Genomic DNA, 57,671 nt, shown 5'->3' with positions numbered 1-57,671 from the left:
TTTAAAGTGGTATGCGGGAGCTTCAGCATTGCGTTGCTCACACCTTAACAGGGCGTTAGCTAGTGTTTAAAGAAACTAAGGGCTTAAGTGCTCATGAATACGGGGCTCTGGCTTCACACTTGATGGTCCTTAGGTGCAAACTATCTCGCCAGTGGCACTGTTAGTTAAGTGGTTGAATCAACCAAAGTCAGCTTACTGAAGTGGTGTGTTTGTTTAGTTCTTTAGTGCGGCTTCTTGGGTGTTGAAATGTTGCCTCAGCTAAATTTGCTTAGCGCACTTGGTAGTAGGCTTCTTCGAAAGCATTCACTGCCAAGCATGCTTCATCAATTGTGTTTTGGTTTGCGAGCTGTCCTATGAGCATTGTTATTCAAAACCAATAATGTACTTCAAATTAGGCACTTGGGTGAAAAACGCAACCTTCTGCGTAGCAGCTAACAAACTGCTCAAGGCGGACTATCAACGCTCGGCAATTTTGGTTCCTGGTGGTTGGCTTAAGTATCGTGATTAGCGTTGCTAGCCACTTAACAAGGCGTTATGTCTAATCGAGAGTTCATGGAAAGAATGAAAGTACTTATAGCAGGAGCCAATGGGTATATTGGTAGCCACGTGACTAAGATGTTTGTTGAAAGTGGCTTTGAAGTTTCGACTTACAGCAGGACTAGCGGTGTCTTACTTCCTTCTCGGAAGCTAACCAAAGTTCCATCAGACTTCTCTGGTTACTTTGACATTGTTATAAATTGTGCTCGCCCACATTGGTCAGAATATTCGCCTGAGGAAATCGCTGATATAGAGTTCAAGCTACTAACGCAGTTGGACAGACTCGCAGCGAAAGGAGCGACAAAAATCCACACATCGGGCATTTGGCTATTTGGCAATGCTTCTCACAGTGACCTCAAAGAATTTAAGCTTAAGCCAATGGAAGTGGTGAAATTGGATACAGTTACAATAGGCTACGCTATCAAAAAGCAGTGGCATGTAGTTTACTGCCCAAGTTTGGTTTATGGTGGTGAAAACTGTCAGATAAAGCGAATTGTCGACTCCTTGTCTGACCAAACGCTCCAGGTAGCGATACCATCTCAAGGTTATAACCAGTATATTCATGTTAATGACATCTCAAGATTCTATTTGGCATTGGTTCAAGGTAAACATTCGGCAGCACAGTACTTTATTGCCGAGACTGAGGGGTATAGTCCTTTAGCGTTTTCTCAGTTGCTACTAGATTTTCAAATCGTGAAGCAGGTTCACAAGAACAGTTGGAGTTACTTTGAGAAATACCATGGCTTTTCGGCGGCGGAAATTGAAAAGCTAAACCTTAAGCTTCCAATTAGTCCTTTGTTCAAACCGACAGAGTCATTAAGGAAGTACATAGAAAACTACACATAACAAACTTATCAAGAGTGATTCATAACGCGTGGCATTTTCACTATGCGTTGCTCACACCTTAATTGGGCGTTATGACTCAATTTGGAGGTTGCTCGCAATGGGGCGCTTGATTAATTTGTGAGCACGTGTGCTTTTGTTACTCTATGAGGACAAGCTTAACTATTTCAGGCTCTAAACGTGCTAGATACTTACTTATCCAATACCAAAACTTTAATCATCGAGTTTGCTAAATATTATCTAGCAGCGGTTGTCGTGACTGGCCTGAAAGGTGAACTCTTCAATATTGCCTTAAAGGTTTGGTCTGGTAATCAAATGTCTTTCTATGGTGACGGTTTGTGGCAAATTAGTCTAATTTTAGCTTTCTTTGTAACTTGCTGCGTCTTGGTTAATAAATACTGTCTGGAATAGTCATAAAATTGCGTCACCGTGGAAATCAGACGAAGATGAAATGCTTTCTAAAGGGTTTGACTCAGGTTTAGGTATCGATGAACTATCAAAATCTCATAAAAGGACAAAAGGCTCTATTGCTTCTAGGTTAGTTCGTTTAGGTAAGATTAACGATCGCTCAGATCTTTATGTTAGAGAACAAACCATATAAAAACTGCTCAAAAGTGACTAGGCTTATACCTTAACACGGCTATAAGCGCCAAATACCGTTAACCTGCTCGACAATTTACCTCCTCCGGTTTAGTTAACCTTAAACAAACTTATTATTATGAAAGCTTATTTATATGGATGTATAGATTTTCACGGAGAAGGTATGAGGACGTTAATTAAAGAGCTTTGCATTTACTTGTTATCTATATGTTCTGGCTTGTTTCTACTTCGGTGGGGCTCTGACTACTTATCAAGTTTGCTGCTAGCGGATTATCTTGCTTACTCGGCGATTGCAATTTTCGTTATCGCATTTGTATCTCACGACAAGGATGACACTCTAAATAGAGATTTGCTGTCTTTAATAACCCAGAGAGAGCTCGTGAGTCGAAACCACAAAATTGGTAATGAAGTGTTACGGCTTAGTATTACGGTAAATTTATCTATTACCGCGATCCTTCTTTTACTAGTGAGCTTTGTCCTCGTGATGCTAGATTCAGGGTCGGCGACATAACAGGACATTCGACTAGATTTACTTTAATGAGGTCGGCTAAAGTTACAGGGTAGCGTTATTCATCCCCAGCTTGTGACAGTTTGTTTTACATAGCGCCCTCGATCGCACAATGGATATTTCACCTATTCAATCACTTAGATGTTGATTAAAGTTCCTAGTAATGCAACTAAGCTCTTAATTAGAAGGCAAATGTTAAATCAAGTTAGGTATCAATATGGATTTCAAATTTTTCAATAAAGATGGTGGATATACCTATTTAGATGTTAACTCAGACACATATAGAGAGGAAGCTATTCAGCTAAAAGAGCAAGGTTATGTTGAGCAAGCGGCAATCATCACGGCAGATACAGCCAAAGAAGCGGAAGCGATTTATAAAAACGAGTATCGAGGCTTCTTTCAAAAACTAAATATGCTTTTGGGTCCCGTCATCACACTGGGATATCATCGCTCAAAATAGCAAAGTGTTCTAGGAGCTTTGAATGAAGAAAGATATTTCTGCACGTTTGTTTCGGTCTTTGGGGACACACGCTCTTAAAGCTTTTTCATTGTCCGAGAGAGGATTAACGTTAGTTGTTGCGCCTTGGGAAAGCCTCGAAGATGAAGCTGTAGCTGTCTTTAGTGAACTAGAAATGAGTTACATGGAAGCTGATAGCGGCACTCAAGATTTCAGTACCGACTTTAACTTACCTTGGGACATAATCCGGTTTGATTCGTATCAGAAAGAAGACGATCTTTGGGAGTTTGGTTTGTGTTGTAGCGAAGTAAAAATAGGTTTTAAAGCCAAAATGCCTGAGATCTCATTCTCGTCGAAATAGCGCAATAACTGGTTGCGAACATAAAAAATGTTTAAGTCAGATTCCCCAAACTTCGTATTTTCTGTTTAAATTGGCCTGATGCTTAAGATTCTAGTAGAAGATGAACTCAAGGCTTAAGCTAGCGTTAATTTCATGGAGTGAATATTGTGGAAATCTGGAAGCTACTGTTTTTTATACCTGTGTGTTTTGCGCTAAACATGACGCCTGGCCCAAACAACCTATTATCTATGAATAATGCTCGTTGTTATGGCTTCAAGTCTGCTTTCATTGCTGGTCTTGGGCGAATAGCAGCATTTTCTGTAATGATTGCGTTAGCCGCTTCCGGCCTGGCAGTCGTTTTATATGCCTCCGAAACCCTTTTTCTGACCATAAAAATAGCAGGCGCAGCGTATTTGTTGTGGATTGCTTTTAACCTATGGCGTTCAGAGTCAAATCCTATAAAGGAGTTTTCAGATGCTCAAAGCCGATTGGGTTTAGCGAGGCAAGAATTTTTTCTAGCAGCTGGTAACCCCAAAGCTATATTGATTTTCACTGCATTCCTTCCGCAGTTTGTTGACGTTTCGGCTAATGTAAAGGAACAGTTTTTCGCTTTAGGTGTGACTTTCCTGATACTAGAAATGGGCGCAATATCGATCTATGCCATATTCGGAATATATTTGCGACAGTGGTTTGCGAAACCTGCAATGGCCAAGCGTTTCAACAGAGGCTGCGCTAGTTTCTTAGCTATGTCAGGGGCAAGTTTGCTGTTAAGTCGCCAGTAATTAATCTTATAGCAAAGGAGGCTATGAAATGTACGAGTTCTTAGTTGGCCTAGAAGTTTCAAATGATGATGTTTACTCAAACTACCGAGCTGCTATGAAGCCTATCCTCACTTCATATGGTGGCAAATTCGGTTTTGACTTCATTGTTTCAGAAGTTCTCATCTCTGAAGTCGATAAACCCATTAATCGAGTCTTTACAATACGGTTTCCAGATCAATCCGTTGCCGAAACTTTCTTTACAGACAGTGAGTATTTGAAAGTAAAGGAGCAACTCTTTGATACGGCTGTATCTCATACAACGATTATTTCGAGTTACAACAAAGAGGATTAATTATTACATGGAAGTAGTAGAAGCAAGCATAAGCTTAGCGCCTTTGCTCGCGAGTTATGCTAAAGAGTGCTATGAATCCGGAATTCCCAAATATGCCAATGTAGAGCGTGACCCTGAAAGCTACTTATCTGGTTTAATAGCACGAGCTCAAGAAACCTCTGAATTACCAAATGGCTATCTACCCAGTACCACATATTATTGCCTCGCGGATAACAAGATTTTAGGTGCGATTCGGGTAAGGAGAGGAAGTAACGCGAACGTAGAAAATGTGATTGGTCGTATTGGTTACGAGACTAGGCCATCTGCCCGTGGTAAGGGGGTTGCTTCTCATTTGCTCGCCTGGGTGCGCGATCATGTTGTGACCGATGCTGTTATCGTGACGTGCTCAATCGATAACCGAACCTCTCAGAAAGTGATAGAAAAGAGTGGCGGAGAATACCTCGGTAACTACGAGGATAAAAATGAAGGTGTGGTGAGGCGCTATCGATTAGTGCGTTCAGTGTAAACGACGAAATATGTAATCCATAAGGTTCGGTGTATGAAGATAACATTTAAAACGGTTCTATTACTTAGTACGGTTTTCACTTTGACCGCTTGCTTGGGAATGCCAAAGTCAGTGACACCTGTTGGTGATTTTGAACTCACTAACTATCTTGGTAAATGGTATGAGATAGCTCGTTTAGACCATTCTTTTGAACAAGGGCTTACACAAGTTACCGCGGAATACAGCTTACGCGATGATGGCGGGGTAAAGGTCATTAATCGCGGGTATAACAGCGAATCCCAACAGTGGGAAGAGGCTGAAGGAAAAGCGTACTTTGTCGATGCGAAGAACCAAGGGTACTTAAAAGTTTCCTTTTTCGGCCCCTTTTATGGTTCCTACGTGGTGTTTGAATTAGAACGTAGTAACTATGATTATGCGTTTGTGTCTGGCCCCAACAATGAGTACTTATGGTTATTAGCTCGGACACCAACAGTTAGTGATACTGTAATAGAGAAGTTTAAAACCATGTCCAAAGAGCGAGGGTTTAACACTAACGATTTGATCTTTGTCGAACAGCCTCAAAGTTAGGTAAACCAAGAGCCTCCGCAGAGGCTCTTTTTATAAGTCTGCGACTAGTACTTAAATTGCGCGACGATTTTCTCAAGTTTGTGGCTAACTCCTGATACTTGCTCACTGCACCTTACAGAGCCAGACACCACCTCAAAGGTGTTGCCCGCCAGATGCGCAATTTCAGTGATATTGCGATCAATTTCAGCAGAGACCATTGATTGCTCTTCTGAGGCAGTCGCAATTTGCGTGTTCATGTCAAACATTTCGCCAATCTGCTCACTGATACCTTCAATGGCTTCCACCACTTTATGAGTGTGTTCGTTGGTCGTTCTTGCCTGAGCTGCGCTTGTTGCCATTTGATTGGCCGTTTGCGAAATACCCTGAGTCAGTGACTGAATCGTTGATTCGATTTGATGAGTAGAATCATTGGTCATTAATGACAGCTGGCGCACTTCATCCGCCACCACGGCAAAGCCTCGACCACTTTCACCCGCTCTAGCTGCCTCTATAGCGGCGTTAAGTGCAAGCAGGTTGGTTTGTTCCGCAATGCCTTGAATCGTAGAAACCACCTGATTGATTTCGCGACTTTGCTCTTCAAGTGATACAACGTGGGTTTGAGACTCTTCGATACTTGCCGCTAACACATCAATTCGGTCCCCTGTTGCATGTGTCATATCTAGCGCATTCTGTGCTTCTGTCTTCACTCGCTCAGCATTGTGCGCAGCAGACTCAATATTCGCGGTGATCTCATTCGTCGTCATGACCAATTCGTTGACGGCGGTCGCGACAGACTCTGATTCCAGCTTCTGCTGCTCGGCGTTCTTCATACTTTTCGAAGCCGCTTGTTCTGAGCTACATGAGCTTTCACTTAGCACTTCCATCACCGACGCGACATCTTTTATATGCGTGTGTAGCTGGGTGACAAAGGTATCGAAAGAGTTGGCTAACTGTGCTAGTTCATCGTTACCTTTAGCGTTCATCCTGACGGTGAGATCGCCGCTGCCAGATGCAATATCTTTCATTAAGATGTTAATGATTTTGATCCGTTTAAGGATACTTCTACCAATCATAAACAGCAGTAAAGAGAGTAGGGTAACCATGACTAAGCCGATTATTTGCAGCTGCTGCTTAACTTGTACCGTCGCTAATGATATTTCTTGCACAATAGCAGACTGCAAAGAGGCAATTTCTTCTTCCGTATTATGAACATTGCTTCTCAATTGCCCCCGTAAACCTTCATTAGCACTGTAGCCTAGTAACGTTCTAGCATTGATCAGTTGATCCGCTTTTGAGCGATAGTTAAAGAAGTAATTCGCTAACGGTGGGTATTGCCCGACAGTCGATTCAAACTGACTTAGCGCATTGACCAGAAGAGTTTCACTCTCTTTCGATATATCGGATAGATAACGAAAATCCGCTTCCATTAACTCAAATAGGGCGACTTTTAAGTTAATGTCACGTTGCTCAACGGCCAATTGTCTTAGTTCAAGGCGAGCTTGCTCCAACTGATTGATATAACTTGTTTCGCTGCCTTTTCCTTCAAGCAGATTGACTTGATTAACCAGTTGATGGAACTGAGCTTGATATTGTTCAAGTGTCTGCGAAATTGTTTTGGTCGAAGAAGTGAAGTCAAGATCGTTGAGCACCAAGGTATTAGACAAGTCTGCAAGACGTGCCGTCATTTGATCAAATGTTGAATCGAATCGCTTTGGGTACTTAAGGTCTTTACGTGCTAAGAAGTCTTTCTCATGGCGTCTTAGCATCAATAGATCGACTTCACTGGCGAGGTTTTGACTCGCAGCATGCTCTAAGGACTGGAGTCGCTCAAGGCTAGAGTGTTCAACAAAGCCGTAGAGGCCAACAAAAATTAACAGCATGGCGTTAATGAGAAACAGTTTTGCGCGAATAGATAAAGCAAATCCTTTAGAATGCTGAGTGCCTGGAGAATCGTCCATGAACACCTCCCTGATAGCCTAGTGACGTCGGTAGCTTACTTATGTGACAATTTTATAAAATATTTATGACACATATATAAAACTAATAGCAGTGCACCGCGTCATTGCAAGTTTCGAGAGATAAAAAACGCATCCAGAGGATGCGTTTAATATGTGGTAGGAACGATGACTAGATTAGCCTTTTACGTCGAAAACAATCTTGCTGGCACCTGTAAAGACCTGAAAACGTAAACCTTTTGCACGAGCAATTGTGGTAATGCCAAACTTCTCAGCAAGCTCTAACCCCATTTGCGTAACACCAGAGCGAGATAACAAAACTGGTATCCCCATTTGCGCCACTTTAATCACCATTTCAGAAGTAAGGCGACCGGTTGTGTAAAAAATCTTATCTTCACCAGACTCCTGATTAAGCCACATTTCACCTGCCAACGTATCTACGGCATTGTGACGACCTACATCTTCAACGAAAGAGAGGACTTCATTACCTTTACACACCGCACAGCCATGAACCGCACCGGCCTTCTTATACGTGTCGTTGTAATGAGTTAACGCTTCCAACGCCGAGTAGATTTCAGATTGTTTGAGAGCGACTTGAGGAACTTGATAACCCTCAAGCTGCTTCATCACATTGCCATACATGGTACCTTGTCCGCAGCCAGAGGTGACTGTCTTTTTCTTGAGTGCGCTTTCTACTTGTTGAGTGTCTTCTTTAGTGATGACCGCTGCCGTATGCGTTTCCCAGTCTATAATGACAGACTCTAACGATTCAGGATCACTGATAAAACTCTGGTTCTTTAGATATCCGAGAACCAAGGATTCAGGTCGAGACCCTAGCGTCATTAAGGTTACGACTTCTTTCCAGTTCAGCATCACCGTGAGAGGGCGCTCACAGGCGATCTGCTTGGTCAACCTCTCACCATATTCATCGAACACTTCTACTTCGATCGTTTGCAAAGGGTTTTCACTGGTTTTAATAATGTTTGGTTTAACCACAGACGTTTCCTATCTAAATACTCAGTATTATTTTTGCTACTTGTTACTTGCAATTAGCGTTCCTATTTGTCGATCCTCTAATTTTTACAAACCAACGCCATCTCAGTCAGAGATTTCAACTAAATTGGTTGAATATAGAGCAAGTCAGTTATGGGTACAGATATTGCTTGCAGCATGAGCATATAACTCTATTTAAGTGATTTGTGTAAATCCATTAAATATCAAATTCGACGCTGGTGAACCATGTCAAAACATCAAACTGTGACTGAAAAAGTAGAAAAATCGGAAGAGCTTTGGCCAATTGAATGCCAACTCGTCGCACATGAAATCGCCACAGGCCTATGGACGACGACGCAATGGCAGTTAGTTTCATTCGACCTTACCCCAAATGAAACAAAGGCAACGGTTGCCTTGCTTCAATTGCATCGAGATGAGCGCACTGATTATCGATTTAACCTAAGTTCAAATCAGCCAAAATTGTTTTTGGTTCTAGATAATGTCGATTCTGATGAGACGCCAAACATCGTTACCCTCACAGCTTCGCAAAGTGTCGCAGGCCAGTATATGGATGGCGATTACTTGGTGCTTTCTAATGATATGCCACTCCCTGTTCAAGCGTGGATGGAAGCCTTTATTGGTCGTCACGGGGAGCTGCTCGAACAAAGACGCAAAAAACGTAAAGGGGCAGGTAGAGCAAGTGGCAACTAGTTTTTTTAATCGTTGGTCTAAAAAGAAGTTAGAAGGTGAAAATGCTTCTCAGAATGAGCCTTTAGTCGAGCTCGAGCAAGATGTCGTCGAAACCGAGTCAGAGACAGCAGGGGAGCCTGAAACCGCTTTAGAACCAAGTACTCAAGAGTTTGAAGCTGCGGAGCAACCTGAGACGAACATCGCCTCACTTCTCACGTCAGAAGCTGAGTCTTCGGTAAAAAAAGCGGCGCTAAGGAAGCTGTTCCTATCGGGTCAGTTTAGTGAAGTCGATGGCTTGAATGATTATGACCACGACTATAAAGCAGTAAAAAGCCTCTCTTCAGACGTTGCTGAAAAGCTTCGTGATTGGATGCAATCCGATGAAGAAGAGGTAGACAATAATACACAGGTGACAAGCAGTGATGATGACTTAGCTAAGCATGATGAAGTTGAAGAGCAAACGATAAGCGATTCATCGCAATCGATAGAAAGTACGGAAACAGTGGGACAAAATATACCACACAAAGAATAGGTACATTTTGACTAAATCATCAATTTACGGAGTGGGACAAATTGTCTCACTCCGTTTTTTTATTGTGTAATTGGTCATCGAATAACGATAAAGCATTGATTTAATGGGTATATAAAGTTGGTACAGCAATTGCTTTTACTCGCCTAAGTGAATATTCCGTTCTACTGGAACAGAGCAATGCTAAAAGAACTACTACAAGAATCAACATCAGCAAACGGAAAGGCGCGACGCTATACGTTTGAGAATACCGTTGAGCTAACTAATCTTATTCCACCAACCGTCAGCTATGAAAGTGGCGGTAATACACTCATAGTTGGCCCTACATCCATTATTGAGAGTGCCGCTGCTCAGTTAGAGCAGTTAAAGAGTGTCACCTTGCTTTCTACTGACGGCGAAAAAGGTGAGTCTAACAATCTCTATTTTGCTAGTTCAGTTCAAGTATCAGGTTTTCTAGGGACGTTTACTGTCGTTACCGAAAACAATGGTATCGAAAGTAATCTTGCGCAGGTCGCTATCAACCAGGATTGTTTCGATATCGTTCTAGACTTGTGCCTTAACAGCTGCATGAGTGAAGAAGTCCCAGTACCTGGTTATTACCCAGTAGGGCGTGGTTATCCAAAACTTGCAGAAGCGCTGGACGAGATCCCGACTCTGATGGGCACGTTTGATAAGCCCAAGTTCTTCCGTCTAGATACAGACTTATGTGCGCATAGTTCTCGCGGCGTAAAAGGGTGTGAGCGATGTGTTGATGCTTGTCCTGCCGGAGCATTGTCCAGTGAAGGTACAGATAAAACTGGGCATAGAATCGAAATTAACCCTTACCTTTGTCAAGGCGTGGGCACGTGTGCAACCGCATGTCCGACCGAGGCGATTCATTACGCGCTTCCTACTCCACAAGAAACCCAGAAATTCATAGAACGCACACTGGCAAACTATGAGCAAGCGGGCGGGCAAGATCCTATTGTTTTAATTTGTAGCTCACGCCATGAACAATACAACGTGATGGCGCTTAAAGCACTGCCAGATAATGTCGTTCCTGTTGTCGTAGAAGAGTTGCCTTCAGTTGGGATTGATTCGTGGTTTGCAGCATTAGTGAATGGGGCAACTCAAGTACTGTTTGCCGCCAGCCGTTTTATGCCAGAAACCATTCTGCGTGTCCTCAACAACGAAGTGGCCACTGCGCAAGAGTTACTGACTCAGCTAGGCATAGCAAAAGAGACCGTAGATATTCTTTATCTGGAATCGCTGAGAGAAGGGGCACCAACGCTTTGCACCGAATCTTTTGATTTGGCATTGGGCGATCTACAAGGGAATAAACGTCAACGTCTTTTCACCGCACTGGATTCTCTTGCACAAGCTCGTATTCCGGTTGAGAACATCGTAGAGCTGCCAGAAAGCGCGCCTTACGGAAATGTCAGCTGTGAAAGTAAAGATTGTACCTTGTGTATGAGTTGTGTCGCCGTTTGTCCTACCCGAGCACTACACACCGATGGTTCTTCTCCTTCACTTCAATTCGTCGAGCAAGACTGCATTCAATGTGGGCTATGTGCTAAAGCGTGCCCAGAACAAGTTCTGACTCTGACGCCTCGTATGAATTGGGACAAAGAGAGTCGCCAGCAAGCCCAAGTCATCCATCAGGAAAAAGCAGCCGAGTGTATACGCTGCCACAAACCTTTTGCACCGCAGTCTATGATTGAAATGTTACAAGATAAATTACGCGGTCACTCTCATTTTGCCGATGAAGCGGCTCTGAATCGTATTGCTATGTGTGAAGACTGCCGAGTGGTGGACATGTTTGAGTCCATGGCAGAAGACCCAACCAAACAATTGAATTATTAAGGCGTGAGTACGATGGATAATCAACAACAAACAATTCGTGCAGATATCTACCTACTGCTGTCAACGCTATACCGTCAGCAGCCATCAACTGAACTGATCGCTTTCCTGTCCCAACTTGAGACAGAGCAAGCCGAAAGTGCCATGCAGCTTGCTTGGCACAAAGTGAAATCAGCAGCAATCGAAAGCAGCCAAGAACAGCTAGAAGATGAATACCAAGAGCTATTTATCGGCATTGGTCGCGGTGAAGTCGTGCCTTTTGCTTCTTGGCACCTAACAGGGTCGCTAATGGAGAAGCCGCTTGCGTCTATTCGTCATGATCTTGGACTTCTTGGTTTGGAGCGAGAAGAACAAGTAAAAGAACCAGAAGATCACTTTTCGGCGCTCTGTGAAGTGATGTCGGTACTCACCGAAGAAGAGGAAGAGCTACAGCAAGTGTTCTTCAACAAACATTTAGGCACATGGTTCAGCTCTCTGGTTAAACAAGTAAAAGAAGCAAAGAACGCGAACTTTTACTTGGCCATAGCCGAACTGACGAACGCGTTTATGACTCTAGAGCAGGTGCGTTTCAGTGCCAATCTACAAAACAGCAAAACCAAATTAAAAATTGATGTGAAAAACGTGACTGAGTATGAGCAGCCTCAGCAATAACGTCTCACGTCGATAGCAATACCTACTAAAAAGGGTAAGGAAGCAATAATGAAAGATAATAAAGAGTTAAATCAAAGCCGTAGGGATCTTCTCAAAGGCTTAACGACCGCAGCAGTCGCTGGAGCCGTAGTCGCTGGCACTACCAAAGTGGCTAGCGCTGCAGAATCTGTAGAAGTGAAGCAAGACGAAAAGAAAACGGGTTATCACGAAACTCAACACATTCGTGACTACTACGAAACGCTATAGGAGCTAACCAATGAAATTAGTCAAACGCTCCGATAACGTGAGCAAAGAACAGAATCAGTTAGGTGTATCGAGACGTGCCTTCATGAAAAACAGCTCGCTTGCTGCTGGTGGCGCTGTCGTAGGCGCGAGTTTGTTTGCACCCGGCATGATCAAAAAAGCAGAAGCCAAAGCTGTTGATCCTAATGCAAAAACAGAGATCAGACGTACCATCTGTTCTCACTGTTCTGTTGGTTGTGGTATTTACGCTGAAGTTCAAAACGGCGTATGGACGGGCCAAGAGCCTGCATTCGACCACCCATTTAACGCTGGTGGACACTGTGCGAAAGGCGCTGCTCTACGTGAGCACGGACATGGTGAACGTCGCTTAAAGTACCCGATGAAACTTGAAGGCGGTAAGTGGAAGAAGCTTTCTTGGGATCAAGCGATAGAAGAGATCGGTAACAAGGTTCTCGATATTCGCAAAGAATCTGGCCCTGACTCTGTCTACTGGCTAGGTAGTGCGAAGCACAGCAACGAACAAGCGTATATGTTCCGTAAAATGGCGTCACTTTGGGGCACAAATAACGTCGATCACCAAGCGCGTATCTGTCACTCAACAACCGTAGCAGGTGTAGCAAACACTTGGGGTTACGGCGCGATGACTAACTCGTTCAATGACATGCATAACTGTAAGTCGATGCTATTCATTGGTTCAAACCCGGCAGAAGCTCACCCAGTTGCAATGCAGCACATCCTGATCGCGAAAGAGAAGAACAACTGTAAGATCGTTGTTGCTGACCCGCGTCGCACGCGCACTGCTGCAAAATCGGATCACTATGTCTCTCTTCGTCCTGGTTCAGACGTTGCTTTCATTTGGGGTATTTTGTGGCACGTTTTCGCTAACAAATGGGAAGACAAAGAGTTCATCCGTCAACGCGTATTTGGTATGGATGAAATCCGTGAAGAAGTTGCTAAGTGGAGCCCTGCAGAAGTCGAACGCGTCACTGGCGTGTCTGAAGCGGATGTTTACAAGACAGCTAAGCTACTTTCAGAAAACCGACCAGGGTGTGTGGTTTGGTGTATGGGTGGTACTCAGCACACCACAGGTAACAACAACACGCGTGCTTACTGTGTGCTAGAGCTTGCACTTGGCAACATGGGTAAATCGGGTGGTGGTGCTAACATCTTCCGTGGCCACGACAACGTACAGGGTGCAACAGACCTTGGCGTTCTATCTCATACACTTCCTGGTTACTACGGCCTATCTGATGGCGCTTGGAAGCACTGGTCGAAAGTCTGGAATCTAGAGCACAAATGGGTGCAAGATCGATTCGATCAAAATGAGTATCGCGGCAAGAAACCGATGAATAACATGGGTATTCCTGTGTCTCGTTGGATCGATGGTGTATTAGAAAACAAAGACAACATCGAGCAAAATGACAATATTCGCGCCATGTTCTATTGGGGCCACGCAGTAAACTCGCAAACTCGTGGCGTTGAAATGAAGAAGGCAATGCAAAAGCTGGATATGATGGTCATCGTTGACCCATACCCAACAGTTGCAGCGGTAATGAATGATCGTACCGATGGCGTTTATCTTCTACCTGCGACAACCCAGTTCGAAACATACGGCAGTGTGACGGCGTCTAACCGTTCTATTCAGTGGCGCGACAAGGTGGTTGATCCTCTGTTTGAATCAAAACCTGACCATGAAATCATGTACTTGCTGACCAAGAAGCTAGGTTTTGCGGATCAGCTGTTTAAGAATGTGAAGGTGGAAAACAACCAACCTGTAATCGAAGACATTACCCGTGAATTTAACCGCGGTATGTGGACAATCGGTTACACAGGTCAAAGCCCAGAGCGTCTAAAAGCTCACCAACAAAACTGGCACACATTCCACAAAACGTCACTAGAAGCTGAAGGTGGTGTTGCTCATGGTGAAACCTACGGCCTACCTTGGCCATGTTGGGGAACACCAGAAATGAAGCACCCTGGTACGCATATTCTTTATGATACGTCTAAGCCAGTGGCTCAGGGCGGCGGTAACTTCCGCGCACGCTTTGGCGTTGAATTTGAAGGCACTAATATCCTTGCCGAAGATAGCTACTCAAAAGGCTGTGAAATCGAAGATGGCTACCCAGAATTTAGCGACAAACTGCTGAAATCTCTTGGTTGGTGGGATGATCTTACCGCTGAAGAAAAAGCAGCAGCGAAAGGTAAAAACTGGAAGACAGACCTATCTGGCGGTATTCAGCGTGTTGCCATCAAGCATGGCTGTATTCCTTTCGGTAACGCGAAAGCGCGTGCTGTGGTTTGGACCTTCCCTGACCGCGTACCACTTCACCGTGAACCGCTCTACACACCACGTCGCGACCTTGTTGCGGATTACCCAACATGGGACGACAGCGAGTCTATCTACCGCCTACCAACCATGTACAAGTCGATTCAAGATAAAGATGTATCGGGTGAGTACCCAATCATCCTAACCTCGGGTCGTCTGGTTGAGTACGAAGGTGGTGGTGAAGAGACGCGTTCGAACCCGTGGCTAGCTGAGCTTCAACAAGAAATGTTTGTTGAAGTAAACCCGAAAGATGCCAATGACCTTGGCTTCAAAGATGGTGAAATGGTTTGGGTTGAGGGTGCAGAGAAAGGCCGCATCCATGTCAAAGCCATGGTCACGCGACGCGTTAAACCGGGTATGGCATTTATTCCATTCCACTTCGGCGGCAAATTCCAAGGTGAAGATCTGCGCGGCAAGTACCCAGAAGGCACTGACCCATACGTTATTGGTGAATCTGCCAACATCGCCACGACTTACGGCTATGACCCTGTCACGCAAATGCAGGAAACCAAAGTCACCCTATGTAACATTCGCAAAGCTTAAGGAGTCAACAAATGGCTAGAATGAAATTCCTTTGTGACACCAAGCGCTGTATCGAATGTAACGGCTGTGTCACTGCATGTAAGAACGAAAATGATGACGCGTTAGAGTGGGGTATCCAACGTCGCCGCGTCGTTACTTTGAACGATGGTGAACCGGGTGAGAACTCGATTTCTGTTGCTTGTATGCACTGTACCGATGCACCTTGTATGGCGGTTTGTCCGGCAGACTGTTTCGAGCACACAGAAGATGGCATCGTGCTACACAACAAAGATCTTTGTATCGGTTGTGGTTACTGCTTGTTTGCTTGCCCGTTTGGCGCACCACAGTTCCCTAAACAGGAAGCGTTTGGTGAACGCGGCAAGATGGACAAGTGTACCTTCTGTGCAGGTGGTCCTGAAACAGAAGCGGGCTCTGTTGAAGAGCGTCAGAAGTACGGTGCGAACCGTATTGCTGAAGGTAAGCTGCCAATGTGTGCTTCACTCTGTTCAACCAAAGCTCTGTTGGCAGGTGATGCTGAGAAGGTGTCTGACATCTTCCGTCAACGTGTTGTAGAGCGTGGTGCTAAAGGCGCTGGTTGGACAGACGGTAATGATCTGTCTTACGACGCAACGAAAAGCTAAGACTGGAGAGATTCATGTTTTCAATGTTTAAACGTGCATCTCTAGTAATGCTGTCAATGATGGCAGCATTACTCTTTGCTTTATCGCTGCCTGCGCATGCTGAGCAAAAAGAGTCTGAAGTTGCACAACGTGAAATGACCCAATTGGCAGGAGCCGATTTCTGGCGTCAAGTTCGTCAAGGCGAAGAGGGCTACACGACGTCTCAGTTCCCTGAGCATGGAATGCTAATTAGTACCCCAGGTCAAACTTGGTACATTTTGAAAGAGAAATGGATGTCACCAGCGGGAGCTGTGGCGATTTTCGGTAGTATCGCATTCGTTACCTTAATGTACATTGTGATTGGCCCACTCATGTTAAGTGCGCCAAGAACAGGTAAGAAGATCAAACGCTGGTCTCGATTGGATCGCGCCTTGCACTGGAGTATGGCGTTTACCTTCTTAACACTCGCGTTTAGCGGGCTGATGTTGGTTTACGGCAAACATTTCCTTAAGCCGTACATTCCGTCAGAGCTTTGGGGCTTCATCATCATGTTGGCGAAGCAATACCATAACTACATTGGCCCCATCTTTTACGTGTTACTGCTGTGTGTTCTGATTAAGTGGTGGCGTAAATCGATCTTTAAGAAAGTCGATATTGCTTGGTTTATGAAGCTTGGTGGTATGGTTGGCAAACACAAAGGTTCACATCCTTCGGCAGAGTTTTCCAACGCAGGTGAAAAAGCACTATTTTGGCTGCTTATTGTTGTGGGCTCTGTGGTTGCGCTTAGTGGTCTGGTGTTAGATTTCCCAATCTTTGGTCAGACACGCCGTGATATGGAGCTGTCTAACCTCGTTCATATGTTGGCGGCGCTCATTCTGATCTGTGGTTTTGTGTTCCATATCTATATCGGCCTGTTCGGTATGGAAGGTGCACTAGAAGGTATGGTCACGGGTGAAGTTGATGAAACTTGGGCGAAAGAACACCACGATCTTTGGTATCAAGAAATGATGGAAAAAGAGCGTCAAGAGCAGGGAGTAAGTACTGCGGAGAACAACTCTGATAACCAAGTAAAAGGAGCGCAAACAAATGAACAAACCTCATAAAGGTATTTGGGTTGCGTACATCCTAAGCTGCTTTACACCGTTTACCTGCTTGATTTCAGGTGTGATAGCCATCATTTATGCGGGATACCGTTTAGATAAGGGAGAGGATGGGGAGATCATTGACTCTCATTATTATGGGTTGATTCGAACCTTCTTCCTCAACCTAACTTACTTCGTTGTGTTGATCATTACGGTCGCGACGTCGAATGGTGTTCTTATTGGTGTGAATGACTATTGGTATAAGAGCCATCTGATTGATGACATTGCTTACTATATCCCTTACGTAGGCATGTTATTCGGTTTGATTGCCATTGCGTTCTGGTTTGTTCGTATGTTCCAAGGTATGAATAAGCTTAAAGAGAACCAACCATTTAGCTTCTCTAAAGGTCCAAACCTTTAAATTTGAACTTAATCTAGATAAGCCCTGAACATTCAGGGCTTTTTTTGCACCACAATAACCCTCCTCAATCTGGTGCGCTTATCCCCATAACCGTGCAGTGCTTCACCAAAGGTGTGCGTCCGATTCATTTAGCTGATTTCTAGCTACTAGATAAAATATCTATTATTCATAAGCTTAGTTCCAATTTATAGAATCATAACTTACTGGCATGTAACTTGCCGTATCAGTGCTTCAAGCAATATCACCAATGTGGTGAGCAACGTTATATGACGCACAGGAAAAGTGCGCGACAACAAAAATGGAGACTTACACGAATGAGCGTAACAGCAAGTCAGGTTCATGGAGCCGTTCAAACCCTGACTCAAAGTTCGGACACACTTTTTCTTCTTCTTGGCGCCATCATGGTGTTCTTAATGCACGCTGGCTTTGCCTTTTTGGAAGTTGGGACCGTAAGGCATAAAAACCAAGTTAACGCGTTAGTCAAAATCCTTGCTGACTTTGGTATCTCAGCGCTTGCTTACTTCTTTATTGGCTATTGGGTTGCGTACGGTGCTAACTTTTTCGCAGATGCTCAAACTTTGTCACAGGGTAACGGATACGAGTTAGTTAAATTCTTCTTCCTACTAACATTTGCTGCTGCTATTCCTGCCATTGTTTCAGGTGGTATCGCTGAGCGTGCACGTTTTTATCCTATATTAGTCGCCACATTCTTTACGGTCGGATTAGTTTATCCGGTATTTGAAGGCATGATCTGGAATGGTAACTTTGGCTTGCAAGCGTGGTTTGAGGCGCAATTTGGTTATGGCTTCCATGACTTCGCTGGTTCAGTCGTGGTACATGGCGTTGGCGGTTGGATAGCATTAGTTGCCGTTATCTTCCTCGGTATGCGTAAAGGGCGTATTAGAGCAGGGAAACACACCAACTTCGCACCTTCGAACATCCCATTTTTGGCATTGGGTGCATGGATTCTCTGCGTCGGTTGGTTTGGCTTTAATGTGATGTCGGCGCAAACATTGAATGGTATCAGCGGGCTAGTTGCCATGAACTCATTGATGGCGATGGTTGGCGGTATTGTTGCAGCGCTTATCGCGGGTAAAAACGACCCGGGCTTTATTCATAACGGTCCTTTAGCGGGACTTGTGGCGATTTGTGCCGGTTCTGACCTAATGCATCCTATCGGATCGCTCATTACCGGCGGCGTTGCGGGTGCGCTGTTTGTTTATCTGTTTACCTATCTTCAAAACAAAACCAAGATTGATGACGTACTTGGCGTATGGCCTCTGCACGGCATTTGTGGAGCGTGGGGCGGTATCGCAGCAGGAATCTTTGGTCAAAGCGCGTTAGGGGGCTTAGGGGGCGTGAGTTTTACCGTTCAACTACTTGGCACTGTTGCAGGTATTGCCATCGCAGTGATTGGCGCGCTCATAGTCTACGGAGTTATCGATAAAGTGTCTGGTTTGCGTTTATCAGAGGAAGATGAGTTTAACGGTGCAGACTTAGCCATTCATAAAATCTCAGCGACAAATGAAGACTAATCTTTCGCTCACTGAATAGATGAGGCAGCCAAGTTGGCTGCCTTTTTGTTTAACCTCACAAAAACTAGGTAAAACATTGCATATTTCGACCATGGTCTAACTTGCAGCGCTAGGGAAGAAGGAGAGTCGATGCTAAGCTAATCTCAAGAACACTAACAAGGAAGTAGTATGAATTTCCCGTATCGTAATGTCGTTATCTTAACTGGAGCTGGAATCTCTGCTGAGTCAGGTATCCAAACTTTCCGTGCTCAAGACGGTTTGTGGGAAAACCATCGAATAGAGGATGTTGCCACTCCAGAAGGTTTCGAGCGTAATCCTGATTTGGTTCAAGACTTTTATAACCAGCGCCGCCTAGGGCTGCAAGATCCTTCCATTGAGCCAAATGCCGCTCATATTGCGCTTGGTCAACTTGAAGAGCAGCTTGAAGGAACGGTCACCATTATCACGCAAAACATCGACAACCTTCATGAGCGTGGAGGAAGTAGCAATGTCATTCATATGCATGGTGAGTTGCTGAAGTCGCGTTGCAGTGAGTCTAATCAAGTCATCGAGGAAAAGGGCGAAATCAAAACAGGCGATCTTTGTCATTGCTGCCAGATCCCTTCGCAAATGCGACCTCATGTGGTGTGGTTTGGAGAGATGCCGCTAAGAATGGGCGATATTTATGCCTCGCTTGAAGCCGCAGACTTATTCGTATCAATAGGTACATCTGGGGTGGTCTATCCCGCAGCGGGCTTTGTCCATGACGCTAAAATGCATGGTGCGCACACGATAGAAATCAATCTTGAACCAAGTGCCGTTGAAAGTGAGTTCGAAGAGAAACGTTACGGCAGGGCAAGTATAGAGGTACCCAAGCTAGTCGAAGAGATCTTGGCTCTCCAGCAGCCAAACGTAAAACACGCATAATAACGCTCATTAAACTCTCAACGCTTGCGTTGAGAGTTCTTCATTCGGTACATCGCTTGATCGGTTTTTTCAAGCGCAAGACCAAGCTCGTCGATATTGGTTAATTCTATGCCGTAGCTAAATTTAATACTTTCACCTTTCAGCTCTAGTTTCAGTTTTTCAACAAACTTCGACCCTTGCGAGGGTTTCACCACAATAACAAATTCATCGCCACCAATCCTAAAGGCTTGATCATGTCTGCCTAAGACTTGGTTTATGGCTTGAGCCACTCGAATAATCATTAAGTCCCCAACTGCATGGCCTTTGGTGTCATTGACCAATTTGAGTCCATCAAGGTCAATATAGATAAGATCAAACAACTTTAATCTAATCGAGGAGAGTTTTTTGCGGTTATAAAGACCCGTTAACTCATCGATACAGGCTTCATCATTGATTTGCTTAATCAGCTTAGTAAAACCAAGCGCGATCAACAGGTAGGCAATTTGTAAGGTACCGTCTTCAATCATGGTATCAACAAGATCGTACTTGTCGGACAAAACATCGAGATAGGTGATTTCAGTGATGACATCATAAGCTTGATTAAAGATCAGCAGTAAGAAGCCATACTTGATAAAGCCGTTATCGAGAATGGTGTTGCGAGAGATAACAAAGATGAAGATAAGAACAAAAAGGGTATTGCTTTCAAACCACACATCATTGCGTGAATCGATGTAATCGCTGTGGGTTAAAAACGCGATAAGCGTAGAAATGGCAAACAGCAGGCATAATATGACCAGTATGACTCTATACCTTCTTTTCATCGCTTATCCTTAGCTAACGTTAAGAGGGGGCTCTCAAATACAAAAAAGAGCGGCTTCTTGCCGCTCTTTAAGTATATAACTGTTCTCTAAAGTTGTTAGTTATCAACTTTTAGCTTTTGGAAGTACTCGTCATAAAGCACACTTGCTTCACCCACTTCATCTTGCCACGTACCGCTATCCATCACTTCTTGAGGAGGGAAGATGCTTGGATCATTCGCAAACTCTTCAGGTAGTAGCTTGTGAGCTGTGGCGACTGGAGTCGGGTAACCAATCTCTAGTGCAATCTTAGCTGCGTTTTCTGGGCGAAGTAGGAAGTCGATCATCTTATGTGCAGCTTCGACGTTTTTCGCTTCAGCTGGAATCGCTAGACTGTCCATCCAGAAGATAGCGCCTTTTTCTGGCCATACGATGTCGATCGATGCACCTTCTTGGCGAGCCATGTAAGCAGAACCATTCCACAGCATACCTAGTGATACTTCACCCGCTAGATATGGGTTCGCTGGGAAATCAGAGTTAAATACTAATACGTTAGGCATCAGTTTTTTCAGCTCTTCGTAAGCGGCTTTGATTTCGTCTGGGTTAGTAGAATTTGGCGAGTAACCTAGTTTTGTCAGTGCAATATGGAAAACTTCGCGTGAGTCATCCATCAGCATGAGTTGACCTTCCCACTTGCTATCCCAGAAGTCATCCCACTTAGTCACTGATGATTTATCTAGCATGTCAGAGTTGATACCAATGCCTGTCGCACCCCAAATGTAAGGGATAGAGTAGTTGTTGTTTGGATCAAAAGGTTTGTTTAGGAAGTTGGTATCCAAGTCAGCAAAGTGCGTAAGTTTTGTCTTATCGATTTGCTGCAACATACCTTCTTTACGCATCTTAGAGACAAAGTAAGTAGACGGTACTACTAGATCGTAACCAGAACCTTGAGTCTTAAGCTTGGCGTACATGCTTTCGTTAGACTCGTAAGTTGAGTAGATAACTTTGATTCCAGTTTCTTTTGTAAAGTCTTCAAGAACTTCATTTGGAATGTATTCAGACCAGTTGTAGAAATAAAGCTCTTGATCAGCGGCCATTGCCGGCGCAGCGAATAGCGTCGCAGCACATAGTGCGCTTGCGTAGAATTTACTTTTCATCGGTTTTCCGTTTTATCTGTGTTTATCAGCACACAGTCACTCCGAACTGAGTACTCTGAAAAAACATGATTATTAAACTTGCTTGTCGTAGCGACAAACCTAGCAACGGGTAAGTATATCAGCCAAAACAAAAATAGGCAGCTACTGCTACCTATTTTTACATTCCGTCAATAACCTAGTGGAAAGTTACTGTCCTGCTTTGAGTTTCAAGAAATACTCTTCGTACTTAACGGTTAAATCACCGACTGAGTCCTGCCATTCAACGCGATCCAAATCTTCTTGAGAAGGGAATAGTGGAGCAACATCTTTAAACTTCGCGTTTGACTCTGCAACCGCGGTTAGATAGCCGGTGTCACGAGAAATTTGCTCAGCGATTTCAGGGCGGAGTAAGAAGTCGATCATCTTATGCGCCGCTGCTACGTTTTTCGCACCTGAAGAGATGGCAAAGTTATCAACCCAACCGATGCCGCCTTCTTTCGGGAATACTAATTTAAGGTTCATGCCTTCGTTTTGCGCCGCGGCCGCAGAGCCATTCCACAACATACCAACGCCCACTTCACCTGACATGTATGGTGCACCTGGGTTATCTGAGTTAAACACCAGCACGTTTGGCATTAGCTTTTGCAGTTCCGCGTAAGCTTCGTCGATCTGTTTAGGATCGGTTGAGTTACCTGAGTAACCCAGTTTGCGCAGCGCAATGTGGAACACTTCGCGCGTGTCATCCATCAGCATCAACTGACCTTCAAGCTCTGGGTTCCATAAGTCAGCCCAGCTTGTAAAGTCATTAGGGTCGTACATATCGGCATTGACGGCTAGACCAGTAATCGCAACAACATGCGGGATAGAGTAGTCGTTGTTCGGATCGTATGGCTTATCCAGATAGTTAGTGTCTAGGTTTTTGAAGTTATTCAACTTAGATTTGTCGATCTTCTGCAACATGCCTTCATCACGCATCTTAGCGACGAAGTAAGTGGAAGGAACCACTAAGTCATAACCTTGATTATGCGTTTTTAGCTTCGCGTATAAGGTCTCGTTAGACTCATAAGTTGAGTAGATAACCTTAATCCCCGTTTCTTTGGTGAACTGTTCAAGGATATTACTGTTGATGTAAGGTCCCCAGTTCATAAAGACGAGTTCTTTGTTTTCGTCCGCTGCCACTGAACCAGAGAACAGGGAAAGCGCACATGCACTACCAGCTAATAGAGTAGCCCATTTTTTCATTTACGTTAGCTCCAAACCAAACGTTGCCTTTCGCGCTAAGGGTGTCTGCGCTAATCAGCAGTAGATAGAAAAACAGAATGACTGATAGCCATTCTGTTTAGTGAATTACATGCTAAGTCTTATTTTACTTTTTCTCTGGCAAGTAGCTGAGAGGCAACCACCAAGATCAAAGAGACAATCAACATGACTGTTGCTAGGGCATTCACCTCAGGTGAAATTCCCACTTTAACCATCGAGTAGATTTTCAATGGCAAAATCTCATAGGTTGGCCCTGTGACGAATGAGCTGATAATCACGTCGTCCAGAGACAGGGTAAAGCTCAATAGCCAGCCCGCCGCCACTGCAGGTTTAGCCAGCGGTAGAATAATCTGTTTTAGAATGACCCATTCGCTTGCACCTAAGTCTTTAGCTGCTTCTAACATCTTCACGTCAAAGCCATTCAAGCGGCTGTATACCGTCACTACGACAAACGGCAAACAGAACGTAATATGTGCGATTAATAGCGTAAAGAAGCCCAGTTGAGCGCCAAGCACTAAGAACAACGCTAGCAATGAAATCGCCATTACAATGTCTGGTGACATCATCACCACGAACAGCATGCCATTTACCGCACCTTTACCTTTAAAGGTATAACGGAAGAGGGCAACCGCGGTTAAGCTACCAATAATGGTTGCAGCAGTAGCAGAGAACACCGCGACATTCAGTGAATGCCAAGCAGCCTGCATTAAACTGTCGTTGTTAACTAAGGTTTCGTACCACTTAGTGGTAAAGCCACCCCATTTCATTCCAAATTTATTGGCATTAAATGAGTTAACGATCAACACAACGATTGGTAGATACAAAAACGCATATACCAAGGTCATAAAGCTAAATCTAACTGTACGTCCCATCAGTCTAGCTCCACTTTCTTATTCAATAATTTACCTGCGCGATAGTAGGCATAAAGCATAATCGCCATCGCGATGGTTAGAGCAATACTGGTCGCCGCGCCGAACGGCCAATCTCGAGCATTCAGCACTTGGCTTTTAATCACGTTACCAATCAGCAAATTCTTCGCCCCGCCAAGTAGATCAGAAATGTAGAACATGCCAAGGGCTGGGAGTAGCACCAACAAACAGCCACCAATAATACCCGGCATCGTAAGTGGTAGAATAACCTTAGTGAACGTCTGAAACTTGTTCGCTCCTAAGTCCTTTGCTGCTTCTAGATAGGTGTGATCTAACTTCTCTATCGCAGAGTAGAGCGGCAAAATCATAAATGGCAGCAGAATGTAAACTAAACCAATCATTACTGCCGACTCCGTATACATAAGACGAATTGGTTTATCGATAATTTCTATTGCCATCAATGACTTGTTAAGAACGCCTTGTGTTCCTAAGACAATCTTCAAACCGTAAGTGCGGATCAGTGAGTTAGTCCAAAATGGCACAATCACCAAAAACAACATTACCGGACGCCACTTCTCTGGCATTTTCGCCACGATATAGGCAAATGGGTAGCCAATCACCAAACATAGCAAGGTCGCAATAATCGCCATGTAGAATGAATGCCAAAGCACCTTGGCGTAGAGAGGATCCATCAAGCGGATGTAGTTATCCAACGTGAAGGTCATCTCGATTAAGTTTGCTTCATCACGAGTTAGGAAACTGGTACCAATAATCATCACATTGGGTACCAATACAAAAAGCGTTAGCCAACCTACGATTAACGTGATGATCGCGTTCTGAAGACTAAACTTCTTGGCTTTCATTGAGTACTACCTCCCAACTTTCAACCCAAGTGATCGCCACTTTTTGACCTAGAGAGTGGTCGACATCAGGATCGTCTTCGTTGAAGAATTCGCTAACCATCACTCGCATACCCGATTCAAGTTCAATCACCGAATCCAAGGTCATGCCTTTGTATGTGCGCTCAGTAACGTGACCGACAATGCCTTTCTGCTCAGACTCTTTAATCTCTTCGATACGTAAGTCTTCTGGGCGAAGTAGTACTTGCAGTTTGTCACCGCTAGCGGCTGGTTTATCGTAGTAAACCACCGATTCAACACCTTCAATCTCAGCACGAATACGTTTCTCATCGATACGTTCAATCATGGTGGCGTTGAACACGTTGATTTCACCAATAAAGCGCGCAACAAATAGGTTTTTCGGCTCTTCGTAAATCTCACGCGGAGAACCGTCTTGCTCAACCACGCCGTCACGCATAACAATGATGCGGTCTGACATCGAAAGGGCTTCTTCCTGATCGTGGGTAACAAAGATAAAAGTAATACCTAGCTGACGCTGTAATTGCTTTAGCTCGATCTGCATTTGTTTACGCAGTTTATAATCCAGCGCAGACAACGACTCATCAAGCAGCAACACTTTCGGTTTGTTGACAACGGCACGTGCAATTGCGATACGCTGCTGTTGACCACCAGATAACTGATGAGGCTTACGCTGTGCCATTTTCTCAAGACGAACCATACGTAGTGCTTCCATTACACGAGGCTCAATATCGTCAGAAGGCACTTTTTGCATGCGTAGACCAAAAGCCACGTTTTCAAAAACCGTCATATGAGGGAAGAGTGCATAACTCTGGAATACAGTGTTTACATGCCTTTGCTCAGCAGGAACTTGAGTTACGTTTTGGTCAGCAAGGATAATTTCGCCTTTATCTGCGGTTTCAAAACCAGCAATCATCCTCAACACGGTTGTTTTACCACAACCAGAAGGGCCCAAAATCGTTAGAAACTCACCATGATTAACATCAAGGTTAAGATTTGCGATGATCTCCTTACCATCGAAACTTTTGCTAATTCCAGTCAGTTTAACTACTGGTTTTCCTGCATCTTGTTTAGCGTTCAACGTCTGTTTTTCTCCCACCTTGGTCACCGATTTGAGATGACCCGTCGTTACACAAATTCGAGGCGCGCATCATAATCACCAAAATTGTGAATTCAAAGCATTTTCTTATTCTGAAACACAAAAATTTTTGCAGGTAAAAGTAAACATTCCTTACCATACTCTCTGTATGCTAAATAAACCGAGCATTCAGAGGAGAATTTCCTTTATTTCTGAGTCAGATATCTATACTGATACGATGCGTTTAGTGGTTAATTATCAACCAAACAGTCGATAAAGCAAGCAGCAAGGCGAGATCCGATTTTAGACTGAGTTTGGTTGACGTATAATGAAGCCAATTTTTATCAACAAGTTAGCTTGGTTATTGTCAAATCAGGCACTGGATTCAAGAATGAATAATGACATTGAAAAAGACTTCAACTTAGGGGGCAGCGTAGAGCGTGCACTTTCGGGCGACTACGAACTTAAAGCCGGCGAGGTCTTTAAGGAGGCTTGGCAACACACAGTAAAGCACTTCCTCTCTTTTTCTCCAGCGATAGTGGTGCTGATCGTACTGCAGTTGGCTATTTTCTACATCGCGCTTAAATTGCAGTTAGGTAACCCGGGGATCATTATTGATGCCGTTACCAATCCAGACGCCTTTGATCCAAGCATCTTCAACGCGATTATGGTGGCAAACTTTAGCTACGAAGTAATTAGCGCACCAATTTATGCAGGGATTTCTATGATGGCGATGAGCCATGCCGCCGGTCTGATGACTAAACCTCGTCATATTGGTAAAGGCCTGCAGTACACAGTGCCAGTCATTTTAGCCACCTTATTTAGCTTGCTGCTACAAGGTATAGCAGGAATGATTTTCCCTCTACTGTCTCTATATTTGTCACTGGCATTTACCAACTCCATTCTTCTGATTTGTGAAAAGCAAGTGCCACCGATGCAATCTCTGCTTTTATCGCTTCGCGCAGTCAATAAGAAGATCTTCGTTCTAGCTGGAATATATTCTGTTGTCTCAGTCATGTTTGTTGTTGGTATGATGTTCTACGGTTTAGGGCTGATTTTCGTCCTGCCTTTCTTCTTCCACGTGAAGGGAATCGTATACCGCAATATGTTTGGCATTAAGTTAAAAATTATTGCTTCTGATAGACCAAAAGATGAAGACGACAATGACAACGATTCACAAGTGTTCAATGCGTAAAAGTGAATTCATTGCTATTGCTGCAGCTGGCGTTATTGCCGGCTGTAGTTTTTATGGCTATGAACAAAACCAAGCCGAAGAGCGTGAACGCCGTAAACAAGCGCAAGTCGCTGAGCAACAAGCACCAGAGTTTATTGGCAAGTCTATCGGAGCCGCTCCAGACTTTTCTGCGATTAAAGATGTTAAGCAGAAGAAAAAAGCGTTTTTTGATTACTTAAGGCCGGGCATCGCGTTAGAGAATCAGCGAATTGTTTCTGAACGCCAACGCTTAGATTCGATTAGAGATAATTTCCAATCAGGCTCTATCACTGCCTCGGATACCAGCTATGCTAAGCGCTTAGGCAAACTGTATAAGGTTGAGCTGCCTGCTGAAGGGGTTTCTCAAGAGTGGCTAAACAACATGCTCCATCGCGTGGATGTGATACCTGAAGCTTTGGTACTTGTTCAAGGTGCCAATGAATCCGCTTGGGGGACATCTCGCTTTGCAACGCAGGCTAACAACTACTTTGGCCAGTGGTGTTACAGCTCCGGATGTGGCTTAGTGCCCCTGCAACGCGGAGAGGGCATGACTCACGAAGTCGCGAAGTTTAGCTCAGTCCAGCAGTCTATTCATGGCTACTTCATGAATGTAAATCGAAACAATGCCTACAAAGCGCTGCGCGAAATTCGTTACCAACGTCATCTCAATGACCAAAGCTTGACCGATACAGATGCGGCAATGGCATTAACCAGTGGATTGCTTAAATACTCTGAACGAGGTGAGGCATACGTCAACGATTTACAAAGCATGATCAGGCACAATCAGCAGTTCTGGGAATTACCCTTAGCCAATCAATAGAAAGCTAAATCAATAAGAAAGAAAGTAATGAAAAAAGTATCGTTAGCGATTTTAGCCGCAGCCCTATCTAGCACGGCAGTTCTGCCTGTTCAAGCTCAAGAATACATGTTTACTTACTCCAAACTGTTTTCGCATATGAAGCAGAATGCCAAAGAAGGACATGATGACGTAAAAGTGGGATTCTTTTTCCTTAACGCGGACACCAAACAACTGTGTGATATTGAAAAAGCATGGATGGAAAAAGAAGAGCATTACGAAGAGCTGACCATCTCTCCATATAATGAGGTGATTGTCCCGCTCGACAACAACCTAAAATCTGCCAATCCGCTTGTCTTTGTTCATACCCCAATGGATATGCGTTGCGACTTCTCAATGGTTGTGATGACCAAAGAACCGTTTTCAGGAGACGTCAGCTACGATCAAGTGAAAGTGCTTTTGCCTCAAATGCAGGCGATCTTAGAGCAGCTTGGTGGAATGTTTGCGAGTTGGTTTACACCGGATGTCGAAGGCGTCACGCTAGAGTTCCCGAACAAACTGAACTCGCAAATTCAGTTCTCTAACGGTACAACAAAACAAATTATCGATGGTAAGGTTCAAGTCGCGCTCGATGAAATAGGTGAGGGTGGCACAATGACCCTTCCTCAGGAAACTTCACGAGTACTTCCGTATCTGCCAAAAGCATAAAAGCTAAAAGGGTCGCCACTTGCGACCCTTTGTTTATACCATAGCTTGGCTTAACTTCTCATTCACTACGCGTTGCTGATTGCGTCTGATCACGACGAAGAGGCGTATTAGCATTGCAAAAGCAGCAGTTGAAAGCCCAGTGACGATCCCAATCCAAAAGCCTTTCTCACCCATAGCTGGAACTAGGTAATCCGTTAATCCCAAGACCATACCAAGTGGTAGCGCCAATCCCCAGTAGGCTAAAATCGCAAGCATCATCGGCACTTTGGTGTCTTTATACCCGCGAAGCGCACCGTTAGCCGAGGTTTGCAGTGCATCGCTAAATTGATACATCGCCGTAAACACCAGTAGGGTTGCGGCAGTCGCTGAAACGATAGGATCTGTTGTGTATAAACGGATGATCCACTCCGGAAACAGCAGAAAGAACGCAACTGACATTAACGATAGTAGTGCTGCGGTCACAACGCCGACATAACTTCGCATCGCAGCAAGTTGGTCTTTTTGTTCACCAAGGGCATGTCCCACACGTATTGTGATGCCAAACGAAAGGCTCATTGGAATCATGTAGGTCATGCTCGAAATGTTTAGTGCTATCTGAGCCGCTGCCACATTTTCTGCACCAATTCGCCCAATAAGTAGGGCGATTACCGCAAAAATACTGCCGCATACCGCGATATTGAGTCCGATAGGAAAACCTAACTTAAACAGGTGACTGATCTCATCCCAAACTGGCTTTAACTGCCCAAAATGAAGAATACGCTTATAGTGATGATGATGTTTTATATAGCTATAAAGTAACGCGGACATCAGCCAATAAACAAGGCTTGTCGCCCAGCCACAACCAACGGCTCCTAGAGCAGGGAAGCCAAACTTTCCATAGATAAGGATGTAATTCACTGGGATGTTTACAAGCAAACCCAGAACAGAAATAAGCATAGGTGCGCGAGTATTGTTCATCCCTTCACAAAAACCATTTAAGGTATAAAACAGCGCGATGCCTGGAACACCAAACGCCAAAGCAACGACATAATCACTGGCAATAGGAATAATATCTTGTGCCACACCAAGCGCAACCAGTATGTTTTCGCCCAGCACGAGGTACACCATCAAACAAGCACTCACGAACACTGCCAGCCAAAGCATTTGAACGAATGCGATCCGAACTTTATCGAGCTGTTGAGCTCCTCGATGGTAGGCAACGACTGGCGTAAGCGCCATGATGATACCACGCAGTAGCAGTGAGACAGGTAACCACAAGCTTGTACCAAGCGCGATCGCCGCAAGATCAGCTGCGCTGACTTGACCAGCCATTGTGGTGTCAACAAAGCCCATTGCTTGAGTGGCAAGCTGCATAACGATGATAGGGATCGAGAGATGCAACAGCGCACCCGATTCCTTAAAAAGACCAGAAACAGAAAAAGATGTGTTTTGCATGAAAGTAGATAAACACCAATATCAATGTACCAATGGAGGCAGGATGGCGACGTACATTGTAGGGTGTGCCTGTTAGACATCGGAAATATACGGGCTTTTGTGTTGTGATTCAACTCAAAAAACGCAGCAAGATAAACGTTTGCTCTTAAACAACTGGTATCACAATGAATCGCTTACTTTTTCTGATAGCAAATTGCGCTAAGTCAGTCGAACCTAATAATTCATCTTTGAGAATCAATGAAGCATTTAATCCTTGTGAAAAAGCTCGTATAATCCACGCCCCAATAAAACCACTTAGGAAGTGCTACTGTCGACTTGTTCGGCAATGTGAGAGCCCGCAATGAATCAAAAAGATACACGTAAAGAAACCTTAGAATTCAACAAACTTCAAAAGCGTCTGAGAAGAAATGTTGGAAATGCTATTACAGAATACAACATGATCGAAGAAGGCGATGTTGTAATGGCATGTATCAGTGGCGGTAAAGATTCATTTGCGATGCTTGATATTCTGCTTAACCTACAGAAAGCAGCACCGATCAAGTTTGAAGTCGTCGCGGTTAACTTAGACCAAAAGCAACCAGGATTCCCAGAGCACATCTTGCCAGACTACTTCGAGACGCTGAACATTCCTTACTACATAGTAGATAAAGATACTTACTCAGTGGTAAAAGAGAAGGTTCCTGAAGGCAAAACAACTTGTGGTCTTTGCTCTCGCCTGCGTCGCGGTACTTTGTACTCATTTGCAGAAAAAATCGGCGCAACCAAGCTTGCACTTGGTCACCACATGGATGACATCGTAGAAACCATGTTCCTAAACATGTTCCATGGTTCACGATTAAAAGCGATGCCACCTAAGCTGCGTTCAGATGATGGCCGTAACGTGGTAATCCGTCCTTTGACTTACTGCCGTGAAAAAGATCTGATCAAATACGCGGAACACAAAGATTTCCCTATTATTCCATGTAACCTTTGTGGCTCTCAGGAAAACCTGCAGCGTCAATCGATTAAAGCAATGCTAATTGATTGGGATAAGAAGACGCCAGGCCGCGTAGAAGCCATTTTTAAATCAATTCAGAATGTAAGCCCAAGCCAACTTGCAGACAAAGAGCTGTTTGATTTCGTCAACCTTCCGTTAGACCGTGAAGGCAGCCGTGAAGAATACGAGTTTAGCGAAGCGACGGTTTCGTCAACCAACATAGACGAATCTATGTTTATCGACGTTACCAACATATAAAACAGCATTTACTTACATTAAAAAGGGAAGATAGTTAGCTATCTTCCCTTTTCTTTATCTTACTGGTTTAAATCGCGGTCTTGGGATCAAGAGGGCTTATGTAGCCTTGCGGTTTCAACGCCATCACATCGCAATTGATCTTATCAATCACATGCTCTGCGGTATTACCAATAAACACCGCCGACAGCCCTGTACGACCTGTAGTACCAATAATCACCATTGCCGCGTTTAACTTTTCGGCAGCATCTGGAATCACATCTTCTGGTAGGCCTTGTTCAACTACCGTTTGCTCCTCATCATAACCATGTTTCTGACGTAGCGCCTTCATGGCTGTAAGGTGGTGACCACGAACCGCATCAGTATAAGTAGCAGGATCAAACTCAGGAAGCTCAATCGTAATGTTCGCAGGAGTAACAGGGTAGGCGTTAACTAGATAAGGCTTAGCGCCTAAACGTTCGGTTAAACTGTTTAGTTGCTCAACCATGGCATCATTTAAGCCTAAGTGGGTTTCGTTTTCAGATCCGACATGCACAGAGGCAAGAACACTCGCATCCGCTGGCCATTCTGTGTTCTTAACCAATAATACAGGACAAGGGCATTTACGGAGCAAGTGCCAATCGGTTGGAGTAAAGATGACAGACTCAAGTACGTCATGTTTACGCGTTCCTTTAATCACGATGTCATGCTCACCGGAAAATACTTCTGCGATAATCGCTTCATAAGGGCGGTTGTGCCATACAACACGAACATCAAACTCAATCTCATCATTGATGTAATCTTTGGCGATCTTGCGCATCCACTGTTCACGCTGTTGAATCACGCCACGGCGCATCGCATCGCGCTCATCAATCGACAGCATAGACGTCATATCGTAAGAGAAGTCATAGATAGAGAGGAAGAAAGTCACTCGACTAGGCGACCGGCTTTTTGCGGCTAGCTGCATCGCTCGCGCAAGCGCAGGCTGTTCGTCTTTGTTAATGTCGGCAACGACTAAAATCTTATTGTAAATACTCATATTGACTCCTTAGAGACGAGGAGGGGTATATGATTAATGTAGCTTAGATGGGAGGAGAGTTTTAGAAATACTTTGCGGAATTTGAGAGAAGTATGATGTAGCTCTATTTCGAAGTGAATTGCGAGCTACATCATTGAAAATTATTACGATTCTGTTGATACGCCTGCCAGTTCCATCAGCGCATCGTGGTCAAGAATAGTAATGTATTTACCCTTAACACTTAAGATCTCTGATTTCTGGAATCGACCAAGTAGACGAGAGATCGTTTCTACCGTTAAACCAAGGTAGTTACCAATGTCACCACGAGTCATGGTAAGACGGAATTCGCGCGGGCTAAAGCCACGTTGCGAGAAACGAGTAGAAAGGTTATATAGGAAAGCCGCCAAGCGCTCTTCTGCATTCTTCTTAGAAAGCAGCAAGATCATTTCTTGGTCACCTTTGATTTCGTTGCTCATCAAACGCATGATCTGCTGACGAAGCTTAGGCATTTTGCCTGATAGGTCGTCTAGAATTTCGTATGGAATTTCACATACCATCGACGTTTCTAGCGCTTGAGCGAAGCTAGGGTGAAGGTCGCCAGTAATTGCGTCAAAACCTACCAAGTCACCCGCTAAGTGGAAAGCAGTAATCTGCTCATCACCTTGCTCAGTGATTGTGTAGCTCTTGATTGTTCCTGAACGAATCGCGTAAAGAGATTTTAGTTCATCTCCTGCTTTGAACAATTCCTGTCCTTTCTGGATTGGCTTCTTACGCTCGATGATTTGATCAAGCTGATCGAGTTCAGATTCATTTAGCGTAAACGGAATACAAAGCTGGCTGATACTACAATCTTGGCAGTGAATTGCACAGCCACCGGATTGAATACGCTTTGTTGCAGGCTTTTCAGAAATCATAACAACCTTTCACTATTTGATATACATCAATATTTTAGCATCCATTAGCCCTAAAGGGTAGCTTAAAAAAATGTATAAAAACAGTTAACTATAAACTAATTGATAAGAGACTAAGTGCGCCATACGCTGTGTACAATCCATAAATTAAGATAGTAAAAGCAACGATATGACGAAATATGTCGGAATTTTGCAGCTTATGGAGCGATGTAGCCGCATGGCCAACAAGTAGCATCGCTGGTAATGTACCTGCGCCAAATGCCAGCATCACTAAAGCACCATTGATTGCGCTTCCAGACACCGCTGACCAAGTTAAAGTAGAGTAGACGAGACCACATGGAATCCAGCCCCAAATAAAGCCAAATGGGAGCGCATGTAGCGGAGATTTTAGCGGCAGCAGAGATTGTCCCGCAGGCGAGATCTTGCGCCAAATAACTTGCCCAAGCTTCTCTATATAAAGCAGGCCATGCCACCATCGGCCGATATAGCAAGCGAGTAGGATCATGAACAACGCCGCCGCCAAGCGTAACCAAACTAATACGTTGTTGAGCTGGCTAACTTCTGAAATAGAAGAAACCGCACCGCCAATCACTGCGCCAATGAGCGCGTAGCTAATAAGACGGCCACCGTTATAAAACAGAGGGACCAATTTTGATGGCTGAGACTGGCCTATAGTGAGCATGGAAGCAATACCGCCACACATGCCCATACAATGCCCAGCCCCAACAAGGCCAATAAAGAAGGCCCCAATCCAGTCAGGACTCATTTAGGTGGGTTCTCTTTATGATCGTCCTCATCAAACAAGATGTTGTGACCTTGACGCTCTAGATCTTCAAACTGTTCGCTTTTCACAGCCCAAAGGAATACAGCTACCGCGAGACAAACCAATACGATAGCGATAGGGATGAGGATATAAAGGCTTTCCATCTATTTACCTTTTTCTTTGAGCAAACGCAGAGAGTTAGATACTACAATAATTGAGCTCGCAGACATACCGACAACCGCAAAATATGGGGCAACAAATCCTGCTACCGCTAAAGGCAGTATCAATAGATTGTAGCCAAGTGACCAAGCAAGGTTTTCTCGAATGATTTTACGCGTTTGTAGTGCTAATTCACGCGCTTCTAAAATACGGTCAAGCCTGTCGCCTAACAGCACCATATCAGCCGATGCTTTCGCCACATCAGCACCACCACCCATAGCGACAGAAAGGTGCGCGCCGGCCAACGTTGGCGCATCATTGATCCCATCACCAATCATCATAGTAATGTCATCAGAGTCTACCTGCTGCAAGTAAGATAACTTATCTTGAGGTTTAGCTCCGGCTACGACATCTTTAATACCGATTTGGTTTGCAACAAGATCAGCGTTCTCTTTCGTGTCACCTGTTAGCAGAGTCACCTTTACACCCGACTTCTGGAACTTCTCGATAAACTCTTTGGTTTCAACACGAATAGGGTCACGATAGCCAAAGCTCGCGACATGTTGTCCATCAATAGAAAGAAAGACTGTATTCGCTTTGGAACGTTGTCCTTCACCCAAAACAAACTGGGCACTACCAATCTTAACTTGTTTGTTTTGATAGATACCTGTGATGCCTGAACCAATAACATTCTCAACGTCAGATACCGTCACGTTAACATCAGCATAAGGTTTGAATGCACGAGCAATAGGGTGGTTGGCATGAGATTCAAGTGAAGCCGCAACCGCTAACAATTCATCTTTTGTGTAGTCAGCGTTGATCTCTACATCATTGATTTCAATATCACCGTGAGTCAGCGTGCCTGTTTTATCAACAATCAGGTGATTCACCTTACACAGAGTTTCAAACACATGGCTTTTACGCAGTAGAATACCCAAATTGCCCATACGTGATGTCGCACAGGTTAATGCTGTTGGCGTCGCCAGAGACAACGCACAAGGACATGTTGCAACTAACACTGACAACATAATCCAGAATGCATCATCAGGTCTGCTAGAGTGCCAGAAGAACCAAGTGCCCGCTGCGATAATTAGAATGACTGCGACGAAATAGCGCGCAACAATATCGGCGATTTCAGCAATTTTGGGTTTTGATAACTGAGCTTCATCTTGCAGACGTACAATGTTAGAGATCATTGAGTCTGCTTTTGAAGAGGTGACTTCTAACTCAAACGACTCTTCACCATTTAGCGTACCTGCAAAGACATGATCGTCAACTTGCTTAACGACGGGGAGAGATTCACCCGTCAGCATTGATTCATCAATATGAACGCGACCGGCAGTGATCTTGCCGTCCGCTGGAATATGTTCACCCGGTAGAACGCGAATTTGGTCACCGACTTTTAGCGTTTTAACAGGGACTTGGTCACCGTTAAGTTTATTGGCAATAGCAGGAATCAGTTTTAATAGGTTTCCGCTTGCCGCTGCGGCTTTGCGGCGTGCGCGCATCTCGAGGAACCGACCAACCAAAAGGAAGAAAGCAAACATTGAGATAGACTCAAAGAACACTTCTCCTTGCTCAGTAACCGTTGCAACCAAACTTGCACAATAGGCAAAGATCATCGCGATAGAAACTGGGACATCCATGCCTAGAGTATGGCTACGCAGGCTGCGCCACGCATTTATATAGAATGGCAGAGCAGAGTAGAGCATCACTGGCGTGGCAAAGATCAAGCTTACCCAGCGGAAGTAGTTTTTAAACTCGGGCTCTAAGTCACCAAACACTTCTAGATAAAGCGCAACAGCCAGCATCATCACCTGCATTGTCGCAAGGCCTGCAATACCTAAACGATACAGGTATTGCTTCATCTGTTGGTGATAGGCAGCTTCTTGCTTGTCCGCTTCAAAAGGTGCGGCTTTATAACCAAGTTGGTGAATCAGAGAGAGTATTTCACTCAGTCTTGCTTGAGACTTGTCCCATGCTAATAAAGCACGGTTGGTTGTGGTATTAACTCGAATCGACAGAACACCACTTTTAGAAGAGACTTGCTTTTCGATCAGCCATGCACAGGCTGCACAAGAAACGCCTTCAAGTGACAATGTCACCTCTGAGCTATCTTTGCTATTACGGACGAATTCAGATTGTACTTCGTCATTGTCATAATGAATCAGTGCTTGAAGCTGCTCGGGGACAAGGTCTGCTTTTTCTGCAGGAGCAGTACGATATTGGTAGTAAGAGACCAAGCCGCTGTCGACGATAGTCTGAGCTACCGTCTCACAACCTGGGCAACACATCTCGCGTATGTCGCCCAAAATTTCGACTTTGAAATCCGTGTTGGCTGGTACATCTTCACCACAGTGATAACAGGATTTACACATAGACGCTTCTTAGTTAGATAGTTGTACTGCTGCCGACGTTGGGAACTCGATACGGCCTTGGATTAACCATTTCTCATCATGGGGCGTTAACTCAACAAACCATGGTCCTTGAAGCGCATCGTCAAGAGTGAATCGATATACACCACGCGCATCTGAAGTCACCAGTTTCGTGAAATCGTGGTCAGGAAGGGTACGGTGGGCAAACATAGCAGTGATTGCTGGGTAGTGATCTAATTGACCTTTATCAAATTCAATCACCACTGCGTTCCCTTCAGAGTGGAGTGAAGCTTTGAGCCCAAGCTCTTTGGTCACATTGACTCTTGAAATATCGACGTTGATCCCTTTACCTTTTTTATAGTAATCCTCGGTAACCAAATGAACAGAGTGGTTTGTAAGTATCGCCACTCGAACCAAAGTTAGTATAGATACTCCAACCGTAAGGGAGAGTATAAACCAGGGCCAAAACTGCTTATACCAAGGCTTTTCCATAAAAAAGTTCTCAATTGAAAAATTAAAAAAATTAGGGCTTTAACTGTAAAGAAAAGACAGCCCCTTTACCATCGATAGAGAGTAAGGGGCTGTAATAGAAATGTAACTTATTGTTCCGAGTTGCTTAAGCTCCACACATAAGCTGAAACTAGCTGAACTTTATCTTCACCTAGAATGTCTTTCCAAGCTGGCATTACGCCCGAACGACCGTTCATTACTGTTTCAGTTACTTCTGCGCGAGAACCACCAAACAACCAGTCTTGGTCAGTTAGATCAGGTGCGCCAACTGCTGGGTTACCTTTACCATCTGTACCGTGACACGCTGCACACACTACGAAACGAGCTTTACCAGCTTCTGCTTCGCGAGCGTTAACAGAACGTCCAGACAGGCTTAGCGTGTAGCTCACAACTTCTTTCACGCCTTGCTCGCCTAACGCGTCTTTCCAACCTGGCATTTGACCGATACGACCTTGCATTACAGTCGTAACAATCGCTTGTGGTTCGCCGCCGTATAGCCATGCATCATCAGTCAGGTTAGGGAAACCTTTCTGACCACGTGCATCAGAGCCGTGACACTGAGAACAGTTTTGCAGGAACAAACGCTGACCAACTTTCACTGCTTCATTATCCGCTGCAATTTCAGGGATAGGGCGCAGTTCAGTTGAGCCATCTACATAAGCCAGTTTCTTAAATGCTTCACCGAAGTAGGTATCTGCATCATCTAGCTCTTTAGCGTACTGAACCAACTGCTTATTCTCTTGCGCTTTTGCAATCGACGCTTTTGACTCTTCAAGAGAACGTACTGTTTGGTCAGAACTCTGCCAACCAAGAACGCCTTTGAAGTTACCTAGACCTGGGTACAGAGTTAGGTAAATAGCTGCGAATACAAACGTACCAACAAACAGATAAGTCCACCACTTAGGCAGTGGGTTGTTTAGTTCACGAATACCATCGTATTCGTGGCCCATATCTGCACCTTCTTCAACACCCATTTTATCTTTAAGGCACCAAAAAAGGAGCGCAGCACAGCCGACCAGTGTACCGACTGTGATGATGATTATCCAAAGACTCCAAAATGTCGTCATTGCTTAGTCACTCCTTGTTCTTTTTCAGGCGCTTTCTGCTCATCAGCAAAAACAAGGTTTGCAGCTTCATCAAAGCGTGCTTTACGGCTCTTACCGTAAGCCCACCAAACCACACCTAGAAAGCTAACGAACAGAACTATGGTCCAAATACTGTGAATAGTACCGATATCCATAATGTCACCCCTTTATTACTTCATTGCGTGACCAAGAGACTGAAGGTAAGCGATGATTGCATCCATCTCTGTTTTACCTTCTACATCTTTAGACGCGTTTGCGATTTGCTCATCAGTGTATGGAACACCAAACTGATCACGGAAGATTTCAAGTTTCTTCTGAGTGTTCTTACCATCAAGAACATTTTCTTCAAGCCATGGGAAACCAGGCATGTTTGACTCAGGAACCAACTCACGTGGGTCAATTAGGTGTACGCGGTGCCACTCATCAGAGTAACGACCACCAACGCGCGCTAGGTCAGGACCTGTACGCTTAGAGCCCCATAGGAATGGATGCTCGTATACACTTTCACCAGCAACAGAGTAGTGACCGTAACGTTCCGTCTCAGAGCGGAATGGACGAATCATTTGGCTGTGACATACGTTACAACCTTCACGGATGTATACATCACGACCTTCCATTTCAAGCGCTGTATAAGGACGTAGGTTCTCTACAGGCTCAGTCGTTTGCTTTTGGAAAATCAGAGGAGTGATCTCTACAAGAGCACCCAAGCTGATTGCAAAAACGATAAGAATCGCGAGTAAACCGACATTGCGTTCAACAATTTCGTGGCGATTGTTAGAATTAGAACTCATTCTTTAAATCTCCTTATGCCGGCTGTGGGATAGCTTTAAGGCTATCTTTAGGCGCTGTTACCGTCTTATACGTGTTGTATGCCATTAGGAACATACCTGCTAGGAAAATAAATCCACCTAGGAAACGTACAAAGTAGAATGGGTAAGACGCTTCAACTGACTCAACAAAGCTGTATGTCAACGTACCGTCAGAGTTAACTGCACGCCACATCAGACCTTGCATTACACCAGAGATCCACATTGCAACGATGTATAGAACGGTACCGATAGTTGCTAACCAGAAGTGAGTATTGATTAGACCAACAGAGTACATACGCTCTTGACCGAATAGGCGAGGGACTAAGTGGTATACCGAACCGATAGATACCATAGCAACCCAACCTAGCGCACCAGAGTGTACGTGGCCGATAGTCCAGTCAGTGTAGTGAGACAGTGCGTTTACTGTCTTAATAGACATCATTGGACCTTCAAACGTAGACATACCGTAGAACGATAGAGATACAATTAGGAAACGTAGAATAGGGTCATAACGTAGTTTATGCCAAGCACCAGACAGCGTCATGATACCGTTGATCATACCACCCCAAGACGGAGCGAATAGAACCAGTGACATCACCATACCTAGAGACTGCGTCCAATCTGGAAGTGCAGTGTAGTGTAGGTGGTGAGGACCAGCCCAGATGTATAGAGATACTAATGCCCAGAAGTGAACGATAGACAGACGGTAAGAGTAAACAGGACGTTCAGCTTGCTTAGGTACGAAGTAGTACATCATACCTAGGAAACCAGCTGTCAGTAGGAAACCTACTGCGTTGTGTCCGTACCACCACTGAACCATTGCATCCACCGCACCTGAGTAAATCGAATAAGACTTACCAAGAGATACAGGGATTGCCATGCTGTTTACGATATGAAGAACCGCAACAGTGATGATAAAGGCACCGAAGAACCAGTTTGCTACGTAGATGTGAGATGTCCTACGGGTTATCAATGTTCCAAAGAACACGATAGCGTAAGAAACCCAAACAACTGCGATGGCAATATCGATTGGCCATTCTAGCTCTGCGTATTCCTTACCAGAGGTGAAACCCAATGGCAGAGTAATCGCGGCTGCTAAAATGATGGCTTGCCAGCCCCAAAAGGTAAAGGCGACAAGAGGGCCACCAAAGAGACGAGTTTGACAGGTACGCTGAACAACGTAATAAGACGTTGCGAACAGGGCACTTGTACCAAACGCAAAAATAACCGCATTAGTATGCAGAGGACGTAAGCGACTGTACGTCAACCACGGCGTATCAAAGTTTAGCTGTGGCCAAACTAATTGAGCGGCAATCAAAACACCAACGGCCATTCCGACAATGCCCCAAAGAATAGTAACAAGGGTAAATTGACGGACGACTGTATAGTTGTAGTTTTGTTCAAGCTGCTTTTCTTGGCTCATTTGCATGCTTCCAATTTCTAATTAACTACACTTTACTTCCAACACGACACATGTCGTAATGCCACCCAAAACTGTTAAGAAAATCACACCAAAATTCATTGGTTAAATATTCTTGCCAGTTTTTAAAAAAAGTGGCATTTTCAGCCGCCAACTATACTGCATTTAACAATTCAATGACAGCGTAGTAACCTTACAGTCGGTCTGGTTTTGGCCTTTTATTTTAAAACTTTGAAGTTTGTTACACGGAGAACCCCACATAATGGCAGCACAGAAACTCACACGAGGCCGTTTTGTTCAAATAATCATCATGTTAACCCTACTTATTACAGCGTTTATTTGGCGTACGGTCACATTCACTGAAGGGCAAGAAATAGAGTGTGAGTTGAAACCAAATTGTACTTTTAGTGTTAAAAATGACCAGTTTTCAGCTTCGAAATTGGAGGGAAAAATAACCCTGAATAAACCCTCAAATAACTGGAAAATTTCAACCGAAAATAAGTCTGTCCAAATCATAGAAAATGAAAATAATTGGCAAATAAAAGGGGAAGAATTCGATAACCTAGAAATTCAATTATCCGATCTACAAGAGAGCCAAATAGTCGGTGTGACGTTTAGAATTTAACCAAAAAACCATCCCGAATTTTCTCCCAATAATTTCTTCTAATGCGGTGACCTGATTTGATAGGTTTACCGCATAAAGTTACTTAGCCTGTCATTTATCCGTCGATTTCTTTTGTGAAATCAATCTCGTGTTCTATCTTTTCAATTAATGATAGTTAACCAAGTAATTTCAAGTTTGTTCTCAGCTTGAAGCGCATGCGAGGGAAATAATGTCCACAGTCACAGTCTTTTTTAGTGGTACCGGCGCCACATCGGAAAATCATGTTCATAAAAGTTATGCTTCCGGTGAGTTAGTTTCTGTCCTCGCAAAAAACGTATTGGGTCGAGATAACATCGACTATATACAAGTTGATGGAGTAGGGAGTGGGAACCTAAGTGAATGGCGCAAACAGACCGATGATCAGGTACATTGGACTCTGTTCGGCCAACTGGCAGGCTGGGGCGTAGAGAGCAATATCTCCCATGTCATTAACTTACTTAAAGGCAGTTCTAGCGAAAAGAAAGACTATAAAGATAGAGCAAGTGCTTTGTTGGATGAATCCAAACCTTTTAATCGCCTTAGCTCTGCGTATTCACGCTGGAAACAAGAACGAAACGAGTTGGCTAGCGACTTGAAAAGCGGCTTGGATTTACAAATGGAGAACATAAAAAGAGAGCGGCAGAGAGATCCCATAACACAGCTGAATCTTATCGGTTGGAGTCGTGGTGGCGTAAGCTGCTTCGAACTTGCCAACGAGTTACTTGAGCATCCGCAGCTTGCAAACATAAGTGTCAATATATTCGCCCTCGATCCTGTCCCAGGTGGTCTTAACGCCTTTAAGAACTATAAGTCGCTAGGCTCAAACGTAAAACAAATTGTCTGTTTTTATGCCAAAGACGAACGTTCTTTATTCTTCAAGGCTAGAATGCCAAAACTCCATAAGAACACTAAGTTCTACACAACCATGATTCCCGGTAGACATGCAACATTAGTGGGAGCATCACGAACGAGCGGCGGTGGCAAGGGTGAGCATAGACTCTTTGGCCCTGGACAGATCACCCGAGATTTCGCAGAAAAGGTTCTGACTAGTTGGGGAACAAATTTTTCGAGCAATTCAATGCTCAATTACTCAAAAGAGCAAATTCTAGAAACGTATCAGCGGATCGCAAGCAACAAAGCACAGTTTGAGAAAATGCAGAGTAACGTTTATACACTAAAGAATCAGATTTTCACGTCAACGCCAGATCGTATCGCGAAACCATCAGTGCTAATGGGCATTGACGGAGTATTCGAAAACGCAGTAAATAGACACCATTACGATGTGTTGAACAACAACATTTTCGCGATTCGTGGAACAGCTTCAGCGCTGTGCTAAATGATCACTAATAAACAGTATTAGAATCGATAGATTATAAATACTGTTTATTAGGTATTTTATGGTAAATCCATTATGTTCAATGAAATAGAGCAAAGTAGAGGATTAACAGCCGTAAACAAGCCAGATTTCGCGTACACGCACACCACATTTAACATAATATACATAATGCGCACTTAGCAATGGCTTCGCTAGGGCTGCCAATCCACATCACCAAGCCACCACAAGCCATTGATATTCCTTGTAAACCGCGCCCGTTAAACTTTTTTGCAATGCTGTTCCACATTGCTTTGATGTTCGGATTATCGTTACGGTCAGCGTGACACGCTAATAATGCGAGCTCTGGATCTAATCCTGCACCTTCTGCTAAGAAAATTGCTTCTTCATCAGATACATAGCGAACGCCTTTTCTGATTTTGCTCAGTTTTTGCGGCGATAGATTCAAGTCATGCGCTATTTGTTTGTCTTGTAGGTAGTTTTGAGCCTCTTTATAGGCATCTAACAGTTCATTTGCGTACATTTCAAAACCTCCGTTTGTCATTATCTTAGCTGTTTAATCCCGATTTTGCGCTATTTACAATCCCCATTTATGGCAACTAGAATCCCCATAAATCGGTACTTGCTCTTGCGGGTACTTTTATTTGGCTCAGCGGTTCTGGGTCGTTTGTCCTTGAAACTTACTTTCTGGGACTGCTGAGCCGCTCAACTATTCAAGGTGGTTGGAATGATTCACATAGAAATTACTCAAATAGCGTGGCATGACATTTTTGGCGGCGCTCGCTGCCTTAGATTGCTGTCCAATGAACAATTGCGACAAGGTGACATTGTCACATTTACCTGTAATCAAAGTGAATCACGTTCATACCGAGTAACTAAGCACCAATCTCACTTAGTCGGCTGCTACATTGAGTTTGTTGAGGCTTAACCATGCTACGCACAGTAGAAGTATCTCAAGGCGTATTCGAGACACTGGATTTTATTCCAGTGTCCGACCCAAACCGTATTAACATCGAATCGGATTACCTGTTTCACCATGTGGATTCGTACGTTGACCACACGAATCCAAACGTCTCTTATCGTTCGACTCGTCGCCGTGCCCTAGCCTCGCAAATCCATTCTTTGGACTTGTCTGAGTTCATCGAACCAAAAACAGAAAACCCTTGTGAAGCGTTACTGCGTTTAACGCGTCGTCATGGTGATTTTGCACCGCACATGATTCGTGCGTTTACCAATATTCTTGAGCGTAAAAATTACGTGACCGCGCTGTCCATGCTTGAGGATGCAGATAGCCGCTTACGCGCTGACGGTATCCGCTTTGCACGCAACGATGAAGAAATCATTGAACTGGCTAAAGCCAAGGCTCGCGCTTTCTCAAAAGTGCTTTTGAAAATCTCCGATACGACAAAGCGTTTTGAAAAAGCAGAGTTACTACTTTCTGATCTCGGTCTTGAGTTCCGCCCTGAATTGGTCAAACAAAAGGCCAAGTCTGGGGAGCTGGACTCCCTCATTAAACGCGCCATGTGTGATAAGTGGCTGCGTCGTCAATTGCGCCGCCGTTACTTCACCGAAGTCGAAACCGTAGCGCGTGATTTAATGCTTGTTCACAAGTCACAAGATGCGTACTGCTCTCAGTACAGCGTTGATGTCATGAAAGGTCGCAAGTCTGACACTGAGCAAGCGCTCATCAATACCGTCTGCTACATCGACGACGACCCAGACACATGGTTTACGCTTCAAGAGTTAGCCGCCAAATCGACGGCGAATCCGGTTATTCGACGCGCTGAAATGTTCGTTCGTCTACGCGCATTTGAAGATATTGCCAAGGAATCGGGGCACATGGCCATGTTCTACACGGTCACTGCTCCGAGTCGTTTTCACGTTTACAAGGGTGATGAATTGAACCCTGCTTGGATTGCCGCAGGCAAACCAAGCGCGTTGGACGCTCATCGTCATCTAATGGGAGTCACTAATGCGTTTCGCAAAGAACTCGACAAACAAGGTATTAAAATCTACGGACTACGAATTGTTGAACCGCATCATGACGGTACACCACACAATCATATGTTGTTCTTCATTCGACCAGAAGACAAAGTCACTGTTACACGACTCCTTAGAAGTCACGCTCTCAGTGATAGTCCAAATGAGTCAGGCGCAGCCAAATACCGATTTAAAGCAGAAACTATTAATTGGAACAAAGGTTCGGCAGTTGGTTACGTCGCTAAATACCTCTCCAAAAACATCGACGGCGCAAACATTGGCGGCGACAAAGGTACAGACCTTGACGGAAAAGCCGCCTCTTCTGCCGTGGTGTCCTTTAACCGAATCCAAGGTATCCGCCAATTCCAGTTCTATGGTGGTCCATCCGTAACAGTGTGGCGTGAGATGCGCCGTTTCCGAGAAGAGTTCAAAGAGGACGATGCTGTGATTTTAGGAAATCAACTTTCCAAGGATGAGCATTTTGTCCTTGAGTCTATTCGCAAAGCGGCTGACGACGGCGATTTTAAACGCTTCGTCATGGCTATGGGTGGCGTGTTCGTGCGCCGCAATGACCAAGAAGTTAAAGCCGTGTACCACAAGAAAATCAATGTAGACGGCCTATTCCGTCAAACCCGTTACGGCGACGAAATGAGCGCGGCGATTAACGGCATTCTTTTCCGTGGCAAGACCATTCAAACCCGTTTTAAAGAATGGAAGTTCGCCAACAAGAAACAGTTTGTGCGCGGCATTCGCTCAATGATGGAAGGTACGCGCATGGTGTTCAATTCGCTTGAAGAGGAATTGGAATACTACGCCATGCAGCAAGACGAATACGAGCGCATGAATGAGGAAATCGCTTTTCTTATGGATATGCCGTCTGTTGAGCCGTCTGTGATGTATATGGATGAGGTTTACGCGCAGAGCGCGCCTCCGCCCGATGGGTGTCCTAGTTGGGCGCAGCCCGACTGGGACATCCATCAGGGCGGCTTGGACTTGTGTCACTAACTGTCGCCATAAACCAAATTAACCAACTTACCCCAAACCCAAAAAGGACAAACACATGAAAGTCATCGGAATTATCCCTGATATCGACGATATCACTCAAAAGTCATTCACCAATCGTGAAACTGGCGAACACGTAGTCAGTGGTTCGTTCCTTCTGCAAGTGACCAAGCCGTCACAGACTATCACTATCAAAGTTAACGCGGAGCTTTGGAAGGACTCCGACAACGGCAAGGGATTACAAGATCTCGTCGGCAAGCAAGCTGAATACTGGATTGAACAAAAGGAGTACAGCTTTGCACGCCCTGACGGTCAAACCGTGTCGGGCTCGTCTAACAACCTATTCCGTCTGCCACAGACGCAACAAAAATAGGTAACTCACGATGACCGATGCCCAATTCAATCAACTCATTGCCCTGCTTGAAAACTTCCAGTTAATGGCGTTCGTTGGCTTCTGTTTTGTGTTGGTGGGTATCGGTTGGTTGATAGGAGGTCAAAGGTAAATGCTGTCCATTGAATTTATCGTCGGCAGTTTCGGGACTGCTTTTACCCTTGGCCTTGTGGTCGGGAAACAACTGTTGATTTTCAAACGTGCAGTTGAAATATCAACGTCAAACTAATGGTTAGAAGGAGAATCAACCATGCTTAAGTCTATTCAATCAAAAATCGCTCTAGGTGTTTCATTAGCTTTAACTGCGGGTGTAGCTTCGGCGGCTCTACCTGCGGATGCTCAAACGGCTATTGATTCTGTAGCAACCTTTGTTACTGACATTCTAGCGGCTGTATGGCCTATCGCTACCGCGCTAACGGTTGGCTTTGTGGGTATCAAGCTATTCAAGAAAGGCGCAAACAAAGCAACTTAATCCCTTGCTTTCCCTGTGGGGCGGCCTTGCTGCCCTACTTCTTTCCATCCCTCCCACCTCAAGGATAGGTCAACATGAACATTAAACCAATCATCATTGCACTAGTGCTTTTCTGTGGTGCTTCGTTTAGTGCTCATTCACAGCTTTACAGTGTGTATCAAGTGAATTGGGAAAATGGTTGTGCAGCGGTTGGTGACATCGTTGATTTGGATGCGGTCGCTTCTTGTCTTGATGGTTTTGTTAATCCAGTTGGTTGGACGTTTTTTAATACTCGCGCTTCTTATGGTGGCAGTGCAAGTACAGCAGGTGGTGATGTTCGTTATTCTGACGGTTCAACGGGCGGTTATTTTGCTGTGGTGTCAGCCAGTCGAACATCTACTGAGTGTACACCGCCTAAACAAATTGACCCAGCAACAGGTGTTTGTAAGGAGTTGCCTCCTGAACCATGCCCCCCAGGTTATGAAAGAAATGAGCTCGGTGTGTGTGTTCCGGTCGAACCTGAAGCGTTTTGTGAGAACGAATTTCTCGATTTGGATGCTAAGGAATATCTCGCCTGTTCTGACCAAAACAAAGATAACTTTTTTGAGTATACCTCCTATTGTAATTCAAAAGATGATTACGGATTTAATTGTAAGGTTGGTATTCCTAAACCAGTAGACCCGACCGACCCTATCACACCGCCAAGCGGTGACTTTGGCGGCGGCTCTTCTGGCACTGCTACGCCCGACCTCCCAGATTTCGACAAACCCGAGCCTGACAGCCCAACGCCCGATAGCAATACCGATACGGCAGTGATGGAAGCAATTCGCAACCTTAACCGTGATAATAATGCGGCGCTAAAAGGGATTAACACCGATGTAAATAAAGGCTTTACCGATATCAACAATCAGCTAACTCAGTTGAATGGGACTAACAAAGCGTTGGGTCAATCCGTACTCGACCAAATGAAACAAGATTATCAAATCTATCAAGGCACTAAGCAGCTTGCATTGCAGCAAACCAATACCATCGCAACAGGCAATAATGCAATTAAAGGCGCGATAACCAGTCAGACTGGAGTGCTTAAAACTTCGATTGATGGCCTTGGTTCTAACATCGACGGATTAGGTACAAAGCTTGACCGCATTCACGAGGCCATTGGCGATAATGCCGCCTGTGACCCTAATGTCGATGAGCGCGGGTGTGAGGGTAAATCAGGTATGACAACAAAGCTCGCTTCTGACGTTGCAACTCAAATCAATAGCGTTGTTGGCTCTGGCTTTGATGACGCTGAAAAAGAAGTCACTGACGCCGTTAAAGGTTTTATTGATGATTCTAAATTGGGTCCGGTTGAAGGTCATATGTATGAGGCCGTCAATATCGCCATGAGCGCCCTACCTAGTGCCGATGATTGTGTGGCGTTTTCTATGCCTTCCCTGTTTGGTGACCGGGTAGATTTTGGTTGTGACTTTTCCGTCAAGTTTAAAGCGGTTGCTTCGTTTCTTATGTACATCTACACGATTTGGACACTTATCGACATTCTGCTGAATGGCGTAACACCTGCCGCGGGTACCGTACCGCATCGCTCAAGAGGGATTTAATATGCCTGTGTTTTTGCTGCCTATCATCAACGGTTTGGGCAATGCGCTCAAGATACCTGCTATTGCTATCTTTCTTGGTCAGTTAGCCTCTACCGTTCTAGGTTGGTTTGCTATTCGCCTAAGCCGCGGTTTAGCAATCAACTTAACCATTGTCACTATGGTGATTGGCTTGGCTGCGGTCATGGCGCTGTCATTGCTGACCATCATCAAAGGACTTTCGTATATTGCCCCACCCAATTTAGCTGCGGGATTTGCTTACTTTGTGCCGTCCAATGCAGTCCCTTGTCTCAGTGCAATATTTTCAGCACGTATTATTCGTTGGGTCTGGATGTGGCAGTTCTACGCAATCACTAAGGTGTCCAGCTAATGCCTGTTTATTTCGTGACGGGTAAGCTTGGCGGCGGCAAGTCTCTCACTTCGGTCAGTCGTATTCGTGAGGCGTTTTACCGCGGTGCACCTGTTGCCACTAATCTCGATATTCGCTTGCACCATATGTTAGGCCGCCACAAGAAAAACACGCGTCTCTATCGTGTGCCAGATAAGCCTAAATTGCAGGATTTGGAGGCGTTAGGTCGCGGTAACAAAACTTATGATGAATCGAAAAATGGCCTACTCGTTTTAGATGAATGTGGCACTTGGTTTAACTCGCGTACTTGGAATGACAAGTCTAGACAAGACGTTATCAACTGGTTCTTACATGCGCGTAAACTCGGTTGGGATATCATTTTTATTGTTCAAGATATCTCTATCGTTGATAAGCAAGCGCGTTTGGCCTTGGCGGAACATACCGTTTTTTGCCGTCGTCTCGATAGAATGCAAGTCCCTATCATCTCTACCGCGGTTCGTATCCTCTCATTGGGTCAGCTCCGATTACCTCTACCTAAACTGCATATCGGTATCGTTAAGTATGGCGACAATGCGCAATCCTTGACGGTAGACAAATGGCAGCTTTGGGGTACTGACCTCTATTCCTCATACGATACGAAACAATCCTTTTCAGACCACTATGAGCACGGCACTTATACGGTGCTTCCCTCTTGGTATACACATGGACGTTACAGTGTCCCTTATACATTGAGAAATATTATGCGCATCACGAAAATCTATCTACGCAAGTATTCGCGTTTAACTATGTTCTCGCTCGGTGCGGTCGCTTCTTTTGGTATCACTCAGCTTGTTGCGCCCGAGCCCGTTTCTATTGTTCAGGCTTCTACGTCGGTTGAGGCTTCGAGCAACGCTGAAAGGCTCGACCTAACCGGATTCAAAATCGCGAGCTATATGCGCGCACCCAATCAGCCGCTTTATTTTGAGATAGATAAAGATGGCACACGCCTCAACAGTGTTGAGCTTGCCTCTCTGGGTTACACCTTTGAAGCTGTCTCGCGCTGCCAAATAAACATCATTCAAGGTGATAGCTATGAGCAAGTCTTCTGCTAACCGAAACCGTGAATATGAGAACCGCATGAAAAAGATGGGTTTCAAGAAAGTCACGCTATGGGTACCTGAATCAATGGATTCTGACTTTCTTGAGGTCGCTGAAATCTGCCGTCGAAACCCGAATCTGATTCTTTCAATGCTGCGCGATACGTCCACGGGTCGCATGGTCTCGATATCCCGTTTAAACGCCCCGTCACCAGTGACACTCAAGGAGGATAAGTAAATGAAGCGTTTATCTATGTTTGGGCTACTCAATGCCCTATTGCTATTGGTGTCACCTGCCTATGCGGAATCCTCAACGTTCGAAACAGCGAACACGCCTATTGCTGAGTTTGTTGCTTGGGGTGCTCGTGAGTTGAATCAACCAATAGTGCTTGGCCGTGGCGTTGTAGGTACAGTCAGTTTTACCGCTCCAAATCTTGAACCCTCGGAGTACCCGTCATTCTTTAATAATGTCCTAAGCGCCCATGGTTACTGGGTGCAATATGAAAACGGACTTTATGTGGTTAAGCCTCTAGATGAATCGGTACAAAATGTTGAACCCTCACTGGTTAAGTTATACCGCTTGAGTCATGTGCGAAACTCAAAGGTGTCTGACATTCTTCAGTCAACGCTTGCGGCGACCAATCGCCAGTTTGTTAAGGATAAACCTGCCTCAACTTTCACTGTTGAGGTGTTACCAACTACCAATGGGTTGATAGTCACAGGAACGGCTGACCAACTGGAAAAAATCGATATTCTGATTGGTGGTGTTGATAGGCCACAGCGCCAAGTGTTTATCGAGGCGATTATTACCGAAACCTCTTATGATGATTCTCAAGAGGTCGGCGTGAACATGCAGCTCGCTTTAGATAAGGCCGGATTTGTGACTAATACCTCTGTGATTGATCTACTATCTGATAATGCTGCTATCTACGAAGGTGGTGATTTTCAAGCGCTGGTCAAAGCAGTTAAGACCAATGAAGATACTGAGTTGTTATCTAAACCTAATATTCTAGTGATGGATCGAGAACGCGGCTATGTCACAGTAGGTCAAAACGTCCCTTTCGTTGTGTCTAATGAGGTAACCGACGGCGGCAAAACCATACAGCAAATTGAACGCCAAGATGTGGGCGTATCACTGGAGGTAACGCCACATGTTATTGATGACCGCATAGTGTTACAAATCAATCAGGAATCGCAATCAGTGACCAACTCCACCGCCGCGACTGATATCATCACCAATAAGCGAACCTTGCAAACGGTGGTTAACGTTAAGGATGGGGAAACTATCATGTTAGGTGGTTTGATATCGACGGATGAACGTAAACGCGTTTCTGGTGTTCCTTTGCTTCAAGATGTGCCTATTCTGGGCGCACTATTCCGCTCTGAACGAAACGAAAAAATAGACAAAGAACTAAGGATCATTCTCAAAACTACTCTACTTTAATCAAGATTCACACTCGCTGCTATATGCTTGCATGTAGAGTGAGTTTGGATCAGACAAGCGCAGCGCGTCAGTTACCTTTCAATCACTTTACCTAATTGATATTCCGCTGTTATAGTCATCAAGCAAATGCAAACGATGGAATATAACAATGAAGTTAATAGCTCTTATTATTGTCATAGCTTGTCTGGGCTATATGATAAAGACAATGAAGGGGAAACCGTCCCGTAAAAAGACTCGCCAAAAAAGCGCAATAGCAAAGAAAAATCCTACGTTCTATGAAACTAGTGATTACGCAGCAAGTAAAACGAATGAACAACTAGACCCTATTCCTAATGTATCTCCAAGTCACACAGTTCCGGAGCACAAGCGTTCATCTCATCTAGCAACAGAGAACGAACGTAAATTCCATGATGCGCTTTTACTGGCAATTCCGTCCGATTATACGATCCACTGCCAAGTTTCGTTAATGGCGCTTGTTCAACCCGTACAGTGGAAAGACAACTCTCGAACTTGGGCGAAGCGAATGGATTTCGTTATTACGGATAAGCAGACTCAAATCCTAGTAGTCATTGAATTAGACGATAGAACGCACAACTGGAAAAAGCGTAAAGCTAGAGATGAATACGTTAACAAAGTTCTTGAAGGTCAACATAAGTTGGTTCGCTTCAAATCAGCGAGATCTTATGACCCTGAACATATCAAAGGAATGCTTGGACTAAGCGTTACTAAAGAAGTTGAAGCTCACCCCGTTTAGTAATACGGGGTGAAAGTCTTAATGCTGTCTTCTGAATCCGTAAAGACCACTTTCTGTCAATATTGTCAAACAACTATACATAACATTGGACTAAACCTAGTAATCGAGTATGATATCGGCGTTAACAGTCAAAACATTTAATATAAGACACAAGTATGATTCGTAAATTCGGCTTTACTAACTTCACTAGCTTCAAAGAGAGTGTTGAAGTTAGCTTTGAGTTTGATGGAAAAACCCCTGATTACATAACCAATGGTAACAATCTCTCTACTGTAATGGGAATTAAAGGTGCAAATGGCTCGGGTAAGACTAATATTTTAAGGGCGTTAGCTTTCCTATCTTATTTTTGTATTGATGGCGCAAGAGAACTTATCAAAGATAAGAACAGCAACAAAAAGCGTTCCCGTATCGCCATCGAAAATTTTTTCAATAACGATGAAGATACCGAGTTTTATGTAGATTTCATAATAAATGGCGTTGATTACACTTACGAGCTAAGCATCAACGATGGTTCGGTTTCTCGTGAATACATTGCGCGGAAGTCGCAAAGAACTGTGGTTCTATTAGAAAGACATTTTAACGAAATTACAGAGTCTGTAAGTAGTCTTAGTGAGTACAAAGGTTTTGAGTTAAAAGAAGACACTTCAGTACTCGAAATGCTCTCTAAATACAAATTCAAGAATGATGTTTCGGAGTTGTTTGATATACAAGGCTTCTTTTATCAGATGATAGTTAACGTCAACATTGATGGTTATCATGATTTTAGATTCGATCTTTATGAAGAGTCAGAAGCTATAGCAGGTAGTCCTGCTATGTGTGAGTTTATGAAAGAGTTTCTCACATCAGCAGATCTTTCATTGCGCGACGTAACAATTGAAACAGGTATAAATACAGAAGGAAATGAGGTTCATTTCCCAGTTTTTCATCACCTTACGAGCGGCAATTCAACTGAGCGCCTTACGTTTGCACAGCAGTCAGACGGTACAAAGAAGCTCTTCTCTGTTTTAGGTGCTTACTTCGCCGTGTTAAGAACAGGTGGAGCGCTTGTCTTGGATGAGTTCGATATACATTTACATGCAAAAGTTCTTCCTCTGATCATAAATCTGTTTTTGGACAATGAAATCAACCCGCTAGGCGCTCAGTTTATATTCACATCCCATAATACTGAGATTATTGACAGTTTATCTAAATACCGAACGTTCCTTGTAAATAAAGATGAAAGTGAGAGCTACGGTTATCGATTGGATGAAATACCGGGTTCTATGATTAGAAATGATCGACCAATAACTCCTCTATATGTAGAAGGTAAGATCGGTGGTATTCCGAAATTTAGGGAATCGAAAATCGTAGATATTATGCGCAGACTTCATAGCGAGGGTGAAGATGCCTCGTAAAACTACAAATACTAGACAGCAAAAATTCTTTGAACAAGCTCCAGAAAACGGTATAGAAAACTCGAACATAGCTGAGCGGAGCTCGTTTAATTTTTCGTACTTTTGCCCTAATAACGGTGGTCAAACTATCGAAGATTGGGGAGAAGAGAACGGTGCCTCGTCTTTAACTAGCTTATGTAAGAAACTAGTTCATTACACAAAAGAACCGCTTTCGTATTGGGAAAATCAGAGAGCTGGAGCTGGAGGCTTGAAAGTTCTTTCTTATTATAACCAGTACCCAGAAGGAACAGAGTTCGAAAAGCCTAACTTCGTACCTCATGACGCTAGATGGGGAAGGTTTCGTCTTGGCAATAAGGTTAGACTAGCTGGATTTTCTATACCCACCCACCTTAATGGCAAATTGGATGATAAAGGACGGCATCTGTCATCAAATACGTTTTATGTAGTCTTTTTAGACAAAGAACATAAATTTTACCCAGTTGAAAGTGACTAAAATAAGGCTCCTATGGAGCCTTATTTAGTTTTGATATAGCCCTAGCAAACCGCAATACTTTGGTCATAACTGGTGCCTCTAAATCTGAGTTTATTTCAATTAAGGCAATTCCAATCAATATTTGTTGTGGAGAAACGCTTTCTCCGGTTGGTAGCTCTAATTGGTTGTTTCTCATTCTAAAACCCGACCACTCTGAAGTTGTACCCAATTCTAAGCGTTTATGCATTCTCATAAGCCTTCTACACTCTTTGGGTATACTATTACCATTATCCCAACCTTTGACAGTTCTCACACTTTTAAAACAAAGTTCGGCAGCTTTTTCAATAGATAAACCGCACTCAAATTCACGAAAAATATAGTTTTTGGTCATTTCGTGATACTTCATGATTCACTCTCTCAAAACCGAAAGAGTTTATAAATCTATAAATTATAGTGATACAAGTTTCATTGAACATAAAGGCGCATAATGCGCACTTAGCATGTAAGAGCAAAGTTGTAATGTCACTTTTTAGCAAAGTTGTAATGTCACTTTTTAGCAAAGTTAAAATGTCTCTTTTTTCGGTTCTGCAGCTAGCCTCATTCTTATGTGAACTTATTTAAGGGACATTGAGATGTTGGTAACTATGAGTGACAAAGACCTTTCACGTTACAAAGTGATCAATGATGTATGCGAACGTCGCTTACGTCGGGCAGATGCGGCCGAGATCCTTAATCTGAGTGAGCGCCAAGTACAAAGACTCATGAACCGCTTACGAGAATCTGGGGCTTCAAGTTTGGTGCATGGTGCTCGCGGTAAGCCAAGTAACAATCGTATCTCCGGGGATTATCGCCAAACTATCTTAGACCTTGTTCGAAAGCACTATGCGGATTTTGCTCCCACATTAGCACAAGAAAAACTGCTAGAACTCCATAACTTACCTGTATCCAATGAGACCTTACGCCAGTGGATGATTGCCGATGGTCTCTGGGTGCCACACTCGCAACGCTAGCCTCGTGTTTACCAACCCCGTTATCGTCGTGACTGTTTAGGCGAACTGGTTCAGATTGATGGCTCGCACCACGATTGGTTTGAAGGACGCTCTGATAAATGCTGCCTACTGGTTTTTATCGATGATGCGACGGGACGTTTGATGAACTTACGCTTCAGCGAAACTGAATCTGCCTTTGATTACATGGTAGCCACACGCGAATATCTGGATCAACATGGCAAGCCAGTGGCCTTTTACAGCGATAAACACTCGATATTCCGTGTCAACCAAGAGAAGCACAAACAAGTTGGTCAAACTCAATATGGACGCGTCTTAAAGGAGTTAGGCATCGAGCTGATCTGTGCCAACAGCTCTCAAGCTAAAGGACGTGTTGAGCGTGCAAACTTGACGCTACAAGACCGGTTAGTCAAAGAGATGCGTCTGCAAGGCATCAATAACATCGAACAAGCGAATGCCTGGCTTCCCTACTTCATTGACGACTTCAATCGACGCTTTGCCAAACCTGCCAAATTTCCCAAAGACTTGCACCGTAACGTACGTGAATCGCCACAGGAACTCGACGATATCTTCAGTTGGCAAGAAATACGTAAGCTCTCAAAATCGTTAACGTTTCAATACGACAAAGTGGTATATCTTATTGAAGATAATGATGAAAACGCGAGATTAGTGCACGAGAACGTCAAAGTGATCGATTACCCAAATGGCGATATTGCCATCCAATACGGCCATCGTAAATTGAACTTTAAAACCTTCGATAAGCTCGATCGCATTAATCAGACTCAGGTGGTCGACAACAAACGGCTGGGCAATGTGCTGAAGTTTGCCCAGCAAAAACAACAAGAGTTTGAACAGCAACAGAAACGAACCAGAAGTAAAAAGGCGCCCGCACGCAAAGCGCAACAGCGGGCCCTTCAAGAGCAGTTACGTACCATCAATCCGGTGCTCACCGACCCCGAGTCATTCCAATCGTCCAGCAGCAAAACCTAACTCTCCTACTCCTTTACGGTCAGATTTAAGGACAATTCTATCTGTGAGCATAGAGGACATTTTAAAATAGGATTGACATAGCAAGTAAACCCAAAGCGATAATGTCCTAATATTTCTAAGTGAATCTGTCCCATGTTTGCTTGGAGGTTTTAGAATGTTAATTTACTCCAACTACTTACCACTTCTTAAACAGCCACAGCTAAAAAAGTTCTTGCTGGATTATGGGTTTACTTAATAAGTGTTTGTCGACGTCTTCTGTGCCACCGAGCAAAAACGGGCTATTCGGATCGTGCTTTAATCGGTTCTTCTGTATAGATGCTTCACTGTATGTTGCGTAACAGTACTTGCAGCCGTGTAAGCATGTGTTGTAACTACCAATATCGATACTTTTCACGCAGCCACATTCGGTTCTTTGGTTTGGGTCTTTTCGATGCGCTGTATCGATACCAAATAAATGCTTGAGCAGCTCATCATCAATGCACTTACTAGGTTGAATACCGATATCCGTGAGATCTATGCCTTCAGCACAGGTTTCAATGGCTAGATTATACTGCTGACAAACCTCTACCATAAACATGCACAGGTCGTTCAGTTCACCTTGGTTTGCGGTTAAATCGCGATAATTTAAACTGGGTACCGACTTCAATCCGCGTTCGGTCTTCGTATACAAATCAACGAAACTTATCACCACTTTACGTGTTTTTCCCGCTAACAGGCTCGCTATTTTGTGGAATTTTCTTTTGTGCTCACTAATTGGTGTCAAATTGGAAACAAGTATGGGATCGTAACGCCAGATTATTTTCGATGGCCCGATAATGTCGCTTAAACGCACAAACGTTTCTATTGATTGATAAGTGCTCGGCAAATGCCCTTCAAGCGCTTTGGGATATCCTGTAATGGTATATTGAAAGTAATAGTTAAACTCGGAAAGCTTTGGCAGGTGTTTGATTAGCGGCTCTGCATTTCTCGTCCAAAATACTATTGCGTCTACATCTTGAGGTTCAAGAGAAACACGCTTTATCTGACTTGCGTTAAAGGGGTTTCGAGTCAGTAGAAACCCCTCGCGAATGCGATTTATAAACCAGCGATGATAAAATGCAGGAATGTCCGTCCTTCTACTAGCACTTATAATCATTGCAGATGACCACCTAAACTTTGACTAGCCCCTTATTAAAGGATAAGCACTGAGCGGCTATTTTTCGCACCTAAAGAAAATAAAGTTCGGGTTGCGCTTAAGGTGTTGGTAGGCCTCTTCAGAGATCGCTTTCGCACGCTCATCAACTTCGCCCTCTGAGATCTTTGAAATAACTAAACCAGAAGATGTGACAGCATCACTTATTTCAGTCAAAGATCGACGATAAAAACTCACTTCTACAGGATCGCCAACAGTGTTCCAATCTTCAGTCACTCGCTCACGCTCAAAGTAGTTACCGCTTGTTGTGCATTCAAAATCCGCAAATGGATGGTGAGTCGAGAATACTATGTAACCACCGGGCTTAAGAACGCGATAAACGTCTTTAAATACCACGTTCAAATCTTCGATGTAATGCAGCACTAAAGGACAAACGATGATATCTGCACTGTTGCTCGCTTCATTGGGTAGCCCTTTTGATAGATCTTGCACATAGGCTTCTAGGCGAGCACCGTATTCAGACTTAACAAGGTCGATCATTTCAGCAGAAAGATCCACACATGTTAGGCTTGAGACTCCATGCTCTAAAAACCATTGGGCGTAAATTCCAGAACCACATCCCATATCCACCACAGCTTTGCCTTTCACACCCCCTAGCAATGCAAGTGTGGATGGCCTTTCAAGAAATGCATTGTAGATATTACCCTTTACCACTTCGCTGTATTTGAGAGCGTGCTTGGTATACATCTCAGACATGATTTACTCCGACATAGCAAGTTAACAACAAGGTTTATAGACACCAAATCAGTAGTCAATAACACCTTTGCATAAAACTCAAATTGTCTCAGAATGCGCAAGCCTGCGATACAGCTGAGAAGAGGTTTTAGATGATTTTATGAGTAATTAGAAACTCATCTCACTGGCAAAGCGCCCCTTAACATAAACGCGCTATACCAGTGTAATTTCCACTCTTTCTTTACCCTTTCCTACATTCTTACGTTTGAGGCGTATATGCCCTACTTCTGAGGTTCGTTTCAAATGTGTCCCCCCGCATGGCACTTTGGCAAAGCCTTCAACTTGCCAATAACGCCTCTCGCTTTCAACATTCTCAAAATCACTGACTATCGGCAGCCCAGAGTCGATTAAAGCTTGAGATTTCAAAAGTACATCAGGCAACAGTGTATTTAGGCTTTCGTGCCATAAAAAATCAATACGGCTCTTACTTTGACCAATATGAGCACCGATTTTAGTTATGCTTGGGTAAGATTGTGTGAACACCTCAAGTACCACTTCCGCGGCAAAGTGCAGCTTCATTAGCGCGTATCGTCTTGGCCAATCAATCTGACTATTGACCAGATCACCAGAATCAAAATTGGGATCGGAAGCTAGCGTATAGACAATATCTTTGCCGTGCTTTTCCGCTTTAATCACCTCAATACCATCTATGGTTGCGAAATCACTTTCTTGACCACCTGACTCAGCATAA

60 protein-coding genes and 1 pseudogene (1 of these 61 only partly in view) are annotated in these 57,671 nt (G+C 44.2%); 37 read left to right on the top strand and 24 right to left on the bottom strand.

The features are described from left to right. The first annotated feature begins 561 nt into the window (after nt 1–561). From AC5O63_RS19815 to AC5O63_RS19785, 7 genes are all read left to right on the top strand, one after another. Entirely contained in the window at nt 562–1,383 is an 822-nt protein-coding gene (locus tag AC5O63_RS19815; protein ID WP_494506029.1) for an NAD-dependent epimerase/dehydratase family protein, read from the top strand. Between the two features lie 1,322 nt (nt 1,384–2,705). Further along, on the top strand, nt 2,706–2,948 hold the full coding sequence (locus AC5O63_RS19810; protein WP_494506028.1) for a hypothetical protein: 243 nt from the start codon (nt 2,706–2,708) through the stop codon (nt 2,946–2,948). Nucleotides 2,949–2,970: 22 nt separating this feature from the next. Then, on the top strand, nt 2,971–3,306 hold the full coding sequence (locus AC5O63_RS19805; RefSeq protein ID WP_494506027.1) for a hypothetical protein: 336 nt from the start codon (nt 2,971–2,973) through the stop codon (nt 3,304–3,306). Nucleotides 3,307–3,452: 146 nt separating this feature from the next. Then, nucleotides 3,453–4,067: a LysE family translocator gene (locus AC5O63_RS19800; protein ID WP_494506026.1), complete on the top strand. Its 615-nt coding sequence runs from the start codon at nt 3,453–3,455 to the stop codon at nt 4,065–4,067. Between the two features lie 28 nt (nt 4,068–4,095). After that, a complete protein-coding gene (locus AC5O63_RS19795; protein WP_494506025.1) occupies nt 4,096–4,398 on the top strand; it encodes a DUF1330 domain-containing protein in 303 nt (100 codons plus the stop codon). 7 nt (nt 4,399–4,405) lie between these two features. Next, nucleotides 4,406–4,903 carry a GNAT family N-acetyltransferase gene (locus AC5O63_RS19790; RefSeq protein ID WP_494506024.1) on the top strand — a complete coding sequence of 166 codons (498 nt, stop codon included), beginning with the start codon at nt 4,406–4,408 and terminating at the stop codon, nt 4,901–4,903. A gap of 33 nt (nt 4,904–4,936) precedes the next feature. Then, nucleotides 4,937–5,470: a lipocalin family protein gene (locus tag AC5O63_RS19785; protein WP_494506023.1), complete on the top strand. Its 534-nt coding sequence runs from the start codon at nt 4,937–4,939 to the stop codon at nt 5,468–5,470. Nucleotides 5,471–5,514: 44 nt separating this feature from the next. Here AC5O63_RS19785 and AC5O63_RS19780 read toward each other — a convergent pair whose 3' ends face one another. Both AC5O63_RS19780 and fdhD read right to left on the bottom strand, forming a co-directional pair. Further along, on the bottom strand, nt 5,515–7,407 hold the full coding sequence (locus AC5O63_RS19780) for a methyl-accepting chemotaxis protein (protein ID WP_494506022.1): 1,893 nt from the start codon (nt 7,405–7,407) through the stop codon (nt 5,515–5,517). A 174-nt stretch (nt 7,408–7,581) separates the two neighbouring features. Further along, the gene (gene fdhD / locus AC5O63_RS19775) at nt 7,582–8,400 is read right to left on the bottom strand and encodes a formate dehydrogenase accessory sulfurtransferase FdhD (protein WP_494506021.1); all 819 of its coding nucleotides are present in this window, start codon (nt 8,398–8,400) and stop codon (nt 7,582–7,584) included. Between the two features lie 243 nt (nt 8,401–8,643). Here fdhD and AC5O63_RS19770 point away from each other — a divergent pair, with 243 nt between their 5' ends. The 11 genes from AC5O63_RS19770 to cobB all read left to right on the top strand — a co-directional run bounded on the left by AC5O63_RS19770 (nt 8,644) and on the right by cobB (nt 19,761). Beyond that, nucleotides 8,644–9,108: a DUF3305 domain-containing protein gene (locus tag AC5O63_RS19770; RefSeq protein ID WP_494506020.1), complete on the top strand. Its 465-nt coding sequence runs from the start codon at nt 8,644–8,646 to the stop codon at nt 9,106–9,108. Beyond that, nucleotides 9,098–9,619: a DUF3306 domain-containing protein gene (locus tag AC5O63_RS19765; RefSeq protein WP_494506019.1), complete on the top strand. Its 522-nt coding sequence runs from the start codon at nt 9,098–9,100 to the stop codon at nt 9,617–9,619. Before AC5O63_RS19770 ends, AC5O63_RS19765 begins: the two co-directional genes overlap by 11 nt. Nucleotides 9,620–9,796: 177 nt before the next feature. Next, nucleotides 9,797–11,458, top strand: a complete 1,662-nt coding sequence (locus AC5O63_RS19760; protein ID WP_494506018.1) for a 4Fe-4S dicluster domain-containing protein — start codon at nt 9,797–9,799, stop codon at nt 11,456–11,458. 12 nt (nt 11,459–11,470) lie between these two features. Beyond that, the gene (locus AC5O63_RS19755; RefSeq protein ID WP_494506017.1) at nt 11,471–12,106 is read left to right on the top strand and encodes a TorD/DmsD family molecular chaperone; all 636 of its coding nucleotides are present in this window, start codon (nt 11,471–11,473) and stop codon (nt 12,104–12,106) included. A gap of 48 nt (nt 12,107–12,154) precedes the next feature. Continuing rightward, entirely contained in the window at nt 12,155–12,352 is a 198-nt protein-coding gene (locus tag AC5O63_RS19750) for a twin-arginine translocation signal domain-containing protein (protein WP_004745957.1), read from the top strand. Between the two features lie 10 nt (nt 12,353–12,362). Then, entirely contained in the window at nt 12,363–15,218 is a 2,856-nt protein-coding gene (locus AC5O63_RS19745; protein ID WP_494506016.1) for a formate dehydrogenase subunit alpha, read from the top strand. Nucleotides 15,219–15,229: 11 nt separating this feature from the next. Next, a complete protein-coding gene (gene fdh3B / locus AC5O63_RS19740) occupies nt 15,230–15,838 on the top strand; it encodes a formate dehydrogenase FDH3 subunit beta (protein WP_004745954.1) in 609 nt (202 codons plus the stop codon). 14 nt (nt 15,839–15,852) lie between these two features. Beyond that, nucleotides 15,853–16,920 (top strand): formate dehydrogenase subunit gamma, encoded by a 1,068-nt coding sequence (locus AC5O63_RS19735; RefSeq protein ID WP_494506015.1) that lies wholly within the window; start codon nt 15,853–15,855, stop codon nt 16,918–16,920. Further along, nucleotides 16,904–17,320, top strand: a complete 417-nt coding sequence (locus AC5O63_RS19730; RefSeq protein ID WP_004745951.1) for a hypothetical protein — start codon at nt 16,904–16,906, stop codon at nt 17,318–17,320. Before AC5O63_RS19735 ends, AC5O63_RS19730 begins: the two co-directional genes overlap by 17 nt. 314 nt (nt 17,321–17,634) lie before the next feature. Continuing rightward, nucleotides 17,635–18,855, top strand: a complete 1,221-nt coding sequence (locus AC5O63_RS19725) for an ammonium transporter (RefSeq protein ID WP_494506014.1) — start codon at nt 17,635–17,637, stop codon at nt 18,853–18,855. 168 nt (nt 18,856–19,023) lie between these two features. Continuing rightward, nucleotides 19,024–19,761 (top strand): Sir2 family NAD+-dependent deacetylase, encoded by a 738-nt coding sequence (cobB, locus tag AC5O63_RS19720; RefSeq protein WP_239825833.1) that lies wholly within the window; start codon nt 19,024–19,026, stop codon nt 19,759–19,761. A gap of 17 nt (nt 19,762–19,778) precedes the next feature. On the opposite strand, the gene AC5O63_RS19715 is transcribed toward cobB, so the two are convergent. The 6 genes from AC5O63_RS19715 to potA form a co-directional block, all read right to left on the bottom strand. Beyond that, nucleotides 19,779–20,561, bottom strand: a complete 783-nt coding sequence (locus AC5O63_RS19715) for a GGDEF domain-containing protein (RefSeq protein WP_494506013.1) — start codon at nt 20,559–20,561, stop codon at nt 19,779–19,781. Between the two features lie 95 nt (nt 20,562–20,656). Continuing rightward, the gene (locus AC5O63_RS19710) at nt 20,657–21,694 is read right to left on the bottom strand and encodes an extracellular solute-binding protein (RefSeq protein ID WP_494506012.1); all 1,038 of its coding nucleotides are present in this window, start codon (nt 21,692–21,694) and stop codon (nt 20,657–20,659) included. 186 nt (nt 21,695–21,880) lie between these two features. Further along, complete coding sequence (locus tag AC5O63_RS19705) at nt 21,881–22,915, bottom strand: extracellular solute-binding protein (RefSeq protein WP_494506011.1); 1,035 nt, start codon at nt 22,913–22,915, stop codon at nt 21,881–21,883. Nucleotides 22,916–23,034: 119 nt separating this feature from the next. Beyond that, complete coding sequence (potC, locus tag AC5O63_RS19700) at nt 23,035–23,805, bottom strand: spermidine/putrescine ABC transporter permease PotC (RefSeq protein WP_494506010.1); 771 nt, start codon at nt 23,803–23,805, stop codon at nt 23,035–23,037. Continuing rightward, the gene (gene potB / locus AC5O63_RS19695) at nt 23,805–24,665 is read right to left on the bottom strand and encodes a spermidine/putrescine ABC transporter permease PotB (RefSeq protein WP_494506009.1); all 861 of its coding nucleotides are present in this window, start codon (nt 24,663–24,665) and stop codon (nt 23,805–23,807) included. Before potB ends, potC begins: the two co-directional genes overlap by 1 nt. Next, complete coding sequence (gene potA / locus AC5O63_RS19690) at nt 24,646–25,779, bottom strand: spermidine/putrescine ABC transporter ATP-binding protein PotA (RefSeq protein WP_004745939.1); 1,134 nt, start codon at nt 25,777–25,779, stop codon at nt 24,646–24,648. Before potA ends, potB begins: the two co-directional genes overlap by 20 nt. A gap of 370 nt (nt 25,780–26,149) precedes the next feature. Here potA and AC5O63_RS19685 point away from each other — a divergent pair, with 370 nt between their 5' ends. The 3 genes from AC5O63_RS19685 to AC5O63_RS19675 are packed head-to-tail and all read left to right on the top strand — an operon-like array spanning nt 26,150 to nt 28,475. Beyond that, entirely contained in the window at nt 26,150–26,953 is an 804-nt protein-coding gene (locus AC5O63_RS19685) for a hypothetical protein (protein ID WP_494506008.1), read from the top strand. Then, the gene (locus tag AC5O63_RS19680) at nt 26,946–27,791 is read left to right on the top strand and encodes a glucosaminidase domain-containing protein (protein WP_494506035.1); all 846 of its coding nucleotides are present in this window, start codon (nt 26,946–26,948) and stop codon (nt 27,789–27,791) included. The genes AC5O63_RS19685 and AC5O63_RS19680 overlap by 8 nt, the downstream gene beginning before the upstream one ends. Before the next feature lie 27 nt (nt 27,792–27,818). Beyond that, nucleotides 27,819–28,475 (top strand): DUF2987 domain-containing protein, encoded by a 657-nt coding sequence (locus tag AC5O63_RS19675; RefSeq protein ID WP_494506007.1) that lies wholly within the window; start codon nt 27,819–27,821, stop codon nt 28,473–28,475. A gap of 33 nt (nt 28,476–28,508) precedes the next feature. Here the strand turns inward: AC5O63_RS19675 and AC5O63_RS19670 are convergent, their stop codons facing one another. Beyond that, complete coding sequence (locus AC5O63_RS19670; protein ID WP_494506006.1) at nt 28,509–29,909, bottom strand: MATE family efflux transporter; 1,401 nt, start codon at nt 29,907–29,909, stop codon at nt 28,509–28,511. Between the two features lie 340 nt (nt 29,910–30,249). Here AC5O63_RS19670 and ttcA point away from each other — a divergent pair, with 340 nt between their 5' ends. Further along, complete coding sequence (gene ttcA, locus AC5O63_RS19665) at nt 30,250–31,143, top strand: tRNA 2-thiocytidine(32) synthetase TtcA (RefSeq protein WP_069666319.1); 894 nt, start codon at nt 30,250–30,252, stop codon at nt 31,141–31,143. Between the two features lie 67 nt (nt 31,144–31,210). Here the strand turns inward: ttcA and uspE are convergent, their stop codons facing one another. The 10 genes from uspE to ccoN form a co-directional block, all read right to left on the bottom strand. After that, the gene (gene uspE / locus AC5O63_RS19660; protein WP_171324324.1) at nt 31,211–32,158 is read right to left on the bottom strand and encodes a universal stress protein UspE; all 948 of its coding nucleotides are present in this window, start codon (nt 32,156–32,158) and stop codon (nt 31,211–31,213) included. Nucleotides 32,159–32,301: 143 nt separating this feature from the next. Beyond that, a complete protein-coding gene (gene fnr / locus AC5O63_RS19655; RefSeq protein WP_004414051.1) occupies nt 32,302–33,051 on the bottom strand; it encodes a fumarate/nitrate reduction transcriptional regulator Fnr in 750 nt (249 codons plus the stop codon). A gap of 88 nt (nt 33,052–33,139) precedes the next feature. After that, on the bottom strand, nt 33,140–33,814 hold the full coding sequence (locus AC5O63_RS19650; protein WP_494506005.1) for a sulfite exporter TauE/SafE family protein: 675 nt from the start codon (nt 33,812–33,814) through the stop codon (nt 33,140–33,142). Continuing rightward, complete coding sequence (gene ccoS, locus AC5O63_RS19645; protein WP_004745922.1) at nt 33,811–33,975, bottom strand: cbb3-type cytochrome oxidase assembly protein CcoS; 165 nt, start codon at nt 33,973–33,975, stop codon at nt 33,811–33,813. Before ccoS ends, AC5O63_RS19650 begins: the two co-directional genes overlap by 4 nt. After that, complete coding sequence (locus tag AC5O63_RS19640) at nt 33,976–36,348, bottom strand: heavy metal translocating P-type ATPase (protein ID WP_494506004.1); 2,373 nt, start codon at nt 36,346–36,348, stop codon at nt 33,976–33,978. Nucleotides 36,349–36,357: 9 nt separating this feature from the next. After that, a complete protein-coding gene (locus AC5O63_RS19635; protein WP_494506003.1) occupies nt 36,358–36,837 on the bottom strand; it encodes a FixH family protein in 480 nt (159 codons plus the stop codon). A 107-nt stretch (nt 36,838–36,944) separates the two neighbouring features. Continuing rightward, nucleotides 36,945–37,922 carry a cytochrome-c oxidase, cbb3-type subunit III gene (ccoP, locus tag AC5O63_RS19630; RefSeq protein WP_171324316.1) on the bottom strand — a complete coding sequence of 326 codons (978 nt, stop codon included), beginning with the start codon at nt 37,920–37,922 and terminating at the stop codon, nt 36,945–36,947. After that, on the bottom strand, nt 37,919–38,095 hold the full coding sequence (locus AC5O63_RS19625) for a cbb3-type cytochrome oxidase subunit 3 (protein ID WP_004745916.1): 177 nt from the start codon (nt 38,093–38,095) through the stop codon (nt 37,919–37,921). The genes ccoP and AC5O63_RS19625 overlap by 4 nt, the downstream gene beginning before the upstream one ends. Before the next feature lie 15 nt (nt 38,096–38,110). Beyond that, on the bottom strand, nt 38,111–38,731 hold the full coding sequence (ccoO, locus tag AC5O63_RS19620) for a cytochrome-c oxidase, cbb3-type subunit II (protein ID WP_004745914.1): 621 nt from the start codon (nt 38,729–38,731) through the stop codon (nt 38,111–38,113). 13 nt (nt 38,732–38,744) lie between these two features. Continuing rightward, entirely contained in the window at nt 38,745–40,172 is a 1,428-nt protein-coding gene (gene ccoN, locus AC5O63_RS19615; protein ID WP_004745913.1) for a cytochrome-c oxidase, cbb3-type subunit I, read from the bottom strand. Nucleotides 40,173–40,431: 259 nt separating this feature from the next. On the opposite strand from ccoN, the gene AC5O63_RS19610 reads away from it, so the two are divergent. After that, the gene (locus AC5O63_RS19610) at nt 40,432–40,794 is read left to right on the top strand and encodes a hypothetical protein (protein WP_171324314.1); all 363 of its coding nucleotides are present in this window, start codon (nt 40,432–40,434) and stop codon (nt 40,792–40,794) included. Nucleotides 40,795–41,002: 208 nt separating this feature from the next. Continuing rightward, a complete protein-coding gene (locus AC5O63_RS19605) occupies nt 41,003–42,148 on the top strand; it encodes a hypothetical protein (protein ID WP_494506002.1) in 1,146 nt (381 codons plus the stop codon). Nucleotides 42,149–42,299: 151 nt separating this feature from the next. On the opposite strand, the gene AC5O63_RS19600 is transcribed toward AC5O63_RS19605, so the two are convergent. Further along, nucleotides 42,300–42,668, bottom strand: coding sequence for a DUF3693 domain-containing protein (locus tag AC5O63_RS19600; RefSeq protein ID WP_494506001.1), 369 nt, complete (start codon nt 42,666–42,668; stop codon nt 42,300–42,302). Between the two features lie 204 nt (nt 42,669–42,872). Between AC5O63_RS19600 and AC5O63_RS19595 the strand changes: the two genes are divergently transcribed. The 12 genes from AC5O63_RS19595 (at nt 42,873) to AC5O63_RS19540 (ending at nt 53,077) form a co-directional block, all read left to right on the top strand. Next, nucleotides 42,873–43,073 (top strand): hypothetical protein, encoded by a 201-nt coding sequence (locus tag AC5O63_RS19595; RefSeq protein ID WP_494506000.1) that lies wholly within the window; start codon nt 42,873–42,875, stop codon nt 43,071–43,073. A 2-nt stretch (nt 43,074–43,075) separates the two neighbouring features. Next, nucleotides 43,076–45,130, top strand: coding sequence for a replication endonuclease (locus tag AC5O63_RS19590; protein WP_494505999.1), 2,055 nt, complete (start codon nt 43,076–43,078; stop codon nt 45,128–45,130). Nucleotides 45,131–45,185: 55 nt separating this feature from the next. Continuing rightward, nucleotides 45,186–45,500, top strand: coding sequence for a hypothetical protein (locus tag AC5O63_RS19585; RefSeq protein WP_494505998.1), 315 nt, complete (start codon nt 45,186–45,188; stop codon nt 45,498–45,500). Between the two features lie 268 nt (nt 45,501–45,768). Continuing rightward, on the top strand, nt 45,769–45,990 hold the full coding sequence (locus AC5O63_RS19580; protein WP_494505997.1) for a major coat protein: 222 nt from the start codon (nt 45,769–45,771) through the stop codon (nt 45,988–45,990). 74 nt (nt 45,991–46,064) lie between these two features. Further along, the gene (locus AC5O63_RS19575) at nt 46,065–47,570 is read left to right on the top strand and encodes a hypothetical protein (protein ID WP_494505996.1); all 1,506 of its coding nucleotides are present in this window, start codon (nt 46,065–46,067) and stop codon (nt 47,568–47,570) included. A 1-nt stretch (nt 47,571) separates the two neighbouring features. Continuing rightward, nucleotides 47,572–47,937 carry a DUF5455 family protein gene (locus AC5O63_RS19570; protein ID WP_494505995.1) on the top strand — a complete coding sequence of 122 codons (366 nt, stop codon included), beginning with the start codon at nt 47,572–47,574 and terminating at the stop codon, nt 47,935–47,937. Beyond that, entirely contained in the window at nt 47,937–49,007 is a 1,071-nt protein-coding gene (locus AC5O63_RS19565; protein ID WP_494505994.1) for a zonular occludens toxin domain-containing protein, read from the top strand. Before AC5O63_RS19570 ends, AC5O63_RS19565 begins: the two co-directional genes overlap by 1 nt. Further along, nucleotides 48,988–49,230, top strand: coding sequence for an antitoxin MazE-like protein (locus AC5O63_RS19560; RefSeq protein WP_494505993.1), 243 nt, complete (start codon nt 48,988–48,990; stop codon nt 49,228–49,230). Before AC5O63_RS19565 ends, AC5O63_RS19560 begins: the two co-directional genes overlap by 20 nt. Further along, a complete protein-coding gene (locus AC5O63_RS19555) occupies nt 49,231–50,436 on the top strand; it encodes a secretin GspD/PilQ domain-containing protein (RefSeq protein WP_494505992.1) in 1,206 nt (401 codons plus the stop codon). It begins immediately after the preceding gene. A gap of 148 nt (nt 50,437–50,584) precedes the next feature. Beyond that, nucleotides 50,585–51,190 (top strand): DUF2726 domain-containing protein, encoded by a 606-nt coding sequence (locus AC5O63_RS19550; RefSeq protein WP_494505991.1) that lies wholly within the window; start codon nt 50,585–50,587, stop codon nt 51,188–51,190. A 155-nt stretch (nt 51,191–51,345) separates the two neighbouring features. After that, nucleotides 51,346–52,584 (top strand): AAA family ATPase, encoded by a 1,239-nt coding sequence (locus tag AC5O63_RS19545; RefSeq protein ID WP_494505990.1) that lies wholly within the window; start codon nt 51,346–51,348, stop codon nt 52,582–52,584. Next, a complete protein-coding gene (locus AC5O63_RS19540) occupies nt 52,574–53,077 on the top strand; it encodes a hypothetical protein (RefSeq protein ID WP_494505989.1) in 504 nt (167 codons plus the stop codon). Before AC5O63_RS19545 ends, AC5O63_RS19540 begins: the two co-directional genes overlap by 11 nt. Before the next feature lie 10 nt (nt 53,078–53,087). On the opposite strand, the gene AC5O63_RS19535 is transcribed toward AC5O63_RS19540, so the two are convergent. Continuing rightward, a complete protein-coding gene (locus AC5O63_RS19535) occupies nt 53,088–53,462 on the bottom strand; it encodes a regulator (protein ID WP_494505988.1) in 375 nt (124 codons plus the stop codon). 238 nt (nt 53,463–53,700) lie between these two features. On the opposite strand from AC5O63_RS19535, the pseudogene AC5O63_RS19530 reads away from it, so the two are divergent. Beyond that, nucleotides 53,701–55,053 (top strand): annotated as a pseudogene (locus AC5O63_RS19530) (ISNCY family transposase). 199 nt (nt 55,054–55,252) lie between these two features. On the opposite strand, the gene AC5O63_RS19525 reads toward AC5O63_RS19530, so the two are convergent. The 3 genes from AC5O63_RS19525 to AC5O63_RS19515 all read right to left on the bottom strand — a co-directional run. Continuing rightward, on the bottom strand, nt 55,253–56,188 hold the full coding sequence (locus AC5O63_RS19525) for a DUF1848 domain-containing protein (protein WP_494505987.1): 936 nt from the start codon (nt 56,186–56,188) through the stop codon (nt 55,253–55,255). Nucleotides 56,189–56,245: 57 nt separating this feature from the next. After that, nucleotides 56,246–56,941, bottom strand: a complete 696-nt coding sequence (locus AC5O63_RS19520; protein WP_494505986.1) for a class I SAM-dependent DNA methyltransferase — start codon at nt 56,939–56,941, stop codon at nt 56,246–56,248. Between the two features lie 192 nt (nt 56,942–57,133). Continuing rightward, nucleotides 57,134–57,671, bottom strand: the 3' portion of a protein-coding gene (locus AC5O63_RS19515) for an alanyl-tRNA editing protein (protein WP_494505985.1). The gene runs 101 nt beyond the window's last position; only the last 538 of its 639 coding nucleotides appear in the window; its start codon lies beyond the right edge, outside the window; the stop codon is at nt 57,134–57,136.

It is taken from the genome of Vibrio sp. SCP2 (assembly GCF_059295395.1).
Note: the sequence above shows the minus strand (reverse complement) of the source record. Positions and strands in the feature narration are given on the sequence as shown.

Bases quoted from the DNA above. Each gene is read 5' to 3' on its own strand.
- AC5O63_RS19815 (WP_494506029.1), top strand. From the start codon at position 562: ATGAAAGTACTTATAGCAGGAGCCAATGGGTATATTGGTAGCCACGTG.
- AC5O63_RS19810 (WP_494506028.1), top strand. From the start codon at position 2,706: ATGGATTTCAAATTTTTCAATAAAGATGGTGGATATACCTATTTAGAT.
- AC5O63_RS19805 (WP_494506027.1), top strand. From the start codon at position 2,971: ATGAAGAAAGATATTTCTGCACGTTTGTTTCGGTCTTTGGGGACACAC.
- AC5O63_RS19795 (WP_494506025.1), top strand. From the start codon at position 4,096: ATGTACGAGTTCTTAGTTGGCCTAGAAGTTTCAAATGATGATGTTTAC.
- AC5O63_RS19790 (WP_494506024.1), top strand. From the start codon at position 4,406: ATGGAAGTAGTAGAAGCAAGCATAAGCTTAGCGCCTTTGCTCGCGAGT.
- AC5O63_RS19785 (WP_494506023.1), top strand. From the start codon at position 4,937: ATGAAGATAACATTTAAAACGGTTCTATTACTTAGTACGGTTTTCACT.
- AC5O63_RS19780 (WP_494506022.1), bottom strand. From the start codon at position 7,407: ATGGACGATTCTCCAGGCACTCAGCATTCTAAAGGATTTGCTTTATCT.
- AC5O63_RS19770 (WP_494506020.1), top strand. From the start codon at position 8,644: ATGTCAAAACATCAAACTGTGACTGAAAAAGTAGAAAAATCGGAAGAG.
- AC5O63_RS19760 (WP_494506018.1), top strand. From the start codon at position 9,797: ATGCTAAAAGAACTACTACAAGAATCAACATCAGCAAACGGAAAGGCG.
- AC5O63_RS19755 (WP_494506017.1), top strand. From the start codon at position 11,471: ATGGATAATCAACAACAAACAATTCGTGCAGATATCTACCTACTGCTG.
- AC5O63_RS19750 (WP_004745957.1), top strand. From the start codon at position 12,155: ATGAAAGATAATAAAGAGTTAAATCAAAGCCGTAGGGATCTTCTCAAA.
- AC5O63_RS19745 (WP_494506016.1), top strand. From the start codon at position 12,363: ATGAAATTAGTCAAACGCTCCGATAACGTGAGCAAAGAACAGAATCAG.
- fdh3B (WP_004745954.1), top strand. From the start codon at position 15,230: ATGGCTAGAATGAAATTCCTTTGTGACACCAAGCGCTGTATCGAATGT.
- AC5O63_RS19735 (WP_494506015.1), top strand. From the start codon at position 15,853: ATGTTTTCAATGTTTAAACGTGCATCTCTAGTAATGCTGTCAATGATG.
- AC5O63_RS19730 (WP_004745951.1), top strand. From the start codon at position 16,904: ATGAACAAACCTCATAAAGGTATTTGGGTTGCGTACATCCTAAGCTGC.
- AC5O63_RS19725 (WP_494506014.1), top strand. From the start codon at position 17,635: ATGAGCGTAACAGCAAGTCAGGTTCATGGAGCCGTTCAAACCCTGACT.
- cobB (WP_239825833.1), top strand. From the start codon at position 19,024: ATGAATTTCCCGTATCGTAATGTCGTTATCTTAACTGGAGCTGGAATC.
- AC5O63_RS19715 (WP_494506013.1), bottom strand. From the start codon at position 20,561: ATGAAAAGAAGGTATAGAGTCATACTGGTCATATTATGCCTGCTGTTT.
- AC5O63_RS19710 (WP_494506012.1), bottom strand. From the start codon at position 21,694: ATGAAAAGTAAATTCTACGCAAGCGCACTATGTGCTGCGACGCTATTC.
- AC5O63_RS19705 (WP_494506011.1), bottom strand. From the start codon at position 22,915: ATGAAAAAATGGGCTACTCTATTAGCTGGTAGTGCATGTGCGCTTTCC.
- potC (WP_494506010.1), bottom strand. From the start codon at position 23,805: ATGGGACGTACAGTTAGATTTAGCTTTATGACCTTGGTATATGCGTTT.
- potB (WP_494506009.1), bottom strand. From the start codon at position 24,665: ATGAAAGCCAAGAAGTTTAGTCTTCAGAACGCGATCATCACGTTAATC.
- AC5O63_RS19685 (WP_494506008.1), top strand. From the start codon at position 26,150: ATGAATAATGACATTGAAAAAGACTTCAACTTAGGGGGCAGCGTAGAG.
- AC5O63_RS19680 (WP_494506035.1), top strand. From the start codon at position 26,946: ATGCGTAAAAGTGAATTCATTGCTATTGCTGCAGCTGGCGTTATTGCC.
- AC5O63_RS19675 (WP_494506007.1), top strand. From the start codon at position 27,819: ATGAAAAAAGTATCGTTAGCGATTTTAGCCGCAGCCCTATCTAGCACG.
- AC5O63_RS19670 (WP_494506006.1), bottom strand. From the start codon at position 29,909: ATGCAAAACACATCTTTTTCTGTTTCTGGTCTTTTTAAGGAATCGGGT.
- ttcA (WP_069666319.1), top strand. From the start codon at position 30,250: ATGAATCAAAAAGATACACGTAAAGAAACCTTAGAATTCAACAAACTT.
- uspE (WP_171324324.1), bottom strand. From the start codon at position 32,158: ATGAGTATTTACAATAAGATTTTAGTCGTTGCCGACATTAACAAAGAC.
- fnr (WP_004414051.1), bottom strand. From the start codon at position 33,051: ATGATTTCTGAAAAGCCTGCAACAAAGCGTATTCAATCCGGTGGCTGT.
- AC5O63_RS19650 (WP_494506005.1), bottom strand. From the start codon at position 33,814: ATGAGTCCTGACTGGATTGGGGCCTTCTTTATTGGCCTTGTTGGGGCT.
- ccoS (WP_004745922.1), bottom strand. From the start codon at position 33,975: ATGGAAAGCCTTTATATCCTCATCCCTATCGCTATCGTATTGGTTTGT.
- AC5O63_RS19640 (WP_494506004.1), bottom strand. From the start codon at position 36,348: ATGTGTAAATCCTGTTATCACTGTGGTGAAGATGTACCAGCCAACACG.
- AC5O63_RS19635 (WP_494506003.1), bottom strand. From the start codon at position 36,837: ATGGAAAAGCCTTGGTATAAGCAGTTTTGGCCCTGGTTTATACTCTCC.
- ccoP (WP_171324316.1), bottom strand. From the start codon at position 37,922: ATGACGACATTTTGGAGTCTTTGGATAATCATCATCACAGTCGGTACA.
- AC5O63_RS19625 (WP_004745916.1), bottom strand. From the start codon at position 38,095: ATGGATATCGGTACTATTCACAGTATTTGGACCATAGTTCTGTTCGTT.
- ccoO (WP_004745914.1), bottom strand. From the start codon at position 38,731: ATGAGTTCTAATTCTAACAATCGCCACGAAATTGTTGAACGCAATGTC.
- ccoN (WP_004745913.1), bottom strand. From the start codon at position 40,172: ATGAGCCAAGAAAAGCAGCTTGAACAAAACTACAACTATACAGTCGTC.
- AC5O63_RS19610 (WP_171324314.1), top strand. From the start codon at position 40,432: ATGGCAGCACAGAAACTCACACGAGGCCGTTTTGTTCAAATAATCATC.
- AC5O63_RS19605 (WP_494506002.1), top strand. From the start codon at position 41,003: ATGTCCACAGTCACAGTCTTTTTTAGTGGTACCGGCGCCACATCGGAA.
- AC5O63_RS19600 (WP_494506001.1), bottom strand. From the start codon at position 42,668: ATGTACGCAAATGAACTGTTAGATGCCTATAAAGAGGCTCAAAACTAC.
- AC5O63_RS19595 (WP_494506000.1), top strand. From the start codon at position 42,873: ATGATTCACATAGAAATTACTCAAATAGCGTGGCATGACATTTTTGGC.
- AC5O63_RS19590 (WP_494505999.1), top strand. From the start codon at position 43,076: ATGCTACGCACAGTAGAAGTATCTCAAGGCGTATTCGAGACACTGGAT.
- AC5O63_RS19585 (WP_494505998.1), top strand. From the start codon at position 45,186: ATGAAAGTCATCGGAATTATCCCTGATATCGACGATATCACTCAAAAG.
- AC5O63_RS19580 (WP_494505997.1), top strand. From the start codon at position 45,769: ATGCTTAAGTCTATTCAATCAAAAATCGCTCTAGGTGTTTCATTAGCT.
- AC5O63_RS19575 (WP_494505996.1), top strand. From the start codon at position 46,065: ATGAACATTAAACCAATCATCATTGCACTAGTGCTTTTCTGTGGTGCT.
- AC5O63_RS19570 (WP_494505995.1), top strand. From the start codon at position 47,572: ATGCCTGTGTTTTTGCTGCCTATCATCAACGGTTTGGGCAATGCGCTC.
- AC5O63_RS19565 (WP_494505994.1), top strand. From the start codon at position 47,937: ATGCCTGTTTATTTCGTGACGGGTAAGCTTGGCGGCGGCAAGTCTCTC.
- AC5O63_RS19560 (WP_494505993.1), top strand. From the start codon at position 48,988: ATGAGCAAGTCTTCTGCTAACCGAAACCGTGAATATGAGAACCGCATG.
- AC5O63_RS19555 (WP_494505992.1), top strand. From the start codon at position 49,231: ATGAAGCGTTTATCTATGTTTGGGCTACTCAATGCCCTATTGCTATTG.
- AC5O63_RS19550 (WP_494505991.1), top strand. From the start codon at position 50,585: ATGAAGTTAATAGCTCTTATTATTGTCATAGCTTGTCTGGGCTATATG.
- AC5O63_RS19545 (WP_494505990.1), top strand. From the start codon at position 51,346: ATGATTCGTAAATTCGGCTTTACTAACTTCACTAGCTTCAAAGAGAGT.
- AC5O63_RS19540 (WP_494505989.1), top strand. From the start codon at position 52,574: ATGCCTCGTAAAACTACAAATACTAGACAGCAAAAATTCTTTGAACAA.
- AC5O63_RS19535 (WP_494505988.1), bottom strand. From the start codon at position 53,462: ATGAAGTATCACGAAATGACCAAAAACTATATTTTTCGTGAATTTGAG.
- AC5O63_RS19525 (WP_494505987.1), bottom strand. From the start codon at position 56,188: ATGATTATAAGTGCTAGTAGAAGGACGGACATTCCTGCATTTTATCAT.
- AC5O63_RS19520 (WP_494505986.1), bottom strand. From the start codon at position 56,941: ATGTCTGAGATGTATACCAAGCACGCTCTCAAATACAGCGAAGTGGTA.